Here is a 55,789-nt window from a genome sequence, read left to right as displayed (position 1 = left end):
CGCGGCGCACGGCGACGGTGACGATCTCGGCGCCGGAGGCGTCGATGGCGGCGCGGGTCTCGGCGAAATCCTTGTACTTGCCGGTGCCGACGAGTAAACGGGAACGGTACGCCTTGCCGGCGACGGTCAGTTGATGCATGGTTTTCTCCCTTTCAGCCGCCGCCGACGGCGACAACGATTTCGAGTTGATCGCCCGAGGCCAGCGGCGTTGCCGCGTGCTGGCTCTTCGGGACGATTTCGCCGTTTCTTTCGACAGCGATGCGCTTGCCCGCGTAGCCCAGTTGCTCGATCAGGCCAGCAACGGTCAGCGGGTCGGGAAACTGGCGGATTTCGCCATTGATCTTGAGTTCGAGCATGGCCGGCATTTTAGCAGGAGTCGCCACAGCGATTGGATTTTGCCGGCAATCGCCGGCAAACCGTCTATATTCAAATCAGATACTCAAGGAGGTGCCTGCCATGTCCATTTTCGACGCCCCGATCTCGCGCTGCGAAGCGATCCATGAAATGGTGCTGACCGACGAAACCGAACGCGAATGCGCCCGCGAACATGGTTGTCCGCCCGGTCGCGACTGCCCGCTGCACGGCTGCTTTGCCGAACGCAGCGGGATTTGCGAAGAGGCTACCGAAATCCTGCTGCAGACCTCCCGCCTGCATTGAGGAAAATCGGCGCTACCGCGCCAGGCCGCGCGGCTTGCGCGGCGCGTTGGTAAACAGGCGGTCGTAAAGCCCGTTCGGCAGGAGGCGCAGCAGCTTGGCGACGATGCCCATCGGCCAGGGAATCACCGCATACGACTTGCCGGCGGCGATGACCCGGGCGAAGCGGGCGGCTGCCCGGTCCGCCGGCATCAGGAAGGGCATGCGGTAGGGGTTGATCGCCGTCATCGGCGTTGCGATGTAGCCCGGGACGATACTGACCACCTTGATCCCCGCCGGCCGCATCTCAAGACGCAGGCTCTCCAGGTAGGCGATGGCCGCCGCCTTCGACGCCGAATAGGCTTCCGCCCCCGGCAGGCCGCGGATGCCGGCCACCGAGGCGATGCCGACCAGCCGCCGCTCGCCGCTGGCGGCACGCATGGCCGGAATGAAGGCGGCGAAGGTCGCCGCCATGCCATAGACGTTGATATCCATGACGCGCCGGAACACGGCAAGGTCCTCGGCGCATTCGCTCAGGGTGCCGACCGAGACGCCGGCGCTGGCGATGACGATGTCGGGTGTACCGAAACGCGCGCAGAAATCGCTCGCCGCTGCCGCCAGCGCCGCGGCGTCGGTGACGTCAAGGGGGTAGCAGGCGTGACCGCCACCCAGACGTTCGTTGAGCGCCGCCAACGCATCGCCGCGCCGTGCCGCCAGACCGAGGCGGGCGCCTTGGGCGGCGTAATAAACGGCAAGTGCCTCGCCGATTCCCGACGAGGCGCCCGTGATGAATACGCGTTGCGTCAATTATCCTTGAAACCTCAGTTGGACGCGACCGATGGCGCGTTTGGACTGGATGGCCGGCGCGAAGCGACGACGCGGCAGGCTCATGCCTGCAAGGAGGAGAGACAAAGCCGGGCGCCCGTCCGGACGTGCCAGCGGCAGCGTAGCGCCATCACCCAAAGGAGGCGTCGTATCGCAGGCGCGGAGGTCAGCATTCATGCGGCGACACGAGGAGAGAAAGCGGTCAACTGAGGTTTCAAGGATTACTTCTTGCCGCTTTTTTCCGCGCGCACCCGCTCGATCAGCTTGTCGGCAACCGCCAGTTGCTGCTCGAAAGCCAGCGTCCCGACCTGGAAGCGACCGTCGATGATCAGCGCCGGCACGCCTTCGATGCGATGCGCCTGCGCCATCTGGTCGCCACGCCGCACCTTGCTCTGGACGCCGAACGAGGCGAAGGCTTCGTTGAATTTCTTGGCATTCACTCCGCGCGCCGCGACCCATTCGCGGATCGTCTTCTCGTCGAAGAGATTGGTGCGCTGCTGGTGGATCGCCTTGAAAATATCGCCATCCAGGCGTTTCAGGTCGCCGCTCACTTCCAGCGCATAGAACAGGCGGGCAGCGTTACCCCAGGCGGCGCGGCCGAAACTGACCGGCACCTTGCGCAGCACGACGTCGGCCGGCAGTTTTTCCGCCCACAGGGTCAGCAGGGGATTGAAATCGCTGCAATGCGGGCAACCATAGCTGAAGAATTCGGTTACTTCGATCTTCCCCGGGTTGTCGGTCGGCTGCGCCGGGTTGAGCACCGTGTAATCACGTCCGGCGGTCTGGGCGAGCGCCGCAGCGGGCAGCGAAAGCGAGGCGCCAACGGTAAGCGCAGCAGAAACGAAGCGGCGACGATCAATGGCCATGCATGACTCCTTTACTTGGATAACTGGGCTTCAATACCGGATTTGGCAAGCTCGGCACGGACTTTGTTCAATTCATCGAGCTTGAAATAGGGGCCGATGCGCACCCGGTACAGCGTGCGTTCCTCGATCATCACCTGCTGGACAGCCGATTCGATGCCCATGAAGGCGAGCTTCGCCTTCTGGTTGTCGGCATCCTGCGCCGTGCTGAACGAGCCGGCCTGCAGGAACAGCGGCACTTTGGATTCCTTGGCAGGCTCCTTGCCGGCTTCCTTGTCCGCAGACTTTGCCGTTTCCTTTTCGGCTTCGGCAGGCGCAGCAGCACCGGCCTTGTCCGGTTCGCCCTCGGCCTTGCCGGGCAGGATGTCGTAGAACTGGAAGCGCTTTTCCTGCACCGGATCGCCCGGCTTGCCGGGCAGGGCCAGCGGCTGTTCGGGCACCGGCCGTTCCTGCTGCGGCTGCTGGACATTGCCGTTGAACGGCAGCGGCGCCTTGTTGATGTACCAGACAATACCGGCGGCAATGCAGACGCCGAGTACCAGCCCGATGAACATGCCGACCAGGGTACCGCCACCGGACTTGCGTTTGGCCGGTGGGGAACGACGGGATTTCATGTCGCGACTCATGGACGCTCCTTACATGGATTCGGGGCAACTGACGCCGAGGATGGCGAGACCGTTGCGGATCACCTGACGGACGGCGGCGGCCAGCGCGACGCGGGCGTCACGCAGAGCGGCATCGTCGACCAGCATGCGCTCGGCGTTGTACCAGCCGTGGAATTCGCCGGCCAGGTCCTTGAGGTAGAATGCGATCATGTGCGGCGCCAGGTCGCGCGCCGCGCTTTCGATGACTTCGCGGAACTGACCGAGCTGGTTGGCGATCGCCAGTTCGCGCGGGTTGGCCAGCAGCGACAGGTCGGCCTCGGCCAGGCTGGCCAGGTCGCCGCCCCACTGGTTGAGCACCGAGCAGACGCGAGCGTGGGCGTACTGGATGTAGTACACCGGGTTCTCGTTGGTCTGGCTCTTGGCCAGGTCAAGGTCGAAATCGAGGTGCTGGTCGGACTTGCGCAACGCGTAGAAGAAGCGGCAGGCGTCGTTGCCGACTTCGCCGCGCAGTTCGCGCAGGGTGACGAATTCGCCGGAGCGCGTGGACATCGAGGCCTTCTGGCCGTTGCGGTAGAGCACGGCGAACTGGACCAGCGCCACCTGCAGCTTGTCGCTGTCGAGGTCGAGTGCCTTGATCGCGCCGGTGACGCGCGGGATGTAGCCGTGGTGGTCGGCGCCCCAGATGTTGATGACCTTGTCGAAACCGCGCTCGAACTTGTTCAGGTGATAGGCGATGTCGGAGGCGAAGTAGGTATACAGACCGTTTTCGCGCTGAACGACGCGGTCCTTCTCGTCGCCGAAGGCGGTCGAGCGGAACCAGCGGGCGCCGTTCTGCAGGTAGAGGTGCCCCTTCTGTTCGAGCAATTCAACGCAGCGGGCAACCAGGCCGGTGTCGTAGAGCGCCTTTTCCGAGAACCAGACGTCGAACTCGACGCCGAATTCCTTGAGGTCGTCGCGGCAGTCCTCGAGCTGTTCGTTGAGCGCGTGCTGGTGCACGTAACGCCAGTCGCCGCCGAGCAGTTCCTTGGCGCGGGCGATCAGCGCGTCGAGATGCAGCTCGCGCTGCTGCTTGGCTTCGTCGTCGGCGCGACCGGCTTCCGGCAGGCCGGGCGTGCCGGCGAGAACGGCATCGGCGGCACGCACGTACTTGTCGCCATGGGCGTTCTTCAACTGCGTCGCCATGTCGCGCACGTAGCCGCCCTGGTAGGCGTTGGGCGGGAAGGGCACGACCACGTCGTGTTGTTCGAGGTAGCGCAGCCAGGTCGACAGGCCGAGGATGTCCATCTGCCGGCCGGCGTCATTGACGTAGTACTCGCGGGTGACGTCCCAGCCGGCGAAGGTCAGCAGACTGGACAGCGAGGCGCCATAGGCGGCGCCGCGGCCGTGGCCGACGTGCAGCGGGCCGGTCGGGTTGGCCGAAACGAATTCGACCTGCACCTTCTGCCAGCCGCCGGCGGTGGAACGGCCGAAGTTTTCCTGCTCGGCGAGCACGGCCTTGACCACGTCAGTCTTGCTTCCGGCATTGAGGCGGAAGTTGATGAAGCCGGCACCGGCCACTTCGGCGGCAGTGACCAGCGCCGACGGCGGCAGTTCCTTGACCAGTTGCAGGGCGATCTCGCGCGGGTTCTTCTTCAGCGCCTTGGCCAGCAGCATCGCCAGGTTGGTGGCGAAATCGCCGTGCGCGGGGTCGCGCGGGCGCTCCAGATTGATCGGCGTGGCGGTGGCGGTCGGGGCGACGCTGGCCAGCGCCTGTTGCAACAGGGCGGTCAGCTGGTTCTTGACATCTTGGGCCATTGAGCTTTGGCGGAAAAAAATGTAAAGGCGGGATTATACGCTGCCCGCCGCCTGCGGCAGGTCGAGGATTGCCGACCAGGCGGCCAGCTTGTCGGCGCGGGAAAGCCCGGCGTGGGCCGGACTGGTCGACGGCAGCCGGCACAGTTGCAGGCGATCGGCGGCGATTCCGGGCAGGACGTGGCGACGGAAGGCCTGCTCGGCGGCGGCGCCGTTGAAGCAGACGCGGCGGATCGCCGGATGGGCGGCGAAGAATCCGGTGAAGTCGTTGGCCCGCACGCTGCTGCCGACGATGTCGGCGTCCAGGCTACCGCGCCGCCGGCAGCCGGCGATGACGTCCCACAAGGCGATGCCGGCACCCTGCAGGGCAAGCAGGCGCGCCGCATAGGGCAGGTCGGGCGAAAAACCGAGCAGTTCGCCCATGATCGGCCAGAAGGCGTTGCGCGGGTGGGCGTAGTAGCGACCGGCCTGCAACGAGGCGACACCCGGCATGCTGCCAAGGATCAGCAGCCGGGCATCGGCCGCCGCCACCGGCGGAAAGCTGGCGACCTCGTCCAAGCCGTCCGCCTCAGGCGCCGACCACGCGATTCTTGCCGGCCCGCTTGGCGAGGTACATCGCCTTGTCGGCGCGGCACACCGCGTCGTGGCCATTCTCGCCCTCGCGCAGTTCGGCGACGCCGGCGCTGAAGGTGATCAGCACCTTCTGCCCGTCGGCGAGGAAGAAGGCCTTGGTCAGCTCGCGCTGCAGCCGGGTCATCGCCTCGATGCCCTGGGCCTGCGTCGTATCCGGCATCAGGATGACGAATTCCTCGCCGCCGTAACGGGCCAGCGTATCGCTCGGCCGCATGCAGCGCCGCGCCAGGTTGACCAGGTGGATCAGCGCCTTGTCGCCGGCTTCGTGGCCGAGCTGGTCGTTGAGGCGCTTGAAGTTGTCGATGTCGAGCATGCTCAGCGACAACGGCGTGTTGTGGCGGCGCACCGCGCCGATCTCGCGCTCGAGCGCCTCGTCCAGCCCCTTGCGGTTGAGCGCTTCGGTCAGGGGATCGTGGCGGGCCAGCAGGCTGGCGTTGTCGAGCTCGCGGTGCAGTTGCACCAGTTCGGCCTCGGTCGCCAGCACGCGCTCCTGCAGGGCGCGCAACTGCTCGCGCGAACCGGCCGTTTCCTCGGCCATCGAATGCGTCGCCGACACCACGTCGGCCAGCAAGGGCGCCAGGTCCTCGATCCGCTTGACGGCTTCAATCTGCCGCGCGCTGTTTTCGATGCGTGCCTGGAAGGCCTCGCTGCTCTGGTTGATGCTGCCAAGGCGTTCGATGAAGGCGGCCAGCATCGCGCGCATTTCCTGCTGCGCCTCGAGCGAACGAAGCCGCGCCTGCGCCTGCTTTTCCATGACGTCGCGCAGGCGCCGCTCCATTTCGTCGAGGTGACGCAGGGTCAAGGGTGGCGCCACGGCGGCGAGCAGGCCGTCGATCTGCCCCTTGAACCAGGCATCGTCAATGCCGAGATCGCCGATATTCTCGATGATCATGTGCAGCAGCTTGAGCAGCGACTCGCGGATTTCGACCTCTTCCTCGACCACGCAGGGCAGCATGTCGACGACGCGCCGCGCCGCCTGCTCGAAGCGCTTCGCCTCGCAGGGACTGACCCGTAGCACGGCAAGCATTTCGTCGGCGGCCCGGGAAAAACGCCGATCCTCCTTGCCCATGGCGGCAAACAGCGGTTCGCAGAGGCGCAGCAGGAGCAGCGTCGTTTCGTGCGGCAGGCTCGCCGCGCCACTGCTCGCCTGACCGGCGGCGATATAGCCGAGCAATGCCTCCTGCACACCCTGCCAGCTACGCCCGCTGATCGCCGAATCCAGTCGTGCCAGTTGCGCCGCCTGGGCATCGCCGTGGGCACACAAGGCACCGGCCAGTTGGCGCAACGCCGGCTCGGGGAAAGGCAGGACGTTGGGCAGGCGGGCGATTTCGAAATAACAGGCCTGGTAGTTGGCCGGGGTCGGCGCGACCCGGCGCTCCGCCAGGCGTTTCAAGGCTTCGCGGGCGATTTCGGAGGGATTGTTGCGTGCATCGGCCATGACGACATCCAGTGGGGAGAACTGCATTGCGGTTGTACTCGGCAACCGTTCGTTCACACCAAGTTTATCCGAAGCCCGCGCGCTGGCGGACGGCATTCGCCGTTTACCGCAGATGCGGACAACACAGGGCGCGCGGCGTGTTAACATGCCCGTTTGACCAATCTGGCCCGCCCCGCCGATGCGCCTTTTCCGCCTGCTCAAGATCGCTGCCGTAGCCAGCCGTTTCGGCCTTGACGAAATGGTGCTCGAGCACGAGCCGTCGGGCCGTCTCGTCCGCCTGGCCAACGCGCTGCAGTTCTGGCGCAACCTGTCGGCACCGCGCGCCGAGCGCCTGCGCCTGGCGCTGGAGACGCTGGGGCCGATCTTCGTCAAGTTCGGCCAGGTGCTATCCACCCGCCGCGACCTGATGCCGGCCGACATCGCCGATGAACTGGCCAAGCTGCAGGACCGGGTGCCGCCCTTCTCCTCGGCGCAGGCCCTGGCTGAGATCGAGAAGGCCTACGGCCGGCCGGCGAGCGAGGTTTTTGCGGAATTCGACCCGGTGCCGGTGGCCTCGGCGTCGATCGCCCAGGTGCATTTCGCCAAGTTGCACGAACGCGACGGCGGCCACGAGGTGGCGGTCAAGATCCTGCGCCCGAACATGCTGTCGGTGATCGAACACGACCTGGCGCTGATGGACAGCGGCGCCATGCTGCTGGAAAAGCTCTGGGCCGACGGCCGGCGCCTCAAGCCGCGCGAAGTCGTCGCCGAATTCGCCAAGTACCTGCGCGACGAACTCGATCTGATGCGCGAAGCGGCCAACGCCTCGCAGTTGCGGCGCAACTTCACCGATTCCAGGCTGCTGCTGGTGCCCGAGGTTTACTGGGACTTCTGCACCTCGACGGTGATGGTCATGGAGCGCATGCACGGCACGCCGATCTCGCAGACCGCGCGTCTGGTCGCCGACGGCATCGACATGAAGAAGCTGTCCGAAGCCGGCGTCGAGATCTTCTTCACCCAGGTCTTCCGCGACGGCTTCTTCCACGCCGACATGCACCCCGGCAACATCTTCGTTGCCGCCGACGGCCGTTACATCGCGCTCGACTTCGGCATCGTCGGCACGCTGACCGACACCGACAAGAACTACTTGGCGCAGAACTTCCTCGCCTTCTTCCGCCGCGACTACAAGCGCGTCGCCGAAACCCACATCGAATCCGGCTGGGCGCCGCGCGACACCCGGGTCGACGAGTTCGAGGCAGCGATCCGCGCCGTCTGCGAGCCGATCTTCGACCGGCCGCTGCGTGACATTTCCTTCGGCAAGGTGCTGCTGCGGCTGTTCCAGACCTCGCGCCGCTTCAACGTCGAGATCCAGCCACAACTGGTGATGTTGCAGAAGACCCTGCTCAACATCGAAGGCCTCGGCCGCCAGCTCGACCCAGACCTCGACCTGTGGCAGACCGCCAAGCCCTTCCTCGAACGCTGGATGAGCGAACAGATCGGCTGGCGCGGTTTGCTGAAGAGCTTCCAGCAGGAGGCGCCGCAACTGGCACGCACGCTGCCGCAACTGCCACGCCTCGTGCATCAGGCGCTGGCGGCACCGCGTCACGCCGATCCGCAGCCACAACTGGAACGCCTGATCGCCGCCCAGCGCCGGCAGAACCTGTTGCTGGCGATCATCGCCCTGCTGCTCGCCGCGCTGCTCGGCAGCCACTACCTGAGCCTGTGATGCAGAACGCCGCCGACCTCGCCGACAGCTTCACCGAGGACGACATCGTCGACTGGCTGGGCGAGGCCGAGCTTGCCAAGGGCCGTCCCTACGTGGATCTGGTGCGCGACCTGAATATCGACGACGGCGAGATGCACGCTGTGGTTCCGGGTTCGGCGCGCCAACCCTACCGCGTCGAGGCACTGATCGCCCCGGATAGCGGCAGCGGCCGGCTGATTGCTCGCTGCACCTGCCCGGTCGGCCGTAACTGCAAGCACGTTGCCGCCGTCCTGCTCAAGGCCATCGAACAGCGCAACCCGAAGGAACGGGTCAGCGGCAGCGTCCTGTCCTGGGTCGAGGATCTGCGCCGCGCTTCGATCGCCGTCGCCAAGAAGAAGGCACGCCCGGCGAGCGCCCGTCAGCAGCTCTACTACATCCTGAAATGGTCGCCTGACCGGCGCCGCTTCGGCATCGAACTGCGCAAGGGCAAGTACCCGGAAAACGCCGAGGAATGGTGGAAGGTCGACCGCGCCCTGGTCACCCCGCCGCAATTCGTTACCGAAGAGGATCTCGGCATCCTGCGCCTGATCTGGGCCGAACGCGGCCACGACAGCGGCCTGCGCGCCTACGGCCTGGGACCGAAACACGGCGCCGAAATCCTCGAACGAATGGCGGCGACGAACCGCCTGTATCCGGCTGTCGACCTCGGCCTGCCGCTGCACGGCGGCGCCGCGCGGCCGGCCAGCGTCGGCTGGCAGATCGACGGCCAAGGCCTGCAGCGCCCCTATTTCAAGTCGGAGCCGCCAACCGAGCTGGTGATCGCCATCGATCCGCCATGGTACGTAGACCTCACCGAGGGCGAGGCCGGACCGCTGACCGTCACCGGCAACCCGGCGGTGATCGGCCGACTGTTCTCGTTGCCCCCACTGTCGGCCAAGGAAGCGGCACTGGTCGCCGACGCCCTCTCCGAACTGGCGCCCGAGTTGCCGCTGCCGGCCGAGGACGCGAGCGCCCGCCTGCGCCAGATCGACAGCCCGCCGCAACCGGTGCTGCAACTGGAAACCCTGCGCACACACGGCCACCGGCCCTGGCGCAAGTATGCCTACAGCTTCGGCGGCGGCCTGTTCGATGTCGCCCACGTGCTGTTCCGCTACGGCGACGCCGACCTCAAGCCGCAGCACGACAGCGAGTTCGTCACCCTGCCGGAAGGCGAGACGGTGCGCGTCAAGCGCCGCCCCGACGAGGAAAAGAAAGCCCTGGCCTGCCTCGTCGAAAGCGGCTTGCAGAAGATTCCAGCCAACACGCTGAACACCTTCGGCAGCCCACCGGAGGGCATCTACGGCCTGGCAGAGGAAGCCGCCTGGCACGACTTCATGCAGCGCTGCGTGCCGCAGTTGCGGGAATGCGGCTGGCAGGTCGAGTTCCCTGAAGACTTCCGCCACCACGTTGTCGAAGTCGATGCCTGGGATGCGGAACTGATCGAAACCGACGATGGCTGGTTCGACCTCGACATGGGCATCCTGGTCGAAGGCGAGCGCCTGCCGCTGGCCCCGCTGCTGGCCACGCTCTTCCGCCGCGACCCGCGCTGGCTGGAGGGTATCGAACTGGCGCGCATCCCCGACGAGGAAGGCATCGAACTGCTGACCCCGGCCGGCAAGCGCCTGCGCGTCCCGGCCGGCCGCATCAAGCCGCTGGCGATGACGCTGATCGACCTCTTCGACGGCTTCGGCGGCGGTCCGACGTTGCGCCTGTCGCGCTTCGACGCGCCGCGCCTGGCCGAACTGACCGACACCAGCCGCTGGGAATTCCGCGGCCAGAACGATGTGCTGGCACTGGCCGAGCGCCTGCAGGCAGCGCAGGGCATCGTCGACATTGCTCCGCCGCAGGGCCTGCGCCTGGAACTGCGGCCTTACCAGCGGGAAGGTCTGGCCTGGCTGCAGTTCCTGCGCGAGCAGAAACTGTGCGGCATCCTCGCCGACGACATGGGCCTGGGCAAGACGGCGCAGACGCTGGCCCACCTGCTGCTGGAAAAGGAAGGCGGCCGCCTCGACCGGCCGGCGCTGGTGATCCTGCCGACATCGCTGATCTTCAACTGGAAGAGCGAGGCGGCGCGCTTCGCCCCCGACCTGCGCGTCCTCTCGCTGCACGGCCCGGAGCGCAAGCAGCGTTTTGCCGAGATCGCCGAGCACGACGTCGTCCTCACCACCTACCCGCTGCTCTGGCGCGACGCCGACGAGCTGATGCGCCACCGCTACCACCTGCTCATCCTCGACGAGGCGCAGACGGTGAAGAACGCGCAGAGCCGCAGCGCCGAAGCCGTGCGCAAGATCGACGCGCGGCACCGCCTGTGCCTGACCGGGACACCACTGGAGAACCATCTCGGCGAGCTGTGGAGCCAGTTCGATTTCCTGCTCCCCGGCTTCCTCGGCAGCAACAAGCAGTTCACCCGCCACTGGCGGACGCCGATCGAGAAGTCCGGCGACATCGACCGCCGCGACCTGCTGGCCCGCCGCATCCGCCCCTTCATCCTGCGCCGCAAGAAGGAAGATGTCGCCCAGGAGTTGCCGCCGAAGACGATCATCGTCCGCAGCGTCGAACTCGAAGGCGGCCAGCGCGACCTCTACGAGACAGTCCGTGCCGCCATGGACGCCAAGGTGCGCGACGAGATCGCCCAGCGCGGCTTCGCGCGCAGCCAGATCGTCATCCTCGACGCCCTGCTCAAGCTGCGCCAGGTCTGCTGCGATCCGCGCCTGGTTGCCGCCAATTCGGCGCGCAAGGTCAGCGAACGCGCCAAACTCGACCTGCTGATGGCGATGCTCCCCGAACTGGTCGACGAAAACCGCCACATCCTGGTCTTCTCGCAATTCACCAGCATGCTGGCGCTGATCGAGCAGGAACTGCAGGCCGCCGGCCTCGCCTACGTCAAGCTGACCGGCGAAACGGTCGACCGCGAGACGCCGATTCGCCGCTTCCAGGAAGGCGCCGTGCCGATCTTCCTGATCAGCCTGAAGGCCGGCGGCGTCGGCCTCAACCTGACCGCCGCCGATACCGTCATCCACTACGACCCGTGGTGGAACCCGGCGGTGGAAAACCAGGCCACCGACCGCGCCCACCGCCTCGGCCAGGACAAGCCGGTCTTCGTCTACAAGCTCATCGTCAGCGGCAGCATCGAGGAAAAGATCCTCGCCCTGCAGGAACGCAAGGCCGAGCTCGCCGCCGGCATCCTCTCCGAGGACCGTCAGGTCGACATCAAGTTCGGCGACGACGACCTCGCCGCCCTGTTCGAGCCGCTCCCCGGCTGAGCCGGCCACCCTGACAATCGGCCGTCTTCATGATCAAGGAGAAGCCCATGCCCCGCCTCACCCTGAGCGCCCTCCTGCTGCTTTGCGCCCCGCTCCTCGCCAGTGCCGGCGACTGGCGGGTCAACGAGGCGACGCGCGGCAATTTCGCGGATACGCGCGACGCCGTCGTCACCGCCATCGAAAACCGCGGACTGGTGATCAATGCCACCAGCCATATCGGCGACATGCTCGAACGCACCGGCAACGATCTCGGCAAATCGCAGCGCCTCTACGAGCAGGCGGAAATCCTCGAGTTCTGCTCGGCTTCGCTATCGCGGCAGATGATGGAAAGCGACCCGCACGACATCGTGAACTGCCCGTTTACGATCGCCATCTATACCCTTGCCGGAAATCCGCAGACCACCTGGGTCGGTTACCGAAAGCAGTCCGGCAAATCGGCCGCCGCCCTCGAACGGATGCTCTCCGAGATCGTAGCCGAAGCCCTGCATTGACTCAGGCCTGGCAGTCGACGCCCGCAAGCAGATTCAACAGACCGCTCAGGGCGTGCCTGACCGACTGCTCACGCACCGCGGCCCGATCCCCTGCAAAGTGCCGCGTCTGCGCCAGGCAACCGCCCTCTCGCCCGGCCCAGGCAAAGCAGACGGTACCCACCGGTTTCTCCGGCGAACCACCACCCGGCCCGGCAACGCCGGTGATCGCCAGTGCCCAGTCGGCCCTACTGTGCGCCAGCGCCCCCTGCGCCATCGCCCGCGCCACCGCCTCCGACACCGCGCCATGACGCGCCAGCGTCGCTTCGGCGACGCCCAGCATCTCGATCTTGGCGGCGTTGGAATAGGTGACGAAACCGCGCTCGAACCAGCCGGAACTGCCGGCAATCGCCGTCACCGACTGGGCGACCCAGCCACCGGTACAGGACTCGGCGCAGGCCAGCCATTCGCCGCGCTCGCTCAGGGCGGCGCCGAGTCGGCCGGCGAGCAATTCAAGTTCGTTCATGGCAAATCCCGCAGCCCAACGTACCGGCGGAAACACCGGCCGTTGCGCCACATTTGGTTACACAACGGGCACGAAAGAGTGACAGACGAGACGCTGCCGCCGTCATAAACTGCAAGGGCATTGAACCCCTCCTCTCGAATTCCCCCATTCGAGACATTTGCTCCCCCCGCCGCCGGCGGGGGTTTTTTTTGGCTCAATGATACGCGAATCGCTATAATTCATCATTTAGTCCACTATACAAACGGGGTCTTGAGCATGGCCGAAACATATTCTTCCAAGCGCATCATGTGGGCGATGATCGTCGTCGCCGTCGTTTTGATCGCAATCATCTATCCTTTGACCAACAAGTCCTTCAATTCCGCCGCCGACGCTGGCGCGAGTGCCGGGGCTGACGAAGCCGAACTGCGCATCCAGCCGGTTGCCGGTTTCGCGCTGGCCAAGGCTGACGCCGCCGCGGCCACCGGCGCGCCGAAGGATGGCCCGACGGTTTACAACAGCGTCTGTGGCGCCTGCCACAACACCGGTGCGGCTGGTGCGCCGAAGATCGACGACAAGGCTGCCTGGGCGCCGCGCGTCGCCACCGGTAACGACGCCCTGCTCGCTTCGGTACTCAATGGCAAGAATGCCATGCCGCCCAAGGGTGGCGCTTCGGCACTCTCCGAAGACGAAATCAAGGGTGCGCTTGACTACATCCTGAGCAAGGTCAAGTAATCCCGTCCCGGATCGACAAAGGGAGGCTGCGGCCTCCCTTTTGCGTTGACCGGGATGTCCGCAGCGCGCTCAGCGCTTGCCTGCCAGCAATGCCTTCATCGCATCGAGTCGCGCACTGCCGGTGGCCTTGTCCGGCGCCACCGCCTGCTTGCCACCGCTGAAGCGGACATCGTCCTTGCCCATCTCGTCGATGAAACGCGACGGCTCGCAGGGAATCAGTTCACGCGCCTGCTTACGCTTCTCGCAATAGCTGATGTGCAAAGAGCGCTGGGCGCGCGTGATGCCGACGTACATCAGGCGCCGCTCTTCCTGCAGCTTGGCCGGATCGAGGGATTCGCGATGAGGCAGGATGCCTTCCTCGACGCCGACCAGGAAGACGTGCTTGTACTCCAGCCCTTTCGCCGCATGCAGCGTCGATAGCTGGACGGCGTCGATCTCGTCGCTGTTCTGCTTGTCGAGCATGTTGATCAGGGCGATGCTCTGCACCATGTCGATCAAGGTCTTGCCATCTTCCTCACCCTTGCGATTGATCCAGTCGGCGAATTCGCCGACATTGGCCCAGCGCGTCTGCGCCGTGCGCTGCTCCTCGCTGTCGTAGAGATAAGCCTCGTAATCGATCGCCTTGAGCAGATCGGGCAGCACCTGCTGCGCCGGCTCGCGCGTTGCCCGAGCCTGCATGCGGTTGATGAAATGGCAGAACTCGAGCAGGGGTTCGAGCTGGCGAGCCTGCGCGCGATGGGCAAAGCCCTCTTCGAAAGCGGCATGGAACAGCGAGACGTGACGCTCGCCGGCATAGGTGCCGAGCGCCTGCAGCGTACCGGCGCCAATCCCGCGGCGCGGCGTGGTCGCTGCACGAATGAAGGCTGGATCGTCGTCCTCGTTGGCGAGCAGGCGCAGATAGCTGATGATGTCCTTGATCTCGGCCTTGTCGAAGAAGGACTGGCCGCCAGACAGCAGATAGGGAATCTTCTGGTTGCGCAACTGGGTTTCGAGCAGGCGCGCCTGATGGTTGGAGCGGTACAGGATGGCGTAGTCGCGGAACTTGCCGCGATGCTCGAAGCGGTGCGCCTGCAGCTTCATGACCACGCTCTCGGCCTCGGCCTCGTTGTCGCGGCAGGCGGTGACGTGGATCGGGTCGCCATGCCCCAGTTCCGACCACAAGGTCTTGTCGAACAGCTTCTCGTTGTGGGCGATGACGTTGTTGGCGGCCTTCAGGATGCGCACCGTCGACCGATAATTCTGCTCGAGCTTGATCACCTTGAGCGCCGGGAATTCAGCCGGCAGCTTCTTCAGGTTGTCGATGTCGGCGCCGCGCCAGCCGTAGATCGCCTGATCGTCGTCGCCCACCGCCGTGAACTGGGCGCGGATCCCGGTCAGCAGCTTGAGCACCTGGTACTGGCAGGCGTTGGTATCCTGGTATTCGTCGACCAGCAGGTAGCGCAGACGGTTCTGCCACTTTTCGGCGATTTGCGGATGTTCGCTGAACAGTTTCACCGGCAAGCCGATCAGGTCGTCGAAATCGACAGCCTGGTAGGCTTTCAGCGTCGCTTCGTAGCCGAGATAGGCGCTGGCGGCGAGCGCCTCGTGTTCGTTGGTCGCCAGGTGGCGGGCGGCCTCGGGCGTGACCAGCGCGTTCTTCCAGTTCGAGATGATCGACTGCAGACGACGCAAGGTCGCCTTGTCCACGGTCTTCGCGCAATCACCGATGATGCCGGCGCAATCGGCCGAATCGAAGATCGAGAAACGCGGCTTGTAGCCAAGCGCCTTCGCTTCCTCGCGCAGGATGCGCACGCCGAGCGAGTGAAAGGTCGAAATCTGCAACTCGTTGGCCTGCGACGCGGAGAGCAACTTGCCAACGCGCTCCTGCATTTCCCTAGCCGCCTTGTTGGTGAAGGTGATGGCGGCGATGTTGCGCGGCTGGAAGCCGCAATCCTGAACCAGATAGGCGATCTTCTGCGTGATCACCCGGGTTTTGCCCGAGCCGGCGCCGGCCAGGACGAGCAGGGGACCGTCAAGGTAGTAGATCGCTTCGCGTTGCTGGGAATTGAGGCCGGACATGTCTACGCAGGAACCTGTATAACTCGCGGCGACAGGGTTGTCGCCGGGGCCGCGCATTTTACCCCATGCCGGAATCGCCGCCGTCAGGCCTTCTCGTCAATCTTGCCCGGGCGCCGGGCGCGAGTGTCGAAGCGCAGCAACTGCATGGCATCCGAACCCATATCGACCAGACGTCGGGCAAGCTGGTCCGCCTGCTGACGCCGTCGTTCGACGCCCTGATAAGGGCCGACCGCACGCGGATCGACCTCGGCCATGTCCTGTTGCAACGAGCGTTCGCGCTCATTGACCACGCCTTCCATCGGTTCCACCCGACGCACGCTCCCGGCCTGGGCGAGCGCCGCCCGCTCCGCCGCTTCCGGCGTGGCTTGCTGCGTGGTCGAGGGCAGGCGTGACATCTTCATGATCGGGCTCCTGACCCGATCTACGGCACGCCGCCGAAAAACTTGAATACCGGCGGTAACTTAACGCGAAATCAGAGCGCGCCGAACACCTTCTTCAGGATTGCGCTACCGGCGCCAAGCGGATTGGCGCGCAGCTTGCGCTCCTCCTCGGCGATCACCATGAATAGCCCGTCCATTGCCTTGTGCGTGACGTAGCTGTCGATGTCCGCGTCCTTCTTGTCGATCAGGCCGAAATTGGCCGCCTTGCCAGCGAAGTTGTTGTATTGCTCGGCAAGTTGCAGCTTGCTGGTAGCCGCCTTGACGATCGGTCGGAAGCGGGTCACCAGTTGGTCGCTCGACGAACGCCGGAAGTACTGGGTCACACTGTCCTCCCCGCCAGTGAGGATGGCCTTGGCGTCCTGCAGCGTCATCCGGCGGATGGCGTCGGAGAGGATGGGCAAGGCTTCGGCAACCGCGTTCTCCGCCGCGTGATTCATCGTTTCGACCAGTTGATCCGCCTGCTTGCCCATGCCGAACATGCGCAGGGCCGATTCGGCGTCGTCGAGATAACCCGGCAACGGAATCTTGACCTTCTTGTTGCCGAGGAAGCCATTCTGCTGCCCCAACGACGACACCGCGAATTCGGCGCCCTTGGCCAGTGCTTCACGCACCCCGGAACCGGCATCGGCGTTGCTGATGCCGTCGAGCGCCCCGGCTTGCGCCGGCAGCACCGAAAAAACCAGGAACAACGCCAGGATCGGCGCCAGCCAGCGGGTCGGAACGAGGTTCATGATGCGCATCCAGTGTGATCAGACGATGTCGAGATGGCCGATGCCCTTGGTCAGATCCCGGTCCTTCGAGTCCTTGCCGTTGAGCTTGATCTGCAGGCGCAGGTCGTTCAGCGAGTCGGCGTTGCGTAGCGCGTCCTCGTAGGTGATCTTGCCGCCGTCGAAGAGGTCGAACAACGCCTGGTCGAAGGTCTGCATGCCCAGTTCGCGCGACTTCTTCATGATCTCCTTGATCTCCTGGACTTCGCCGCGGAAGATCAGGTCGGAAATCAGCGGCGAGTTGAGCATGATCTCGACCGCCGCGACCCGCCCCTTGCCGTCCTTCTTCGGCAACAGACGCTGCGAGACCATCGCGCGGATGTTCAGCGACATGTCCATCAGCAGTTGCTGACGCCGCTCTTCGGGGAAGAAGTTGATGATGCGGTCGATCGCCTGGTTGGTGCTGTTGGCGTGCAGCGTTGCCAGCGCGAGGTGACCGGTTTCGGCGAAGGCGATGGCGTAGTCCATGGTGTTGCGGTCACGGATTTCACCCATCAGGATGACGTCCGGTGCCTGACGCAGGGTGTTTTTCAGCGCCGGTCCCCAGTCGTCGGTATCGACACCGACTTCGCGCTGCGTGATGATGCAGTTCTTGTGCTCATGCACGTATTCGATCGGGTCCTCGATCGTGATGATGTGACCGTAGCTGTTCTCGTTGCGGTAATCGACCAGTGCTGCCAGCGACGTCGTCTTGCCGGTACCGGTACCGCCGACAAAGATGATCAGGCCACGCTTGGTCATCGCCAGATCCTTCAGAACGGCTGGCAGACCGAGGTCGTCGAGGGTCGGGATGGTCATGTTGATGGTCCGGCAGACGACGGCGACGCGCCCCTGCTGAACCAGTGCATTAACCCGGAAACGACCGATGCCGGTCGGCGAAATGGCGAAGTTGCATTCACGCGACGATTCGAACTCCGCCGCCTGGCGATCGTTCATGATCGCCCGCGCCAGTTCCGCCGTATGCTGCGAAGTCAGCACTTGATTGGAAACCGGCGTGATCTTGCCGTCTATCTTGATCGCCGGCGGGAAGCCGGCGGTGATGAAAAGGTCGGAGCCACGCTTCTGCGTCATCAGACGCAGAAGATCGTGCATGAATTTCATCGCCTGATCGCGTTCCATGTATTCCCCTTAATTGCGTCCTTCCGCCGCTCAGGCCGGGAAGGCGTCCTTGTTGGCGGCACGCACGCGCGCCTCGCTGCTGGAAACTACGTTGCGCCGCACCAGATCGATCAGACACTGGTCCAGCGTCTGCATGCCCAGCGCCTGACCGGTCTGGATCGCCGAATACATCTGGGCGATCTTGTTTTCGCGGATCAGGTTGCGGATCGCCGGCGTGCCGATCATGATTTCGTGCGCCGCAACACGCCCCTGGCCGTCCTTGGTCTTCAGCAGCGTCTGCGAGATCACCGCGCGCAGCGATTCGGAGAGCATGGCGCGGACCATTTCCTTTTCCTCGGCCGGGAAGACGTCAACGATGCGGTCGATGGTCTTCGCCGCCGACGAGGTATGCAGGGTGCCGAACACCAGGTGGCCGGTCTCGGCGGCGGTCAGCGCCAGACGGATGGTTTCCAGGTCGCGCATTTCGCCGACCAGGATGACGTCCGGATCCTCGCGCAGCGCCGAGCGCAGCGCGTTGGCGAAGGACAGCGTCTGCGGCCCGACTTCGCGCTGGTTGATCAGGCACTTCTTCGACTCATGGACGAATTCGATCGGGTCCTCGATGGTCAGGATGTGCGCGTAGTCGTTTTCATTGACGTGGTTAACCATCGCCGCCAACGTCGTCGATTTGCCGGAGCCGGTAGGCCCGGTAACCAGCACGATGCCGCGCGGGTACTCGGCGATGTCCTTGAAAATGCGCGGGCAATTCAGTTCCTCAAGCGTCAACACCTTGCTCGGAATGGTCCGGAAAACCGCCGCCGCCCCCCGCTGCTGGTTGAAGGCATTGACCCGGAAGCGCGCCAGGTTGGGAATCTCGAACGAGAAGTCGCACTCCAGGGTTTCTTCGTAAACCTTGCGCTGGGCGTCGTTCATGATGTCGTACACCATGCCGTGCACGTCCTTGTGCTCCATCGGCGGCAGGTTGATGCGCCGGACGTCGCCATGGACGCGAATCATCGGCGGCAGTCCGGCCGAAAGGTGCAGGTCGGAAGCCTTGTTCTTGACGCTGAAGGCCAGCAGTTCGGTGATGTCCATGCGATCGGTCCTCGGAGCCCGTGTATACTTTGGTGACAAAAATTGCCAATGGATTATGAGCGCAATCGCCGACAACCTGCAAGCTGTACGCATACGAATAGCCACTGCCGAGCGCCTTTACGGGCGCCCCACCGGCAGCGTGCAACTGCTCGCGGTGAGCAAGACCAAACCGCTGGCCGACGTCCTTGCCGCTCGTGCCGCGGGACAAACCGCCTTCGGCGAGAATTATGTTCAGGAAGGCGTCGAGAAATGCCGCACCAGCGCCGGCCAGGCACTCGAATGGCATTTCATCGGCCCCCTGCAAACCAACAAGACCCGGCCTGTCGCCGAAAACTTCGCCTGGGTCCATTCAATCGACCGCCTGAAGATCGCCGAACGCCTGTCCGCGCAGCGCCCACCCGAGCTACCGCCGCTGCAGGTCTGCGTCCAGGTCAATGTTTCCGGCGAGACGAGCAAGAGCGGTTGCGCTCCGGCCACGGCGCGCGATCTCTGCCACGCCGTCGCCACCCTCCCGAGTCTGCGCCTGCGCGGCCTGATGGCGATCCCCGAACCGAGCGACGACTTCGCAGCGCAACGGCGCCCTTTCCGCCAGTTACGCGAACTCCTGGAACAATTGCGTGCCGAAGGACTGCCGCTCGACACGCTGTCCATGGGCATGACCCACGATCTCGAGGCCGCGATCGCCGAAGGCGCCACCCTGGTGCGCATCGGCACGGCCATTTTTGGTGAAAGAAACTACGCATGAAAATCCTTTTCCTGGGCGGTGGCAACATGGCCAACGCACTGATCGGCGGCATGGTCAAGCAGGGCTTTGCCGCTACCGACATCCACGTCATCGATCCCGGCAGCGAGGCGCGCCAGCGCCTCACCGAAAGCTATGGTGTCAATTGTCACGCCGCTGCCGGCGACGCTCCGGCAGCGCCGGACGTGCTGGTGCTGGCGGTCAAACCACAGCAGATGCGGGAAGCCGTCGCGCCGCTCGCCGGCCGTCTTGGCGATGCACTGGTCGTCAGTATCGCCGCCGGTCTTGGCATGACGGCGCTGGCGCGCTGGCTGGGCGACCACCGGCGCATCGTCCGCTGCATGCCGAATACGCCGGCGCTGGTCGGTGCCGGCATCACCGGTCTGTGCGCGCTGCCCGAGGTCGACGCCGCCGGCCGGGCGCTCGCCGACCGCGTCCTGCGCGCTGTCGGCAGCACTGTCTGGATCGACGACGAAGCGCAGATGGACGGCGTCACCGCGCTTTCCGGCAGCGGCCCGGCCTATGTCTTCCTGTTCATCGAGGCACTGCAACAGGCGGCAGACGAACTTGGTTTCAGCGCCGAGCAGGGACGCCAGCTCGCCATCGAGACCGTTCGTGGTGCGGCGGCGCTGGCCGCCGCCTCCAACGACCCGGCTGCGCTGTTGCGCGAGCGGGTGACCTCGAAGGGCGGCACCACCGAAGCGGCGCTGCAGGTGATGCTGGCGCGCGGCGTCAAGGACGGCATCGTCGCCGGCTGTCTGGCGGCCGAGGCGCGTGGCCGCGAACTCGGCAAACAGCTCGGGGGCGATTGATGCAAGCCGCTTTTTTCCTGATCAACGCGGTCGCCGGCTTCTTCTGCACGCTCTTCCTGCTACGCTTCATGATGCAGTTGGCGCGTGTCTCGTTCGCCGGCCAGATCGGCGACTTCGTCATCAAGCTCACCAACTGGGCGGTCAAGCCGCTGCGCCGGATCGTTCCCGGCGTCGCCGGTGTCGACTGGGCGAGCCTGATCGCCGCCCTCTGGCTACAACTGATGCTGGCCGGCTTGATCCTCGCGCTGTCGCCACTGCCGCTGGCTGCCGACGCCGTCGGCATGCTGCTGATGATCCTGATGCTGGCGATACGCAGCCTGATCCAGCTCACCGTCTACATCCTGATCGGCGCCCTGATCCTGCAGGCGGTGTTGTCCTGGGTCAATCCGTATTCGCCCGTGGCGCCGACGGTCAACCAGTTGGTGAGGCCGATCCTGGCGCCGATCCGCCGTTTCGTGCCACCGATTTCCGGTATCGACCTCTCGCCGCTGGTGGCCATCCTGCTGCTGCAGGTCGTCCTGATGTTCGTTTGATGGACGACTGGTACCGGGTCGCCGCCGACGGCACGATCACGCTGACCCTGCACATCCAGCCCGGCGCGAAGAAGAGCGAATGCGCGGGCCGCCATGGCGACGCGCTGAAAATCCGGCTGGCGGCACCGCCGGTCGATGGCAAGGCGAATGCCGCGCTGACCGAATTCGTCGCCGAGCACCTCGGACTGCCGCGGGCGGCGGTACGGCTGAAGAGTGGCCAGACCTCGCGGCGCAAGGTGCTGGAAGTGACCGGCAGCACACCGGCGGCCGTCGCCCGTCTCGCTAGTTGAACCGACCGGCGACGGCTGCCCGGCCAGCCTATTTTTTGGCCGGCCCCACCGTCAGTTCGGCGCGCAGCTTGTCCACGCTCTTCTTGCCGAAACCCTTGACCTGGCTCAGGTCATCGACCGACTTGAAGGGACCGTTTTTCTCCCGGTACTGGACGATGGCCTTGGCCTTGCCCGGGCCGATGCCCTTGACCGCGTCGAGTTCGGCGACGCTCGCCGTGTTCAGGTTGACGGCGGCGAGCGCGGCGCCGATACCGGCCAGCATTCCGAACAGCAATGTGGTGACACGCTTCATCTGAATTTCCTCCGGAATAACGATGCATCAGGATTATTCGCGCCGGCCCATCCGGCACGCGGATTTATTCTAGATGAATATGACAATGTCGTCGTCGACAAAATAATGCGGCCACGCGGGCCGCATCGGAAAAACGGAATTCAGTAAACCTGGCGTCCGTCGACCAGCGTGTGGCGAACCTTGCCGTTCATTTCGTAGCCCAGCCAGGGCGAATTCTTGCCGCGGCTCTTCAGGGCTTCCGGGGTCAGCGTCCAGTTTGCCGCCGGGTCGAAGATGCAGAGATCGGCGGCCGCCCCGAGTGTCAGCGTGCCGCCGGGCAGGCCGAGGATTTCCGCCGGTGCACAAGTGATGCGGGCGAGCGCGGCGGGCAGGGCGATGCCTTCCTGCTCGGCCCACTTCAGGGTCAGCGGCAGCAAAACCTCAAGCCCGGTGGCACCGGGTTTCGCCTCGCCGAAGGGGACCAGCTTGTCGTCGGCTCCGACCGGCGTGTGGTCGGAGCAGATCGCCGCCAGGCCGGCGGCGGCCGCCGCCGACAGCGCGGCGCGGTCGTCCCGGGTGCGCAGTGGCGGCAGGAAGCGGGCATGCGCGTTGAAGAAGCCGATGTCGTTCTCGGTCAGCAGCAGGTGATGGACGCCGATATCGAAACTGAGCGGCAGGCCCTCGTCGATCGCCGCCTTGACCAGCGCCACGCCGGCCGCCGACGACAGCCGCGTCAGGTGGACGCGGCAGCCGGTGTCGCGCACCAGTTGGACGATGGTGGCGATGGCGATGGTCTCGGCGGCGACCGGGATGCCGGCCAGGCCAAGACGGGCGGAAAGTTCGCCGTCGTGGGCGATGCCATTGCGCGACAGCCAGTAGTCCTGCGGATGGAGGAAGACCGGGAAGTCGAAGCTGGCCGCGTATTCGAGCGCGCGCAGCAGGGCCTCAGTATCGACCACCGGCACCTTGGCCTGCGAGAAGGCGACGCAGCCGGCCTTCTTGAGGCCGGCCAGCTCGGACAGGCGCTCGCCCTTCAGACCGAGGGTCAGCGCGCCGAGCGGGAAGACGCGCGCCTTGCGGATTTCCTTGGCGCGATGCACCAGGCGGTCGGCGAGTTCCGGCTCGTCGAGCGGCGGATCGGCGTCCGGCGGCACGACGACGCTGGTCACGCCGCCGGCGACCGCCGCCGCCAGTTCCGCCTCGATCGAGTTGAGGCGGGCGCCGAGGTCGATCAGGCCGGGACAGACGACGCAGCCGGCGGCATCGATCGTCCGCTCGGCGACGAAGCCGGCGGGCGCCTCGCCGATGCCGGCGATCTTGCGGTCAACGATGAAGAGCGAGGTGTTGCTGCGATCGACACCGGATTTCGGGTCGATGACACGGCCGTTGCTGATTTCGATGTTCATTGCTTCAGTTCCCCGCAACGATGCTCATCACCGCCATGCGCACGGCGATGCCGAAGGTGACCTGGTTGAGGATGACGGCCTGCGGCCCGTCGGCCACCGCCGAATGGATCTCGACGCCGCGGTTCATCGGCCCAGGGTGCATGACGATGGCATCCTGCTTGGCCAGCGCCAGTTTCTGCGGCGTCAGGCCGTAGTGGCGGAAGTATTCGCCGGCCGACGGCAGCAGGGCGCCGTTCATGCGTTCGTTCTGCAGGCGCAGCATGATCACCACGTCACAGTCCTTGAGGCCTTCCGCCATGTCGTGGAAGACATGCACGCCGAGCTTGTCGAGGTGCTTGGGAAGCAGGGTTTCCGGACCGATGGCGCGCACTTCCGGGACGCCGAGCGTGGTCAGCGCGTGGATATCGGAGCGGGCGACGCGCGAGTGCAGGAGGTCGCCGACGATGGCCACGCGCAGGTTGGAAAAGTCCTTCTTGTAGTGGCGGATCGTGTACATGTCGAGCATGCCCTGCGTCGGGTGGGCATGGCGGCCGTCGCCGGCGTTGACGACGTGGATGTCGTCGCGGCCGATGCGGCGCAGGTGCTCGGCGATCAGGTAGGGCGCGCCGGACGAGGCGTGGCGGACGACGAACAGGTTGGCGTCCATCGCGCACAGGTTGTCGATGGTGTCGAGCAGGGTCTCGCCCTTGGCCGTCGACGAACGGCCGATGTCGAGGTTGATGACGTCGGCGGACAGGCGCTTGGCGGCAATCTCGAAAGTGGTGCGGGTGCGCGTCGAGTTCTCGAAGAACAGGTTGAAGACGCTCTTGCCGCGCAGCAGCGGCACCTTCTTCACCTCGCGACTGGAGATTTCCATGAAGGATTCGGCGGTATCGAGGATCTGCGTCATGATCGAACGCGGCAGACCTTCGGTCGACAGCAGGTGGATCAGTTCTCCGTTGTCGTTGAGCTGCGGATTATGCATTTTCCAGCCTCCAGGCCAGTTGATCGCGTTCGTCGCGGCCCAGGACCAGGCTCTGCCCGGCTGCCAGATCGACATCCCAGACCCGCCAGGTCGCCGCCACCGGCAGCTCGCGGCCGCCGCGGTCGGCGAGGACGGCGAGATCGACCGCCGCCGGCCGCCCGTAATCGAACAGTTCGTTGATCGCCGCCCGCGTCGTCCGCCCGGTATAGAGCACGTCATCGACCAGGATCAGGTGGCGGCCTTCGACCTCGAACGGAATCAGCGTCGGCTTGACCTGCGGGTGCAGGCCCTTCTCGGCGAAATCGTCGCGGTAGAAGGAAACGTCGATCAGGCCGATTTCCTCGGTCAGGCCGAGCAATTCGCGCAGGCGCTCGGCGATCCAGGCGCCGCCGCTGTAGATGCCGACCAGCGCGGGATTCTTCGGCAACAGCGGACGGATCAGTTCGGCCAGTTGCCGGCACTGGGCTTCGGCATCGGGCAAGGGGTCATTGGCTAGCATGCGACGAACTTTCGAACCAGGTTTGGAGAATCAATTGGGCGGCGACCGCATCGAGCAGCGGCTTCGCCGACTTGGCATTGCGTCCGGTCTCGCGCAGGCGCGCCTCGGCGTCGAGCGAACTCAGCCGCTCGTCGGCCATGGCGACCGGCAGATTGAACCGTTTTTGCAGACGCTCGGCGAACTTCGTCGCCAAGCGGGTCATTTCGTGCGGCGTGCCGTCGGCGTGCGTCGGCAGGCCGACGACCAGCCGCTCCGGCTGCCATTCGGCGATCAGCTTGCCGATCGCCGCGAAACGCTCGTCGTTCGACTCGGCACGAATCACCGTCAGCGGATGTGCCGATGCGAGCAGCGTCTCGCCGGTGGCGACGCCGATCCGCTTTTCGCCGAAATCGAAAGCGAGCACCGTCCCCACGTCAGGCGTGACCGGCGACGTCGGAAAGCTGCGAGAAACTGACGCCCAGTTTCTGCATCGCCGCCGGCAGACGCTCTTCCGGCGGCAGGTCGAACAGGATGGCGGACTTGGCCGGCACCGTCAGCCAGGAGTTCTGCGCCAGTTCTTCCTCGAGCTGGCCGGCATCCCAGCCGGAATAGCCGAGGGTGACGAGGATTTCCGCCGGCACCCCGTCCTTGCCGACGGCAGCGAGGATGTCGCGCGAACTGGTGAGCCCGATCTCGCTGTTGATCGCCAGCGTCGACTGCCAGTTGCCGACCGGCCGGTGCAGCACGAAACCGCGGTCGAGCTGTACCGGCCCGCCGAAATACACCGGCAGCCTGGCCAGCCCCGCTTGCTCGAGCGGGATGTCGATCTTCTCGAACAGACCGGCCAGGTTCATGTCGAGCGGCCGATTGACGATGATGCCCAGCGCGCCGTTCTCGTTGTGCTCGCAAATGTAGACGAGCGCATTCGAGAAATAGGGGTCTTCCAGCGCCGGCATGGCGATCAGGAAGTTGTCGGTCAGGTTGACGTTGTCCATGGGCGGCGATTTTAAAGGAAAACCCGGCTGCTGCCGCGCCGATCGCCGTCACGGAACGGTAACAGCGCTGCATTAATCTGCCCTACTCACCGCCCACCGACATCCGGCATGCCCAGCCTTTTCCTTTCCCGTCGCCTGCCGTCCCCGGCCGCCCTGCAGCGCTTCGCCGCACCAGCGGCGACGACGCTCGTGGCGCTCACCGGTAGCTGGCTGTTCGGCGCTCTGGCTGGCGACTTCCTGCTGCCGGCCAGCGCCCCGGTGTACATCGCCGAGCACCGCCCGCAGCCGCTCGCCGAACGCCTGGCCAGCCGCCTCGCCTTCGCCGGCAATACGCCCAGCTCTGCGGCAGCGCCGCTCAACCTGACGCTGGCCGGCATCAGCGCCTCCGCCGACGCCGGCGTGGCACGCGCGCTGATCCGCGTCGAAGGGCAACCCGGCCTGCGCCTCGTCGCCATCGGTGACGAAATCGGCAACGGCCTGCGCCTGCGTGCCATCGAAAACGATGCCGTGACCCTCGCCGGTCCCGCCGGCGACAGCCGGCTGACCCTGCCCAAACCCGCCAACCTCACGCCCACCACCGACCCCGATGACTGACCCGATCCGCCACGCCTGCCGCCTCGCCGGGCTGCTGGCCAGCCTCTGCCTGCCGCTGGCCGGCCACGCCGCGCCGCAGGAACCGCTGACCATCAACTTCGTCGGCGTCGATGTCGAATCGGCGGTGAAAGCGGTCGGCCAGGTGACCGGGCGCAATTTCGTCATCGACCCGCGCGTCAAGGGCAGCATCAACATCGTTTCGAATCGCCCGATGGCACCGGAAACCGCCTACCAGACGCTGGTCGCCGCGCTACGCCTGCAGGGCTTCGCGGTCGTCGAAGGCAAGAACGTCACGCGCATCCTGCCCGAGGCCGATGCGCGCGCCCAGCCCGGCCCGGTACGCAATACGGCGGGCAACGGCGAGGAGATCGTCACCCGCGTTTTCCAGGTACGCTACGAATCGGCGCCGCAACTGGTCAACGCGCTGAAGCCGCTGGTCGGCGCCAACCAGTCGATCACCGCCAACGCCGCCAGCAACACGCTGGTCATTTCCGAGTCGGCCGACAACCTGCGTCGCATCGAGCGCATCCTCGCCGCCATCGACGTGCCGCGCGGCGACGAACCGCAAGCCCTGGCGCTGCAGCACGTCTCGGCGCTCGAAGTGGCCCGCCACCTGCAGGTCCTGTTCGGCGCTGGCGGCAACGGCGCCTTCGCGGTCAGCGCCGACCTGCGCGGCAACCGCCTCTTCCTGCGCGCCGACAACCCGGCCTTGCTGTTGCGCGCCGCCGGCATCGCGGTGGCGATGGACAAGCCGGAGGCCGGCCTCGGCAACATCCGCGTCATTCCGCTGCGCCACGCCGACGCGACGCGCATCGCCGACACCCTGCGCGCCCTGCTCGGCACCGAGAGCGGCGCGAGCGCGAACAACGCCACGACCAGCACGCCGCTTTCCAGTTCGAGTTCGGGCGCTACCAAGACCAACACAGACGGTTCGACCGCCAAGGCCGCCGAAACCACCAGCTTCAGCAGCGGCAACAGTAACGGTAACGGGCTGGTCGCCGGCAGCATGATCCAGGCCGACGCGGCCAGCAATTCGCTGCTCATCACCGCCCCCGACAGCGTTTTCGCCAACCTGCAGAACGTTGTCGGCCTGCTCGACCGGCGCCGCGCCCAGGTGCACATCGAGGCGCTGATCGTCGAACTCTCGGCCGAGCGCGCCGCCGAGTTCGGCATCCAGTGGCAGGACCTGAGCGGGCTGTCGAACAAAAGCGTCAGCGTCATCGGCGGTACCAACTTCGGCAACAGCAGCCAGAACATCATCTCGGCCGCGACCAGCGTCGCCAACGCCGGGCGCGGCCTCAACTTCGGCATCGTCAATGGCACGATCAACGTGCCCGGCCTTGGCACCATCACCAACCTCGGCCTGCTCGCCCGTTTCCTGGAAAGCGAGGCGCAGGCCAACATCCTGTCCACGCCGAGCATCATGACGCTGGACAACGAAGAGGCGAAGATCGTCATCGGTCAGAACCTGCCCTTCATCACCGGCTCCTACAGCGCGACCAGCGGCAGCAACGCGGTGACGCCGTTCCAGACCTACGAGCGGCGCGACGTCGGGCTGACGCTCAAGGTCAAGCCGAAGATCACCGAGGGCGGCGTCGTCCATCTGCAGATCTACCAGGAAGCCTCGTCGGTGCAGACCGGCACCGCCAGCAACGCGTCCGGCCCGGTCACCAACAAGCGCTCGCTGGAATCCAGCGTGCTGGTCGACGACGGCCGGCTGATCGTCCTCGGTGGACTGATCGAAGACAAGCTGGGCAACGACGAGGAAAAGGTGCCGGTGCTCGGCGACGTGCCGGTGCTGCGCAACCTTTTCCGCTACGAAAACCGCAGCCGCAAGAAGACCAACCTGATGGTCTTCCTGCGCCCGAGCATCGTCCGCGACACGCGCGACTACCAAGCCCTGACCGAAGACCGCTACCGCGAACTGCTCGACGTCCAGGCACGGCAACGCACGCTCAATCCGCCGCCCTGGGGCGACCGTTCGACGCCGACCCTGCCGGCGCTGCCCGCGCCCGCGACGACGCCATGAGCCTGCCCCGCCTGCCCTACGCCTTCGCCCGCGCCGCCGGCATCCTGCCCGGCGAGCAGACGGACAGCGTCTTCTACCGCGCCGACGGCCCGCCGCCACTGGCCGCGCTGGCCGAACTGGCGCGTGCCGCCGACCGCCCGCTGCGCCCGCTGCCGCTGCCCGCCGACGAGTTCGAACGCCGCCTCGCCAGTGCCTATGCCAGCGGCGAGCAGAGCGCCGCCGAAGTCGCCAGCGACATCGGCCAGGATCTCGACCTCGCCCGCCTGGTCGAGGAACTGCCGCCGGTCGAGGACTTGCTCGACGCCCGCCACGACGCGCCGATCATCCGCATGATCAACGCCCTGCTCACCCAGGCGGCACGCGAGAACGCCTCCGACATCCACATCGAAGCCTACGAGCGGCAATCGGTCGTCCGCTTCCGCCTCGACGGCGTGCTGCACGATGTCGTCGCCCCGAAGCGCGCGCTGCACGCGGCGATGGTGTCGCGGATCAAGATCATGGCCGGCCTCGACATCGCCGAGAAGCGCCTGCCGCAGGACGGCCGGCTGAGCGTGCGGATCGCCGGCCGCGGCATGGACGTGCGCGTATCGACGCTGCCCGCCAGCCACGGCGAACGCGTCGTCCTGCGCCTGCTCGACAAGGACCCGCAACGTCTCGACCTCGCCCGCCTGGGCATGGCCGCCGACACGCTGGCCCGGGTCGACGGCCTGATCCGCCAGCCGCACGGCATCCTGCTCGTCACCGGGCCGACCGGTTCGGGCAAGACGACGACGCTGTACGCCGCGCTGTCCCGCCTCGACGCCCGCCGCCTCAACATCATGACGGTCGAGGACCCGGTCGAATACGACCTGCCGGGAATCGGCCAGACCCAAGTCAACCCGCGCATCGAACTCGATTTCGCCAAGGCCCTGCGCGCCATCCTGCGCCAGGACCCGGACGTCGTCATGATCGGCGAAATCCGCGACGCCGAAACCGCGCAGATTGCCGTCCAGGCCAGCCTGACCGGCCACCTGGTGCTGGCCACGCTGCACACCAACGACGCGGTGAGCGCGGCGACCCGGCTGACCGACATGGGCATCGAGCCCTTCCTGCTCTCCTCGTCCCTGCTCGGCGTCCTCGCCCAGCGCCTGGTGCGCCGCCTCTGCCCGCATTGCCGGCAACCCGGCCCGGCGGCTAGCGACGCCGGCCTGCCGGCCGAGATCGGCCGCCTCTGGCAGGCCGTCGGCTGCCCGCACTGCGCCCACACCGGCTATCTCGGCCGGCTCGGCGTCTACGAACTGCTCGAGATCGACGACGCGCTGCGCCCGCTGGTCCATCAACAAAGCGGCGAGGCTGCGCTGCGCGCGGCGGCGCGCGACCCCGCCCGTGGCGCGAGCCTGCTGCGCCTGCTGCACGAGGACGGGCAACGCTGGCTGCAGAGCGGCGAAACCTCGCTCGAAGAACTGCTGCGCGTGACGCGCGCCTGACGGAAAGCCGCCGATGCCCGCCTTCCACTACCGCGCCATTGCCCTCGACGGCCGCGAAAGCAGCGGCACCGTCGACGCCGAAAGCAGCCGCCAGGCACGCGCCAGCTTGCGCGAGCAGGGCTTGCTCGCCGTCGACCTGCAGGCGGCGCGGAGCGCCGGTACCCAGCGCAAGCTGCCGCGCCTCGGCAACACGGCGCTGATGCTGCTCACCCGCCAGTGGTCGACGCTGCTCGCTGCCGGCATCCCGGTCGAGCGGGCGCTGGCGGCGCTCGCCGAACAGAGCGACGACGCCCCGACGCGCAGCCTGCTCGGCGCCATCCGCGACGAACTGCAGGCCGGCCATCCGCTGCACCGGGCGCTGGAAAACTTTCCGCAGACCTTCAACCGCCTCTACTGCGCGCTGGTCGCCGCCGGCGAGCAGAGCGGCCAGCTCGACCAGGTCATGCAGCGCCTCGCCGACAGCCTGGAAAGCAGCGGCGCGCTGCGCCAGAAGGTGTTGCAGGCGACCATCTACCCGGTGCTCGTGGTCATCGTCGCCAGCGCCGTGATCGGCGCCCTGATGCTCTACGTCGTGCCGCAGGTGGTCGCCGTCTTCAACAGCGGCAAGCACACGCTGCCTTTCCTGACCCGGGCGCTGATCGCCGTCAGCGATCTCTTGCGCACCACCTGGCCGCTGCTCGCCGTCGTTTTCGGCGGCGGCCTGTGGGGCTTCCGCCGCGCCTGGCGCAACGAGGATTTCCGCCACGCCCGCCAGTTGCAACTGCTGCGCCTGCCGGTCCTCGGCCGCCTGCTGCAGGCGCTCGACAGCGCCCGCCTGGCGCAGACCATGGCCATCCTGGTGGCCAGCGGCGTGCCGCTGCTCGCCGCCCTCGACGCCGGTTGCGCCGTGCTCTGGCTGCTGCCGCTGCGCCGCGCGCTGGCGACGGCGAGCGGCGAAGTGCGCGAAGGCGCCAGCCTGCACCGCGCCCTCGCCCGCTCCGGGCGTTTTCCGCCGCTGCTGGTGCACATGATCGGCAGCGGCGAAGCGTCCGGGCGCCTCGGCGAAATGCTGGAAAAGGCCGCCCGCCAGCAAAGCGACGAGGTCGCCGCCCGCCTCGGCACCGCCACCGCGCTGCTCGAACCGCTGCTCATCCTGGCCATGGGCGGCATCGTCCTGGTCATCGTCCTCGCCATCCTGCAACCGATCATCGAGATCAACCAACTGCTGCATTGAACGCCATGCCCAAAACCCTTGCCCGCCAGACCGGCTTCACCCTGATCGAAGTCATGGTCGTCGTCGTCATCCTCGGCATCCTTGCCGCCCTCGTCGTCCCCAAGGTGATGAGCCGCCCCGACGAGGCGCGCCAGGTCGCCGCCCGCCAGGACATCGGCGGACTGCTGCAGGCGCTCAAGCTCTACCGCCTGGACAACCGCCGCTATCCGAGCAGCGAACAGGGCCTGCGCGCCCTGGTCGAGAAACCGGCGCAACCGCCACTGCCCGACAACTGGAAACCCGGCGGCTACGTCGAGCGCCTGCCGCTCGATCCCTGGGGCCAGCCCTACCAATACCTGAACCCCGGGCTGCGCGGCGAGATCGACGTCTTCAGCTTCGGCGCCGACGGTGTCGCGGGTGGCGAGGGCGCAGATGCGGACATCGGCAACTGGGCGCTGTGAGGCCGAGCGGGCCGGGCAGGCCGGCTTCACGCTGGTCGAGATCCTGGTCGCGCTGGCCATCGTCGCCATCCTGGCCGGCGGCGTCGCGCTGACCCTGCCCGATCCGGCGCGCACCGCCCAGCAGGCGACAGCCCAGGCCCTGCACGCGCAGGCGGCGAGCGCCGCCCGTCACGCGCGCAGCGAGGCGCAGCCGTGGGCCTGGCAGGTCGATGCCGACGGCGGACGCCTGCTGGTGGCCGCGGACGGGCGCTGGCAAGCGGCCGGCAAGCCGCTCAGCAGCAGTGGCCTGGCCGTCGGCGGACCGGAGATCGACGGCGTCCGGCGGCCGCCCGGTAGCGCCATCGTCTTTGCCGCCGTCCCGCCGATCTTCGCCGTCGACCTGCAGGGCGACGGCCGCCGCTGGCGCATCGCCGGCCAGCCGAACGGGCGGGTGACGCTGGAGCAACTACCATGAACGCCCGGGCCGGCGGCTTCACCCTGCTGGAAATCCTCGTCGCCCTCGCCATCCTCGCCCTCGCCCTGGGCGCCGCGGCGCGCGCCGGCGGGACGGCAACGGAGACGACCGGCAGCCTGCGCGAACGACTGCTCGCCGGCTGGGTGGCGGAGAACCGGCTGGCCCTGCTGCACGCCGAGCGCGCCTGGCCCGACCCGGGTAACAGTCAGGGCAACAGCCGGCTGGCCGGGCGCGATTTCGCCTGGCGCATGCAGGTGACGGCCGCCGCCCAGGGTCAGTTCCGCCGCGTCGAGATCGTCGTCCGCGCTGTCGAAGCGGCGCCCGACAGCGTCGCTGCGCGCTACACCGGCTACCTGGAGCAACCGTGAGGCAGCGCGGCTTCACGCTGATCGAGATCCTCGTCGCCGTCAGCCTGCTGGCGGTGCTCGGCGTCCTCGGTTACCGCGGCGTCGCCGCGGCCAGCGCCAACGCCGCCCACCTGAGCGGCGAAGCCGGGCGCTGGCAGGACATCGCGCTGGCCCTGGCCCGGGTCGGCGACGACAGCCGGCAGGCGATCGCCGTCGCCGGCCGCGCTGCCGACGGGCGCGAACTGCCGGCCTGGCAACTGGGCGGCCAACCGGCCCAGTTGACGCTGACCCGCGCCGTCGCTGGCGGCGAACTGCGCCGCCTGGCCTACCGCTGCCAGGCCGGCGGCCTCGAACTGCTGCTCTGGCCCGCCTACGACGCGCCGGCGCCGCGAGTCAGCCACCGCCTGCTCGCCGGAATCACTGGCTGTGAAATGAGCGTGCTCGACCACGAAAGTCGCTGGCTGGCCGTCTGGCCGCAGCGCGACGGCCGGACGCTGCCGCGCGCCCTGCGCCTGCGCCTGAGTCTGGCCGAGGGTGGCATGATCGAAAGGATCTTCGATGTCGCCGCGGCCGAATGAGCGCCAGCGCGGCGCCGCCGTCGTCGCCGCGCTGCTCGTCGTGGCCCTGGTCAGCGCGACCATGGCGACGCTGCTGACCGACCTCGACGCCTGGATCGACGACGTGGACAGCGCCCGCGACAAGGCCCAGGCCACCGAGCAGGCGCGCAACGCCGTCGCCTACGCCCGCGCCCTGCTCGCCGCCGACGGCGCCAGCAATGCCATCGACACGCTGGACGAGGACTGGGCGCGCGAACTGCCGCCGCTGCGCCACGAAGGCGCTCGCATCGGCGGTCGCATCGTCGACCTGCAGGGCCGCTTCAACCTCAACAACCTGCGCCGCGAAGACGGCCGCCTCGACCCCCAGGCGTTCGCCGCCTACCGCCGCCTGCTGGCCATTCTCGGCCTGCCCGACAAGCTGGCCAATGCGCTGGCCGAACGCCTGACCGGCACACGAGAAGGCGCCAGCGACGACGCCCCGGCGGGCGGACGACCGCTGCTCGCCTTCGGCGAACTGCAAGGCCTGGCCGGCTACGACGCCGGCGTGCTCGCCCGCCTGGCCGGAGAGGTCTGCGTCCTCGCCGGCAGCCAGCCGGTCAACGTCAATACTGCGCCAGCCGCCGTCCTTTCGGCGCTGCAGCCCGGTCTCTCGCCGGCCGCCGCGGCCAGTCTCGCCAGCGGCCGGCGCGGCCTGCCCTTCCGCGACAGCGGCGATTTCCGCAACCGCCTGGGCGACCCCGGCCTGCCCGGCAGCCTGCTGCCGATTGCCGCCGCCAGCCGCCACTTCCTGATCGAAATCGAGGTCGACCGCGACCGGGCGCGCAGCCGCGTCGCCAGTCTGGTCCGCCGCAACCCCAACGGCAAATTGCCGGAAATTGTCTGGCAAACCCTTCTATGAACCAGATCCTGACCCTGATCATCCCCTCCGGCTGGCCGCAGGAAACCCGCGCCTGCCCCTGGCAACTGCACGCCGCCGACGACCGCCTGCTGGCGCAAGGCTGCGCCGAGCCCGGCCAATGGCCGGCCGCCGGCGAAGACGACCGCTGCCGCCTGCTCCTCGCCGGCCGCCAGGTCGCCGCCCAGCCGGCCCGCCTGCCGCCGCCGCCGCAGGGCGAACGCCAGGCGGTGATCGCCGCCGCGCTCGAAGACAGCCTGCTCGAACCGGCCGAACACCTGCTGTTCGCGCTCGCCCCGACGCCGCTGGCCGATGGTCGACGCTGCGTCGCCAGCGTCAGCCGCGCCCGCCTCGCCGCCCTTTGCCAGCGCCTGCGCGAACTGGGCTGGCCGCCCGCCGCCGCCTGGCCACTGGCGCTGGCGCTGCCGACCGGGCAGGCGCTGGCACTCGCTGGCGAACTGAGCCTGCGCCAGGACGACGGCTTCATCGCTTTGCCGCTCGACGCCACGCTGCCCGAATGGCTGGACCTGCTGGCGCCCGCCGCGCCGATCCACGCCAGCACCCTCGACACTGACGCCGCACACGCCCTGGCGGCGGCGGACAAGCGCCTGCAGGCGGAAGAGCTGCCGCCCTTGCGCATCCCCGACGGCCCCGGCTTCCTGGTCGACGATTTGGCACCGCCGCGCCCCCATGTGGACTGGGTACGCCGCCTGCGGCCGGCCGTGCGCCTCGCCGCCGGCCTCGGTGCGCTACTGCTGGCGATGGCGCTCGGGCAATGGGGCTGGCACGCCTGGCAGGCACGCCAGTTACGCGGCGAAATCGCCCGCCAGTTCCATGAAATCCTGCCGCAGACACCAATGGTCGATCCCGTCCTTCAGGCACAGCGCCAGCTCGATACCCGGGCGCAGGCCGGCGGCGCCCTGGCGGCCAACGATTTCCTGGTGCTCGCCGACGCGCTCAGCGAGCTAGCGCCGGAACAACTGCCGCTGCTGGCACTGGCTTACGCCGACGGCCGCCTGCGCGTCAGCGTCGCCCACCTCGACGCCGGCGCCGCCGAGCGTCTGGCCGCCGCCGCCCGGCAGCGCGGCCTGACGCTGAGTCCGCCGGCCGGAACACCGCCCGAATTCACCCTGAGTGCCGGAGAACATCGATGAAAACCGATCTCGCCCCCGCCTGGCGGCGCCGCGCCGCCGTTTTCTGGGCCGCCCGCTCGCCGCGCGAACAGGGCATCCTGCGCCTCGCCGCCGGCGTCCTGGCCCTCGCTATCGCCGGCCAACTGCTGTGGCAACTCGAAGACGCCCGCCGCCGGCAACTGCGCCTGCTGCCGGAACTCGCCGCGCAGGCGACGCAGATGGCGGCGCTCGCCGCCGCCTGGCAAGGTCTGGCGGCGACGCCGCTCGCTCCGGTCGACGCAGCGGCGCTGCGCAGCGTCGTGCAGACACGGCTGGGCGAACTCGGACCGGAGATCGCCGCGCACTGGGAGGACGATGGCCGGCTGACGCTACGCGGCAAGGCCGCGCTGACCGCCTGGCTACGCTGGACCGCCGCCGTACACGAGGAACAACGGCTGCGCCTGGAAAGCTGCCGCATCACCGGCAGCGGCGAGACGCTGCAGATCGAGGCCAGCTATCGGGCCGCCGGCAAAGCGTCATGAGAGGCGGCCGCCTGGTGCTCGCGCTGCTCTGCCTGCTCCTGATCCTCGCGCAGTTGCCGGCCCACCTCGCCGCTCGCCTGCTCGCTGCGGCCTGTGCCGAGCAGTGCCGACTGGTGGCAACGAGCGGCACGCTGTGGCAAGGCCAGGGGCAGTTGTACGTCGCCAGCGGCAAGGACTGGTACGCCCTCGGCCAGCTCGCCTGGCAACTACCGGCCGGCGACGCGCTGGCCAGCGCCCGCCTGGAACAGGGCAAGCTCGTCTGGTCCGCCGCCGACCGCATCGACCTCGACGGCATCAGCCTGCCGGCTGCCGCGCTGTTCTCCCAGCCGGCGCTCGACCTGCCGCTCGGTAGTTGGCAGGGAACGCTGCAACTGCGCGCCACCCGGCTGCAGTGGGCGCCAACTTCCTCGCTGCCGCGGGCGAGCGGCGAATTGCACTGGCTGGGCGCGGCGAGCGGTCTGCTTGCCGGGCGCCCGCTCGGCGACTATCGCCTGGACTGGACCTGGGACGGCCAGGCGGCAAGCGCCGTCGTCAGCGGCGGCCGCCCCGGCGAAATCCGTGTCGACGGCCGCATCGAGCCGGCGCGAGTACACGGCAAGCTCGAACTGCAGGGGGCCGCCGGCACCGCGCTCGCCCCCTACCTGCGCCTGCTACCGGCCGTCAGTGGCGGCGGAGATGGCTACTACACGGTCGATTACCGCTGGCGCTGAAATAGCGCGGTCATCGGCACGTCATCTTTGCTATCGATAATCATCGGCGTTTTCCTCCAACCCATAACGAGACCACGCTCATGTCCGAAATCCTGACCAAGCATCACCCCGCGTCGCCGAATGGCTGCGACGACGTCTGCCACAACGAATCCGGCAACACCGAATTTGCCAGCGTCCTCAACGCCCGTCTGTCGCGCCGCAACCTGCTCAAGGGCGGGTTCGGGCTGGCTGCCGGCAGCTTCATGAGCTTCGGCCTGACCGGTTGTCTGAGCAGCGGCGGTGGCAGCAATAACGACAATGCCTTCAAGCTTGGCTTCAGCGCTGTCGCCAAGGGCATCGACGATGCGCTGCGCATCCCGGCCGGCTACAGCTTCAGCGCCCTCTACCGTCTCGGCGACCCGCTCAACGCCAGCACCGGCGCCTACGCCAACGACGGCAGCGACAGTGCCGCCAGCTTCCAGTTCCGCGCCGGCGACCACCACGACGGCATGGCCTACTTCGGCCTCAACGCTGCCGGCCTGGCCAAGGACCTGAGCAACAACGCGCGTGGCCTGCTGTGCATGAACCACGAGAACATCACGCAGATCTTCCTGCACACCGCTGCCGAAGTCGGCGCCGGCTTCAACAACAGCGCCCGCGTTCCGGCGCAGATCGACAAGGAAGTCAACGCGCACGGCATTTCGGTGATCGAAGTGCTCAAGGGCTCGTCTTTCTCGATCAACCAGCTTTCCGGTTTCAACCGCCGCTACACCGCGCTCAGCAATATGGAAATCAGCGGTCCGGCCGCTGGCGACGACCTGCTGGTCACTGCCTACTCGACTGCCGGCAGCGCCACCCGCGGCACGCTGAACAACTGCGCCAACGGCGTCACCCCGTGGGGCACCTATCTGACCTGCGAGGAAAACTGGGCCGGCTACTTCAAGCGCCCGGCCAGCAGCACGCTGAGCGCCAAGGCCGCCGCCGCGCAGAACCGCTACATCGGCAGCAGCGCCAGCAACGGCAGCTACGGCTGGGCCAACCCGGCCGGCGGTGATACCAGCGGCACCGGCCAGTACGACCGCTGGAACATCACGCCGACCGGCGCCAGCGCAGCCAACGATTACCGCAATGCCGCCAACACCATGGGCTGGGTGGTCGAGATCGATCCCTTCGCCCCCGGCGCGACGCCGCGCAAGCGTACCGCCATGGGCCGCTTCGGCCACGAAGGCGCGATGCCGGCCAAGGCGGTCGCCGGCAAGCCGCTGGTCTACTACATGGGCGACGACGCCCAAGGCGAATACATCTACAAGTACGTCTCCAACGCCAACTGGGACGCCGCTGACGCCAATGGCGGCCTGACCGCCGGCAACAAGTACCTGGACGACGGCAAGCTCTACGTCGCCACCTTCAACGCCGACGGCTCGGGCACGTGGACCGAACTGACCATCACCAACGCGGCGATTGCCGCTGCTACCTACGGCTTCGCCGACCAGGCCGATGTCTGCATCAACTGCCGCCTGGCCGCCGACGCCGTCGGCGCGACGCCGATGGACCGCCCGGAATGGACCGGCGTCCACCCCGTCACTGGCGACATCTACATCACGCTGACCAACAACAGCAAGCGCGGCTCGACCAGCCTGACCACCGGTGGCAAGTCCTACGGCCTGGACGCCGCCAACCCGCGCTACTACGACGACGGCGAAGGCGGCAAGGGTAACCCCAACGGCCACATCGTGCGCATCCACGAAACCGGCGGCGACCACGCGGCGACCACCTTCGCCTGGGACGTCTACCTGTTCGGCGCCGAGAATGATCAGTTCGGCAACGCCTCGATCAACATCTCCGGCCTCACCGACGACAACGACTTCTCCAGCCCGGACGGCCTCTGGTTCAGCCAGGCGGTTCCCGGCCTGATGTGGCTGCAGACCGACGACGGCGCCTACACCGACGTCACCAACTGCATGATGCTGGCAGCACTGCCCGGCAAGCATGGCGACGGCGGACCGGTCAATGTCACCAGCGCCGCCGTGCCGAGCAATGCCAACGCCGACCAGACGGTCACCACCCAGGCCGGTGCCGATGCCACGGCAGCCACCCTGCGCCGCTTCCTGGTCGGCCCGAAGGGCTGCGAAATCACCGGCATCACCGAAACGCCGGACGGCAAGACGCTGTTCGTCAATATCCAGCACCCGGGCGAACGCACCACCGCCGCCGACATCGCCACGCCGGCGAACTTCCAGAGCCACTGGCCGGAAGGCGGCAATGCCCGGCCGCGCTCGACGACCGTCGTCATCACCAAGGACGACGGCGGCATCGTCGGCGCCTGATCCTCTCTGGCAATACTTTCCGCCCGCCTCATCGGCGGGCTTTTTTTTCAAGAAGGGAAGAAAATCATGCAAAAAACCCGCATCGCCCTCGCCTGCGCCCTCCTCTTCAGCCTTGCCGGCTGTCTCGGTAGCGACGGCGGCTCGAGCAGCGTCAGCGGCCGTTTCCTTGACGCCGCGGTGAGCGGCATCGACTGGGCGGCCTCGCGCTCCGGCAAGAGCGGCACGACTGGCGACGACGGCCGCTTCGAATGCCGCACGGGCGACACCGTCAGCTTCTCGCTGGCCGACATCGAACTCGGCAACGCTGCCTGCGCCGCCACCGTCACCCCGCTCGAACTGGCCGGCGTCGCCACCTGGAGCGAGAGCACCCAGGGCGTCAACAACCGCCTGCTGTTGCTGCAAATCCTCGACGACGACGACAACCCGGCCAACGGCATCCGCATCACGCCGGCGGTGATCGTCGCGCTGGCCGGCAAGACCATCGACTTCACCCTCGCCGCCGGCGATTTCCGGACCGCGCTGGCCGCCCTGCTGCCAGCCGGCGTCAATGACGCCTTCGGTCAGCCCTACGCCGCCCGCGTCCCGAACGACGAACGCGAAGCGCTCGCCCGCGAGCACTTCGAAGGCACCCTGGCAACCGCGCTCGGCCAGGGCGAAACTTCGTCGCAGGCGCAAGCCAGCGCCGGCGGTACGATCGCCGTCACGAAGTACACGCTCGCCGCGGCAGACGCCCTGCACGTCGCCTACCCGGGCAGCAACGCTGCCATCGCCGCCGATTTTCCGCATGGTTTCTTCCCCGCTGCCGGTTCCGGTCTCGCCTTCAAGGGCAAGGCCAGCGACGGCACGCTGAGCTTCTACGGCATCACCGACCGCGGCCCCAACGGCGACGCGCCGGCCACGGTCAGCAACCCGGACGGCAAGGCGAGCAAGGTCTTTCCCTCACCCGACTTCGTACCGTCGATCGCCACCATCGTCATCGACCGCGACGGCGCCCGCATCGACCAGTTGCTGACGCTGAAGACCGCCGCCGGCACGCCGATCAGCGGCCGCCCGGTACCGGCCGGCGCGGTCGGCAACTCGGGCGAGATTCCGCTCACCGACGCCTTCACCTACGACGCCACGCGCGCCGGCTACGACAGCAACGGCCTCGACCCGGAAAGCCTGATCTACGACAGCGCCAACGGCGTCTTCTGGACCTCCGACGAGTACGGCCCCTTCATCGCCAAGATCGACGCGGCGACCGGCAAGATCGTCCAGAAATACCAGCCAGGCACTGCCGCCGGCGACCTGCCGGCGGTGCTCGCCCATCGTCGCGCCAACCGCGGCATGGAAGGCCTGACCATGAGCGGCGGCGTCCTGCACGGTTTCCTGCAGAGCCCGATCGATCCGTTCGACGCCAAGGGCAAGTCGATCGAGGCGGTCGACATCAGCGACCTCGACGAGGACGGCAAGACCAGCGACAAGGTCAAGGTCAAGGACTTCGCCCGTTTCGCCCGCTGGCTCGCCTTCGACCCGGCGACCGGCACTTCCCACCTCTACGCCTACCCGCTCGATTACGCGATTGCCGGCGAAAAGTGGTCCAAGAACCGGAGCGGCAGCGCCAAACTGGGCGATGTCGTGGCCCTGGGCAACAACCGCTTCCTGGTCATCGAACAGGGCGCCGACGCCAACGGTGCGGTCCGCAACTTCCTGATGCTGGTCGAACTGCCGGCCAACGCGACCGATATCGCGGGCGACGGTTACGGTCTGGAAATGAACAGCATCGACGGCAGCACGCTGACCGACACCACGCGTAGCTGGGCCAGCGTCGTGCCGCTGCGCAAGCGCCTGCTGGTCGATCTCAACGCACTCGGCTGGAAGGCCGAGAAGGCCGAGGGGCTGACCCTGGTCGACGGGCAGACGATCGGGCTGATCAACGACAACGATTTCGGCCTGCGCTCGATCCTGGTCGACGCCGCCGGCAACGAAGTCGATGGCAGCCCGGAGGACTGCACGCTCGACGCCTCGACCGGCGTCCTGAGCAACTGCCCGAACGGCGCCACTGGCGCCCGCGTCACCCGCGGCAAGGCATCCGAGCGACCGACCCGGCTGTGGCTGCTGAAGCTGCCGCAAGCCTTGAGCAGCTACACGATGAACTGAAGCCGCCGACAGAGCGGTTCACTTTCGGCCACCCCGCGCGGGTGGCCTTTTTCATGCCCGCCCGCTGGCCTCTATAATCGGCCGATGGAAACCGCCCCCGCCCTCGTCTGGTTCCGCCGCGACCTGCGCGACCACGACCACGCCGCCCTCGCCGCCGCCCTGGCCAGCGGCCGCCCGGTGCATTGCGCTTTCGTCTTCGATCGCGACATCCTCGATGCCCTGCCCAGCCGCACTGACCGGCGCGTCGAGTTCATTCATGGCAGCCTGCTCCAGCTCGATGCCGCGCTGCGCCAACGTGGCGGCGGCCTGATCGTCCGCCATGGCCACGCCGGCGAAGAGATTCCCCGGCTGGCCGGCGAATTGGGTGTCGCCGAGGTCTACGCCAACCGCGACTACGAACCGGCGGCGCAGGCTCGCGACGCTGCCGTCGACCGGCAACTGGCGACGACCGGCGGGCGGCTGCACCTGCTCAAGGACCAGGTCATCTTCGAGTGCGACGAAGTGCTCAGCGGCGCCGGCCGTCCGTACACGGTATTCACACCGTACAAGAACGCCTGGCGGAAACGCCTGAGCACCGCCGACCATGCGCCCTTCACCACGCAAGGGCGGTTCCCGCCAGCGCCGGCCGGCCTGCCGACGCTGGCCGAACTCGGCTTCGCGCCGACCGATCTTCCCGAACTCGGCATCGTTCCCGGCATGGCCGGCGCCCGCCGGTTGTGGGACGAATTCCGCGCCGGCCGCATCCACCGCTACGGCACACTGCGCGATTTTCCGGCAGTCAAGGGCGTCAGCTACCTGTCGGTGCACCTGCGCTTCGGCACCATTTCGATCCGCGAACTGGTCAGCGCCGCACTTGCGGAACAAGCCGACGCCTGGCTCAACGAGCTGATCTGGCGCGATTTCTACTTCATGATCCTCGACCGCTTCCCGCAGGTCGTAGACCGCGCCTTCAAGCCGGAATACGACGCCATCCGCTGGGCCGACTGGCCGGAAGGCCTGGCCGCCTGGCAGCAGGGGCGCACCGGTTACCCGCTGGTCGACGCGGCGATGCGTCAGTTGAACCACAGCGGCTGGATGCACAACCGCCTGCGCATGGTCGTCGCTTCCTTCCTGTGCAAGGACCTCGGCCTCGACTGGCGGCTCGGCGAACGCTACTTCGCCGAGCGGCTCAACGATTTCGACCTGGCGGCCAACAACGGCGGCTGGCAATGGGCGGCGTCGAGCGGCTGCGACGCGCAGCCCTGGTTCCGCATTTTCAACCCGGTGACGCAGTCGGAGAAGTTTGACCCCGACGGCAAATTCATCCGCCGCTACGTTCCGGAACTGGCCCGGGTGCCGGACAAGTACATCCACGCCCCGTGGACGATGGGCCGGCTGGAGCAGGAAGCGCTCGGCGTCGTCATCGGCCGTGACTATCCGGGGCCGATCGTCGACCACGCGGCGGCACGCGAAAAGACGCTGGCGCGCTACGCTGTGGTGAAGAAGGCGGTTTGAACACGGTCGATCGCGGTAGACACCGCGATCGACCGTCGCTTTACGTGGATTTCCCGCAGTAGCCGGCGAGCAGGCCGAGCAGCTCGTCTTCGTCGTAGGGCTTGCCGAGGTAGTGGTTGGCACCGATCTCGAGCGCGTAGTTGCGATGCTTGTCGGCGGTACGCGAGGTGATCATGACCACCGGGATGTCGCGTAGGCGCTCGTCGGCACGCAGGTTGCGGACGAAATCGAAGCCGTCCATGCGCGGCATCTCGATGTCGGAGAGGATGACGTCGGGCAGCGCGTCGATCAGTTGCTCGAGCGCATCGACGCCGTCCTTGGCGACGACCACCTGATAACCCTCGCGCAGCAGCAGGCGGCTGGTGATCTTGCGCACAGTCAGCGAATCGTCGACCACCATCACCGTCGGCAGGTGCGGCGCGGCAACCGGCAAGGGCGCAGCGACCACGGCCGGCGCGGCGACCTCGGCGACCGCGATCAACGGCGCCCGGGCGGCGAGCGCCACCGGGTTGAGGATGAGCACGACGCGACCGTCGCCAAGCACGGTGGCACCGGCGATGCCGGCAACGCGGGCGAGCTGGCTGCCGATGTTCTTGACGACGACTTCCTGGTTGCCTTGCAGTTCATCGACGAGCAGGGCGATCCGTTGCGAGCCGGCACGCAGCAGCAGTATCCAGTAGCGGCGGCGGGTTTCCGGCAAGGCTTCGGCATCGCCCAGCAGGCGGGGCAGGAAATGGAAGGGGTAGTGATTGCCTTGCCAGTCGGCGGCGCCGGCGTCGCGGATTTCGGCGAGGCCCTTTTCCTTGACCTCGAGTACCTGCTCGATCATCGTCGAGGGCACGGCGTACACGGTGCTGCCGGCGCGCACCAGCAGGGTCTGGGTGACGGCCAGGGTGAGCGGCAGATAGAGACGGAAGGTGCTGCCGTGGCCGGCTTCGGAGACGATTTCGATGCGTCCGCCGAGTTCGATCACGGCATTCCTGACCACGTCCATGCCGACGCCGCGCCCGGCGACCTGGGTCACTTCGGTGGCGGTCGAGAAACCCGGCCGGAAGATGAAGTCGAGCAGGGCTGCATCGGCCACCTCCTGACCCGGCTGCAGCAGGCCCATTTCCTCGGCGCGGGCACGGATGCGCTGGCGGTCGAGACCGCGGCCGTCGTCGCTCAGGCTGAGGACGATTTCATTGGCTTCCTGGGCCAGCTTCAGCGTCACTTCGCCGGTTTCCGGCTTGCCCGCCGCGGCGCGCTGCTCGCGCGTCTCGATGCCGTGGGTCACCGAGTTGCGCAACATGTGCTCGATCGGCGCCATGATCTTTTCCAGCACCGAGCGGTCGATTTCGACCTGACCGCCGACGATGTCGAAGTTGGCGCGCTTGCCGACTTCCTTGGCGGTCTGCCGGACGATGCGGTAGAGACGCTCGGCCTGGCTGGCGAAGGGCAGCATGCGCACGCCCATCAGTTCCTGCTGCAGGCCGCGGTTGAGGCGGGCCTGGGCGAGGATCGCCGCGTTGGCGTCGTCGAGGTTCTTGAACAGGTTCTGCTGCACCGTCGCCACGTCGTTGACCGACTCGGCCATGAAACGGGTCAGTTCCTGGAAGCGGGTGAAGCGGTCGAGTTCGAGCGGGTCGAAATCGGCCTGGCCGTCGTGTGCCTGGGCGACGCGCGCCTGAATCTGGCTTTCCGCCTGGATTTCGATCTCGCGCAACTGGCGGCGCAGGCGGATGACGTTTTCCGTGAGGTCGAGCAGCGAGGTCTTCAGGCTGCGCATTTCGCCTTCGATCCGCGCCCGGGCGATCGACAGTTCGCCGGCTTCGTTGACCAGGCGGTCGACCAGGTCGGCACGGACCCGCAGCATCGCCCGCTGGCCGCCGCTGTCGCCCTCGCCTTCGGCATCGGCCGTTGGGGTGGTCGCCACGAGCGGAGTCGCGGACGTTACCGTGGCTGGTTCGGCGGCAGGCGCCGCTTCGACAGCCGGCGCCGGTCCGTTGCGCAGTTCATCGGCAGCGAGCGCCAGGGCGTCGCAACCGGCTTCGATTTCATCGATCAGTTGCGGGCTCGCGCTACCGGCGCGGAGCGCTTCCTGGACACGGGTCTCGAGCAGGTGGGTGGCTTCGCCGAGGTTCATCGCCCCGGCCATCCGCGAGTTGCCCTTGAAGGTATGCAACAGGCGGGCAATCGCCTGCGGCGGTGCGCCATCAGCGGGCGCCGCGCGCCAGGCGCGCAGTTGCTCGGTCAGTTCGCGAACCTGATCGGCGGCTTCCTCGAGGAAGATCGGCAGCAATTGTTCGTCGAGTTCGTCGACCAGCTGGCGGACCGGTTCCGCTGGCGGTGGCGGTGCGGCTTCGCTGGCGCGGTCGAGGGTGAATTCACCGCTCAGGCCGGGCAGCGGGATGACGCGAGCGCCACTGTCGTCGACTTCCGCGGCCGGGGCCGGCGGGTAACTGTCCTCCAGCGCGGCCACCAGCGCCGGCTGTTCCACCGGCGCCCGTTCTTCGGCCAGCCCGGCGTACATTTCATGCAACATCAGGATAGCCTGGCGCATTGCTTCCAGGCCTTCCAGACTGTCCGGCTGGAGCGCCGCATCGCGCCGCAGCAGGGCGTGTTCGAGGGCGATGGCGAGGTGGTTGAGCGGTTTCAGGCCGACGATGGCGGCGATGCCGCCGAGCGTGTGGGCCGCCCGCGTCATTTCGAAATTGGTCGGCGTCGCCGGCTCGGCTTCGAGCACGGCGAAGGATTCCGCCAGCGACTGCAGATGACCTTGGGCTTCGGTCCGGAAAATTTCGTACAGCGTCTGCGCGCTGTCGGCGGCCGGTGCGGCGGCGGTGCTGACGACCGCGGCTTCGACCTCGGCCAGTTCCTCGGCGACCTCGCTGGCTTCCGGCAGGTCGATCTCGAAGGCATCGAGCAGCGGTTCGCTTGTCGGTTCTGCCGGCGCTTCCGGTTCTGCGGGCGACTCGGCGGGCGCCGTGTCGACGGCAAGCGGCGGCGGGGCAAGCGGCGTTGGCACCACCGGCAGGGCATCGCCCGTGCCGCCGCGTAGCGCGACCGCCTGCGCCACCAAGCCCGAGGGATCGGGGGCCATGCCGCTGCCTTGCGCCAGATGCTCGATCCAGACGGCAAAGACGCGCTGTTCCTCGTCGACCATCGCCAGCAGTTCCGAGCTCACCGCCATGTCCTGGCGCAGCCACAGGTTCAGCGTCTGCTCGACGGCCCAGGCGGTTTCGCCGAAATCGGCAAGCCCGACCATGCGCCCGGAGCCCTTGAGGGTATGCGTGCACCGGCGGATCGTCGTCAGCGCCTCGCGATCGAGCGGATCGTTTGCCAGCGCCGCTTTCTGCGTCGCCATCTCGGCCAGCACCTCGTGACCTTCCTCGATGAAGATGGCGAGCAGTTCGGCGTCGATCGTCTCGTGGCTCGATTCGGCCAACAGCAGGGTTTCCGCCGACGGCTGCGGAGCTTCGACCTGCGGCGTGAGCAGACCGGCCAGCGCGTCTACCGGGCCACCGGATTCGAGCGCCGCCAGCGCCGCCTTCGCCGATTCGCCGAGTTCGCGGTCGGCGACGAGGTCGGCATCCTTCTGCAGGTTTTCCAGGTTCTGTTTCAGTTCGTCCTGCAAGCGACGGTCATCCGGCGCCTCGCGCAGGGCTTCGGCGAGCGCGCGCGCCTGCCGGGTCTGGGCGGCGACTTCGGCTTCGACGGTCGGCGTCGGCGCTTCCTCGGCGACGACGACCGCGGCCTCGCCGTTCAGGCGGCGGACGAAGGCGTCGAAACTGCTCTCGCCATGCTGCAGGGCATCAACGAAGAAGCCGAGCACCGAAAGTTCGTCGGCGACGCGCTGGAAATCGCTTTCCTGCGGTTGATAATCGGCGGCGGCGAAACCTGCGATGTGGGCAATGCTGTTCTTCAGGCTGCTGACGGCCGGGAAGTGACCGAGCATCGCCAGCGCGCCGCTGACCTGCTTGAGCGGGCCTTCCACCTGGGCCATCGAAAAGCCCTTGGCGGGCGCCCGGAAGAACGCGTCGAGCGTCTGTTCGATCTGCGCCAGGTTGCTCTGGATCTCGCGCCCGACCTGGGCGATCAGCAGCTTTTCCTGGGCGCGCCGCGTCATCTCGTCGAGTAGCGGCAATTCGCCACCGGCTGCCGGGCGACCGGCGATACAGGCATGGATGCGGTCGACCATGAGATCGACCTGCTGCGCGAAGTCGCTGCCAAGATGGCGGAAATTGTCGTGCGCGTTCTGCAACAGCAGGATGGTCGTCGCCACTTCCATGGCCACGCCATCGTTGAAGCGCTTGGCGTCTTCCTGCAGCCAGCCGGAGATTGCCGCCAGCGCCTGGCCGAGGCGCTTGAGATCGGTGTGACCGAGGTCGGCGGTGACCTGGGCGCAGGCTCGCGCCTGATCGCAGAAGGTATTCAGGCTGGCCGGACTACCGGCGCAGTACTTGTTCCAGACTTCCTCGACGCCGGCGAGCAACTCGCGCAGACGACGCAGGCCCTGTTCCTGGGACTTGGGCAGGGTCTGCACGGCGGCCAGGCTGGGCAGTTGCGCCGGCAAGGCGTAGATCTGCTGCGCCTGGGCGACCAGCGAATCTGGCGTGGCCGGGGTACGGGCAACGTAGTACAAGGCCTCGCGCATCACCCGTTCGGCGAGGTTGCCGGAGCCTTCGAGCAGGCGGCGGATCTGCAGGTCGATGCGGGCGCATAGCTGACGCGCCAGCTGATCGGCGGAAACTTCGGGATCGTCGAGCGCTTCGAGGAAAGCCTGCGACACCCACCAGAATGAACGGGCACCGGGCGTCGGCTGCAATGCCTCGATCGCCGCCAGCGCCTCGGCCATCGCCTGTTTGCCGCTGGCGCGCTGTTCGGGGCGGGTCAACCAGTTGAGCAAGCCCTTCTGGAAGCGCATGCGCTGCTTGCGCAGCACGGCCTGCATCTGCTCCGGCGGCAGGACCGGCGGCACCACGCCGGAACGCGGCGGGCGCAGGCTGAGGTCGGGGTAGAAGAGATCGCCCGGGTGCACCGGCGGCAGGCCACGCAACTCGGCCAGTCGGCTGCATACCGGCAGCATGCGCAGGGGCTGGTGCGGCTCGCCCGCCATCAGGTCGTCGAGGTACTGGCGCAACGCGGCGATCGCCTCACGGACCACCGGCAGCGCGGCGTCGCCAGCCACCAGGCGCTCTTCCTCAAGCGCCTTGAGGACCTCCTCGAGCGACTCGGTGAGTTCGGTGATGCCATTGAGACCAACGATGTCGAGCGCGCCATGGACCTGGTGGACATGGGTGCGGCAGAACTTCAACTGCGTCCGGTCGCCGTTGTCGGCGAACAAGCCCAGCGCTTCGTCGGCGCGTCCCAGCGCCTGGTCGATCTCGCCCTTGACCCACGTCAGCGGGCCCAAATCGAATTCCGTTGCCGCGTTCATGCTCTCTCGTTCGCTGGTCAGTCGACCTTGAAGCCTGCCACCGAGCCCTTGAGTTCGGAGGCCAGTGCCGACAGTTCATCCACCGCCTGGGCGGTCCGCTGGGTACCTGCCGTGGTCTGCTCGTTGACGCGCAGGATGTCCTGCATCAAGCGGGCCACATTGGTCGCCGAATCGGCCTGGCTCTGCGTCGAACTGGAAATGCTCTCGATCAGTTCGGCCAGGTTGCGCGACACCTGGCCGATCTCGGCCAGCGCCTGACCGGCGGCGTCGGACAGTTTGGCCCCCTCGACCACACCCTGGGTCGATTGCTCCATCGCGGACACCGCGTCCTGGGTATCGGTCTGAATCGTCTTGACGATCGCTGCGATCTGCTTGGTCGCTTCGCCGGAGCGTTCGGCCAGCCGCTGCACTTCCTCGGCAACGACCGTGAAGCCGCGCCCGGCGTCGCCGGCGGAAGCGGCCTGGATGGCGGCGTTCAAGGCCAACACGTTGGTCTGTTCGGTAATGTCGGAAATCAGTTCGACGATTTCGCCGATTTCCTGCGAGCTTTCGCCGAGGCGCTTGATCCGCTTCGAGGTTTCCTGGATCTGGTTGCGGATTTCGTTCATGCCCTTGATCGAGTCCTGCACCGCCTGGGTACCCTTCTCGGCGGCGGCCAGCGACTGGTTCGCAACCTGCGCCGACTGGGCGGCGTTACCCGATACCTCGTTCATTGAGCGCGCCATGTCGAGCGCCGACTGACCGGCTTCCTGAATTTCGCTCGACTGGCGGCCCGCCGCGTCGAGCAGCTCGGCCGACGTGCGACGGGCGATCTCGGTCGCCGCGGTGACTCGGTTCGCCGCGTCGTTGATGCGGCCGACCAGCACGCGCAGTTCTTCGATGGTGTAGTTGATCGAGTCGGCAATGGCGCCGGTGATGTTCTCGGACACCGTCGCCGTCACCGTCAGGTCGCCGTCGGCGAGGTCGCCCAACTCGTTCATCAGGCGCAGGATGGCTTCCTGGTTTTCCCGGTTGGTGTGTTCCGACGCCTGACGTTGCTTATCGACTTCCAGGGTCCGGCGTTTCGCGTCTTCCAGATAGGCGCGCACCAGCATCACCAGCACGGTGAGCGCGGCGGCGACCAGGATGAACATGAAGAGGACGAACAGCAGCTTGCTGCCGCGCGACTCCTGATAGCCCTGAGCCAGCGCGTCGGTCGCCGCCAGCAGTTCCTCGCTGTCGCGGAAGATGCGCGAACCGGCTTGCTTGGCCTGCACCAGCGGCTGCATGTTGGCGAGGATGCCGCTGATCGCCACGTCGTATTCCTTGAAAGCGGCTTCCAGTGCCTCGACCTTGCCGGCATCGCTACTGCGACCGAGCATCTGCAGCAGTTCGTGGAAGCTCTTGGCGTCCTTGCCCAGCGTGAAGGCAATCTGCGGATCAATCTCCCCGCCGACCAGCAGCGCCGACGCGTTCTTGGCGATGCGCTGGGTCAACACCACCAGATGGTTGGCAGCGCCGATCTCGCGCGCCGCGCCGCCTTGCAGCTTGGCGGCAGCGACGTTTTCCGCCAGTTCCAGCAGGGCGGGGTTCTTGCTGTCGATCAGGGCAACGCTCTTGCCCAGTTCGATAAGCTGCTTTTCCTGACCGAGCACGCTCGTCGCATCCTTGTCGACCTGCGTCCAGCGCTGGTTCAAGGCTTCAAGCTGCGCTTGCACCGAATCCGGTGACGGCGGCACGTTAACCTGCCCGATTTCGCCGCCGCTGGCGAGTTTCTGAATCAGGTCGTTGAAGGTCGAACGCGATTCGCGCAGTTGCGAGAAGGCCGCCGAGTTGCCCTGCAGCGCCAGCGACGAGGCCTTGGCCAGGCGCTGCGAGTGCATGCGCATCTCGCCGGCCGCGGAAACGTAGGCCGTGGTGTTGGAGGAATCCCGGCCATCGCGGGCAACGAGGATCGCCATCAGGAGCAGGACGACAACGAAGACACCGCCCAGCAGCTTCATCTGCTGGTTGGCCGACTTGCCGGCCAGCAACGCCGGTGCGGCGGTCGCCCGCGCCGGCTTGTCCGACGGTTCGTCGCCGGTCACCGTCAGCGGCGCCTCGTTTTTCCTGGATGACCCGATTTTCGGGAGCTTGAAGCCTAAAGCCATGTCTTACCTCCACTCGACCCCGCCCCGGCGGGACCCCTTTTTCATAGTCCGATATTCATGAAATCCGGATCGGCAAGCAGCTCGCGCACCGACAACTTGCGCCAGAGGCGCCCATCTTCATCGACGTAGCGTCGCCGCCCCCATGCCGGGAACGCTTCGTCGGCAGCCTGTTCGGCAAAATTCTCCGGCTTCTTCAGGCCCAGCATGCGCGGCACCAGCAGTGCCGCGTTCGAACCATGGCGAACCCCGACCAGCAACAGCCTGGCATTGGCATTCCTGGGCGTCGGCCGGGCGCCAAGGAAGGCGGCAAAATCGGTCACGGCATACAGATTGCCGCGCACGTTGGCGATCCCGGAAAACCACGGGCGGACCAGCGGCACGCCGGCCAGTTGCGGCGCCTGGACGATTTCCCCGCCGTCGGCGAGATCGATCAGCCAGCCGTCATCGCCGATCTCCAACCCGAGCCATGAGGCACCGCCATGTCCCTGCGCCGCGTCGCTGAGGCGTCCGGCCAGGTAAGTCTGGAAATCGCGCAGACTGCTCTTGCGGGCCATATCGCTTACGGCAAGGCGGCGATGCGTTGCAGGAGTTCTTCCGGATTGAGCGGCTTGACCAGATAATCCACCGCCCCCTGGCGTAGCCCCCAGATCTTGTCGGTTTCCTGGCCCTTCGAGGTACAGACGATGACCGGGATATGCTTGGTTTCCTCGTCGCGGGTCAGCGTGCGCGTCGCCTGGTAGCCGTTGAGGCCGGGCATCACGACATCCATCAGGATCAGGTCGGGCTTGGTCGCCTTGGCCTTGGCGATCCCTTCTTCGCCATTTTCAGCGGTAGCCACCAGATAACCCGCTCTGGTCAGCAGGTCGACGGCGAAAAAACGCTCTGTCGGAGAGTCGTCGACAACGAGAATGTTCTTCACGGGCATTGTTGCTCCCTGGACTACGGTTTGATTTCCGGTTCGGCCGGCAATGCGAAACTGGCGACAGTCTGCAGCAGGCTATCCTTGGTGAAAGGTTTGGTGAGGTATTGGTCGGAACCGACCATGCGACCGCGCGCCCGGTCGAACAGGCCATCCTTGGAGGAAAGCATGATCACCGGCGTGGCCTTGAAACGGGGATTCTTCTTGATCAGCGCGCAGGTCTGGTAACCGTCGAGGCGCGGCATCATGATGTCGCAAAAAATGACCGCCGGTTGATGATCGGCGATCTTGGCCAGGGCGTCGAAACCATCCTCGGCAAGAACGACCTGGCAACCGGCCTGGACGAGAAAAATCTCGGCACTGCGGCGTATCGTGTTGCTGTCGTCGATGACCATGACACGGATACCGCGCAGTCTCGATAAATCAGTCAATTCCCAGCCCCCCGAGTGTCTCTTGGCGCACTTAGCATATGGCGAACATATTACTACGGAACGGATAACAATCGCCAACCGGAAGTCGCTAAGCATAAGCCCAGAATCCCGCGGCAGTACAGCGTATTCGGATAAAATCGCGCTTTCCAGCCCGCGCCCGGACATCCGCGCCACACCCGCCCATGCCCATTGTTTCCGCCAATCTGCCGCAAGTTCTCGTTTTCGCCGCCAGCGACCCGACCGGCGGCGCCGGCATCCAGGCCGACCTGCTGACCCTGGCCAGCCTCGGCTGCCACCCGCTGAGCGCGCTCACTGCGCTGACCGTGCAGGACACCTCGGGCGTCGTCGCAATGCAACCGGTCGCCGCCGAACTGCTCGAACAGCAGGCGCGCACCGTGCTCGAGGACATGCCGGTGGCCGCCTTCAAGATCGGCCTGATCGGCAGCGTCGAGAACGTGCTGGCGATTGCCGAGATCGTCGGCGACTACCCGGAAATCCCGCTCGTCTTCGACCCGGTGCTGGCTTCGGGGCGAGGCGATGCGCTGTCCGGCGAGGAAATCATCGCCGCCATGCGCGAGATGCTGTTGCCGCAAACGACGATCATCACCCCCAACGCGCCCGAAGCGCGCCGCCTCGCCGAAAGCGACGAGGACGAGAACGAACCGGCACTCGACGTCTGCGCCGCCCGCCTGATCGAAATGGGCGCGCAGTACGTGCTGATCACCGGCACCCACGAAAGCACGCCGGAGGTGATCAACACCCTGTACGGCCCCGACGGCGTGATCCGCCACGACCGCTGGGAACGCCTGCCCGGCAGCTACCACGGCTCGGGCTGCACGCTGGCGTCGGCGATCGCCGGCTGCCTGGCCGGCGGCGCCAGCGTCGAGGAAGCGGTACGCGACGCCCAGGACTACACCTGGCAGGCGCTCCGCCACGGTTTCCGCGGCGGCATGGGCCAGTTCATCCCGGACCGCCTGTTCTGGGCCCGGGAAGACGACGAAGCCAAGGAGGCCGGCGATGGCGCAAGCTGAACTGCGCGGCCTCTACGCGGTCACCCCCGACGACCTGCCGCGGGAAACCCTGCTCGCCGGCGTCGCCGCCGCCCTGGCTGGCGGCTGCCGTATCGTCCAACTGCGTGACAAGTCGGGGCCGATGCCGGAACGTCTCGCCCGCGCCCACGCCCTGCGCCGGCTGACCCGCGACCACGGCGCGCGACTGATCATCAACGACGACCTCGCCCTCTGCCAACTGGTCGATGCCGACGGCCTGCACCTCGGACGTGACGACGGCGACCTCCGGGTCGCCCGCGCCATCCTCGGCCCGCAACGCATCCTCGGCGCCTCCTGTTACGCCGACCTCGAGGCGGCACGCCGCGCCTGCGCGGCCGGCGCCGACTATGTCGCCTTCGGCACCGCCTTCCCGTCGCCGACCAAGCCGGACGCCGTCCGCGCGCCGCTGGAACTCTATGCCCGGGCGCGGGCCGAACTGCCGGTCGCCGTCTGCGCCATCGGCGGCATCACCGCCACCAACGCGGCGGCGCTGCTCGATGCCGGCGTCGACCTGCTGGCCGTCATCACCGACCTCTTCTCGGCGCCGGACATCACCGCCCGTGCCGCCCAATACCAACGACTTTTCGAGAAAGCCTGACATGACCTCGCGTAACGAAGAACTCTTTGCCCGTGCCCAGAAACACATCCCCGGCGGCGTCAATTCGCCGGTGCGCGCCTTCCGTTCGGTCGGCGGCACGCCGCTGTTCTTCCAGAAGGGTGTCGGCAGCCAGGTGCAGGACGCCGACGGCAAGTGGTACACCGACTACGTCGGCTCCTGGGGGCCGATGATCCTCGGCCACGCCCACCCGGAAGTCATCGCCGCCGTTCAGGAAGCCGTCGTCGACGGTCTGTCCTTCGGCGCGCCGACCGAGCGCGAAGTGGAGATCGCCGACCTGCTGTGCGAGATGGTGCCGTCGCTCGACATGGTGCGCCTGGTTTCGTCCGGCACCGAGGCGACGATGAGCGCGATCCGCCTGGCGCGCGGTTTCACCGGCCGCGACATCCTGGTCAAGTTCGAGGGCTGCTACCACGGCCACGCCGACCACCTGCTGGTCAAGGCCGGCTCCGGCCTGCTCACCTTCGGCAACCCGTCGTCGGGCGGCGTCCCGGCCGGCACCGTCGAAACCACCATGGTACTGAGCTACAACGACCCGCAGGGCCTGGCTGAAGCCTTCAAGGCACACGGCGACAAGATCGCCGCCGTGATCCTCGAGCCGGTGGTCGGCAACATGAACCTGATCGCGCCGACCCCGGAATTCCTCAAAGCACTGCGCGAACTGACCGCGCAGTACGGCGCCGTGCTCATTTTCGACGAAGTGATGACCGGCTTCCGCGTCGACCTGAAGTGCGCGCAGGGCCTGTTCGGCATCACCCCGGACCTGTCCACCTTCGGCAAGGTGGTCGGCGGCGGCATGCCGCTGGGCGCCTTCGGCGGTCGCCGCGAAATCATGGAAAAGATCGCCCCGCTCGGCCCGGTCTACCAGGCCGGCACGCTGTCCGGCAACCCGATCGCCACGGCCGCCGGTCTGGCGACGCTGAAGTTGATCCGGGCGCCGGGCTTCCACGCGGCGCTGACGGCGAAGACCAAGGCGCTGTGCGACGGCCTGGTCGCCGCCGCCAGGAAACACGGTGTCGCCTTCGCCGCCCAGAACGTCGGCGGCATGTTCGGCCTTTACTTCGCCGAGCGCTGCCCGGGTACTTACGACGAAGTGCTGGCCTGCGACAAGGACGCCTTCAACCGCTTCTTCCACGCCATGATAGACGCCGGCCACTACTTCGCGCCGTCGGCCTTCGAAGCCGGTTTCGTCTCGGCCGCGCACAGCGACGCCGAGATCGCGGCGACCGTCGCCGCTGCCGACGCCTGGTTCGCCCAGCAATCATGAACGCCGGCGCCGCCTGGATCGTCCTCTTCTTCGCCGGTCTCTGCGAGGTCGGCTGGGCGGTCGGGCTGAAATACACCGAGGGCTTTTCGCGCCTGTGGCCGAGCGTATGGACGGTCGGCCTGATGGTGGCCAGCGTCGTCCTCCTCGGCTGGTCGCTGCGCGTCCTGCCACTGGGTACCGCCTACGCGGTGTGGACCGGTATCGGCGCGGTCGGCACCGCGATCTGCGGCATGCTGCTGTTCGGCGAATCGCGCGAGGCGCTGCGCCTGGCCAGCATCGCGCTGATCGTCGCCGGCATCGTCGGCCTCAAGCTGCTGACGCCGAACCCGCACTAGCCAGCACCATTCTGGTGCCAAGCGCCTCGTTGCGGCGCCCGTTGCGCTGGCTGCAGGTCGCAATTTTCACCATTTCCGTGCGTTTTCCGCCCGGCACCCTTTTTGCTGAATCCACATGTCGCGCCCTCGTGGTGCGCATGCAGAACAGCAGAAGGGAAACCATGAAAACACTGCAAGCCAAACCGCTGCCCGCCCGCGCCGGGGAATTGCGCGAGTACATGCGCGGACTGCGGCCGGACGCCAAGCGCCTGGCCGAGATCCAGTCGGCCTACGACAACCTGGCCCTGCTCGGCCAACTGCTCTGCGCCGGCACCGACATCTCGGCGATGCGCCAGGCTTTCGGCGAACTGGCCGACAGTCTGCTCGCGCAACTCGCCGACGAGCATTTCCGCAAGGCGGTGCTCGGCCTCGAATCCTCGGCCCGCGCCGCGATCGACGTCATGGTGCGCAACCTCTACGAGCGCACCGCCGATATCGGTTTCCTGGCCACCGACACCGAAATCGTCGCCTTTGCCCGCAACGCCGGCAGCGAGGCAGGCGACACTGGTGAGCGTACGCATCTGCAGGCGCGCTTTGCCGAATACGTCGACAAATACACGGTCTATCACGACGTCGTCCTGCTTTCTCCGCAAGGCGAGATCCTGGCACGTCTCGATAGCGCTAATCCGCTACCCCGAACCAGCGACGCCTTCGTCGCCACCGCGCTGAGCGGCGAACGCCCCTATCTCGAGGTCTTCCGCCGTACCGACCTGCTACCCGACGACGCCAATCCACTGATCTACGCCTGCCGCGTCAGCGACGACGACGGCACGCCGCTCGGCGTCCTCTGCCTGTGTTTCCGCTTCCAGGACGAATGCGAGCGCATCTTCGCCAATCTGCTGGGCGGCGACGACTGGCGGGTGCTCACGCTGGCGGACGGTGAAGGTCGCATCCTGGCCAGCAGTGACCCCTGGCAGTTTCCTCCAGGCGCCAGACTCGCCATGTGCGCCGACGGCGCTCCCCGCATCGCCCGCTTCGCCGGCCGCGAATATCTCGCCTGCGGTCGGCCGGGCCAGGCCTACCAGGGCTATGCCGGCCCCGGTTGGTACGGCCTGGCGCTGGCCCCGCTGGAACATGCTTTCGATCTTTCAGCGGCCCATGAACTGGCGGCGGTGGCGGAGGATTTCCTGGCCTGCGTACTGGAAACGACCACCCTGCTTTCGTCCGAACTGCGTCGCGTCCCGCGCGAGGCGGCGCGCATCCAGAACGACCTCAACCGGGCGGTGTGGAACGGCCATGTCTGGCTGGCGCGGGAGCCGGAGGCGGCGCAGAGCGGCAGTTTCGCCAAGGTCCTGCTGAGCGAGATCGGCAATACCGGCGTGCGGACGCGGGCGGTGTTCGGCGAATCGATCAACAACCTGTACAAGACGGTCATCTCGTCGGCGCTGTTCGACGCTTCGGCGCACGCGGCGATGGCCATCGACATCATGGAGCGCAATCTCTACGAACGGGCCAACGATTGCCGCTGGTGGGCGCTGACCGGCCGCTTCCGCGCCGCGCTGGCTGCCGCCCAGCAGGGCGAAGCGCCGGAACGGGCACCGCTGACCGCGATCCTGCGCCAGCTCAACAAGCTTTACACGGTTTACACCAACCTCATCCTGTTCGACCAGGGCGGCCGCGTGGTCGCGGTTTCCAATCCGGCCTACAACGACTGTGTCGGCCGCGTCCTTGACGAGCCCTGGCTGCGACCGACGCTGGCGCTCACCGACAGCGGCTGCTACGTGGTTTCGCCCTTCCGTGCCAGCGCCCTCTACGACGGCCGTCCAAGCTATGTGTTCGCCGCTGCGGTGCTTGATCCGCAAGGCCGGGAACCGGTCGGCGGCATTGCACTGGTGTTCGACGCTGAGCCGCAGTTACAGG

54 protein-coding genes (2 of these 54 only partly in view) are annotated in these 55,789 nt (G+C 67.1%); 29 read left to right on the top strand and 25 right to left on the bottom strand.

The window, feature by feature from the left end; translation table 11 throughout:
• Together ACLIIZ_RS02325 and thiS are read right to left on the bottom strand one after the other, a co-directional pair.
• Positions 1-139: the beginning of a thiazole synthase gene (locus tag ACLIIZ_RS02325; RefSeq protein ID WP_416690587.1), read on the bottom strand. It extends 644 nt beyond the left edge of the window; 139 of the gene's 783 nt are visible here — the first part of the coding sequence; it begins with the start codon at positions 137-139; its stop codon lies off the left edge, out of view.
• 13 nt (positions 140-152) lie between these two features.
• Positions 153-356 (bottom strand): sulfur carrier protein ThiS, encoded by a 204-nt coding sequence (thiS, locus tag ACLIIZ_RS02320; protein WP_416690586.1) that lies wholly within the window; start codon positions 354-356, stop codon positions 153-155.
• A 100-nt stretch (positions 357-456) separates the two neighbouring features.
• Between thiS and ACLIIZ_RS02315 the strand changes: the two genes are divergently transcribed.
• Entirely contained in the window at positions 457-657 is a 201-nt protein-coding gene (locus tag ACLIIZ_RS02315) for a hypothetical protein (RefSeq protein WP_416690585.1), read from the top strand.
• A 12-nt stretch (positions 658-669) separates the two neighbouring features.
• Here ACLIIZ_RS02315 and ACLIIZ_RS02310 read toward each other — a convergent pair whose 3' ends face one another.
• The 6 genes from ACLIIZ_RS02310 to ACLIIZ_RS02285 all read right to left on the bottom strand — a co-directional run bounded on the left by ACLIIZ_RS02310 (position 670) and on the right by ACLIIZ_RS02285 (position 6,815).
• A complete protein-coding gene (locus tag ACLIIZ_RS02310; protein ID WP_416690584.1) occupies positions 670-1,440 on the bottom strand; it encodes an SDR family oxidoreductase in 771 nt (256 codons plus the stop codon).
• A gap of 239 nt (positions 1,441-1,679) precedes the next feature.
• Complete coding sequence (locus ACLIIZ_RS02305; protein ID WP_416690583.1) at positions 1,680-2,324, bottom strand: thiol:disulfide interchange protein DsbA/DsbL; 645 nt, start codon at positions 2,322-2,324, stop codon at positions 1,680-1,682.
• An 11-nt stretch (positions 2,325-2,335) separates the two neighbouring features.
• The gene (locus tag ACLIIZ_RS02300; RefSeq protein ID WP_416690582.1) at positions 2,336-2,935 is read right to left on the bottom strand and encodes an SPOR domain-containing protein; all 600 of its coding nucleotides are present in this window, start codon (positions 2,933-2,935) and stop codon (positions 2,336-2,338) included.
• A gap of 21 nt (positions 2,936-2,956) precedes the next feature.
• Positions 2,957-4,720: an arginine--tRNA ligase gene (gene argS / locus ACLIIZ_RS02295; protein ID WP_416690581.1), complete on the bottom strand. Its 1,764-nt coding sequence runs from the start codon at positions 4,718-4,720 to the stop codon at positions 2,957-2,959.
• Between the two features lie 33 nt (positions 4,721-4,753).
• On the bottom strand, positions 4,754-5,275 hold the full coding sequence (locus tag ACLIIZ_RS02290; protein WP_416690580.1) for a DNA-deoxyinosine glycosylase: 522 nt from the start codon (positions 5,273-5,275) through the stop codon (positions 4,754-4,756).
• Between the two features lie 10 nt (positions 5,276-5,285).
• Positions 5,286-6,815: a GGDEF domain-containing protein gene (locus ACLIIZ_RS02285; RefSeq protein WP_416690579.1), complete on the bottom strand. Its 1,530-nt coding sequence runs from the start codon at positions 6,813-6,815 to the stop codon at positions 5,286-5,288.
• Positions 6,816-6,966: 151 nt separating this feature from the next.
• Between ACLIIZ_RS02285 and ubiB the strand changes: the two genes are divergently transcribed.
• From ubiB to ACLIIZ_RS02270, 3 genes are read left to right on the top strand one after another with little or no spacing between them, the layout of a single operon-like run.
• The gene (ubiB, locus tag ACLIIZ_RS02280) at positions 6,967-8,493 is read left to right on the top strand and encodes a ubiquinone biosynthesis regulatory protein kinase UbiB (protein WP_416690578.1); all 1,527 of its coding nucleotides are present in this window, start codon (positions 6,967-6,969) and stop codon (positions 8,491-8,493) included.
• The gene (locus ACLIIZ_RS02275) at positions 8,493-11,774 is read left to right on the top strand and encodes a DEAD/DEAH box helicase (RefSeq protein WP_416690577.1); all 3,282 of its coding nucleotides are present in this window, start codon (positions 8,493-8,495) and stop codon (positions 11,772-11,774) included. The genes ubiB and ACLIIZ_RS02275 overlap by 1 nt, the downstream gene beginning before the upstream one ends.
• 47 nt (positions 11,775-11,821) lie before the next feature.
• Positions 11,822-12,265, top strand: coding sequence for a DUF302 domain-containing protein (locus ACLIIZ_RS02270; protein WP_416690576.1), 444 nt, complete (start codon positions 11,822-11,824; stop codon positions 12,263-12,265).
• Position 12,266: 1 nt separating this feature from the next.
• Here ACLIIZ_RS02270 and pncC read toward each other — a convergent pair whose 3' ends face one another.
• Complete coding sequence (pncC, locus tag ACLIIZ_RS02265) at positions 12,267-12,767, bottom strand: nicotinamide-nucleotide amidase (RefSeq protein WP_416690575.1); 501 nt, start codon at positions 12,765-12,767, stop codon at positions 12,267-12,269.
• Positions 12,768-13,022: 255 nt separating this feature from the next.
• On the opposite strand from pncC, the gene ACLIIZ_RS02260 reads away from it, so the two are divergent.
• Complete coding sequence (locus ACLIIZ_RS02260; RefSeq protein ID WP_416690574.1) at positions 13,023-13,478, top strand: c-type cytochrome; 456 nt, start codon at positions 13,023-13,025, stop codon at positions 13,476-13,478.
• Between the two features lie 69 nt (positions 13,479-13,547).
• Here ACLIIZ_RS02260 and ACLIIZ_RS02255 read toward each other — a convergent pair whose 3' ends face one another.
• The 5 genes from ACLIIZ_RS02255 to ACLIIZ_RS02235 all read right to left on the bottom strand — a co-directional run bounded on the left by ACLIIZ_RS02255 (position 13,548) and on the right by ACLIIZ_RS02235 (position 18,936).
• Entirely contained in the window at positions 13,548-15,536 is a 1,989-nt protein-coding gene (locus ACLIIZ_RS02255; RefSeq protein ID WP_416690573.1) for a UvrD-helicase domain-containing protein, read from the bottom strand.
• Between the two features lie 83 nt (positions 15,537-15,619).
• Positions 15,620-15,937 (bottom strand): hypothetical protein, encoded by a 318-nt coding sequence (locus ACLIIZ_RS02250; protein WP_416690572.1) that lies wholly within the window; start codon positions 15,935-15,937, stop codon positions 15,620-15,622.
• Between the two features lie 71 nt (positions 15,938-16,008).
• On the bottom strand, positions 16,009-16,707 hold the full coding sequence (locus ACLIIZ_RS02245; protein WP_416690571.1) for a DUF4197 domain-containing protein: 699 nt from the start codon (positions 16,705-16,707) through the stop codon (positions 16,009-16,011).
• Positions 16,708-16,725: 18 nt separating this feature from the next.
• Entirely contained in the window at positions 16,726-17,862 is a 1,137-nt protein-coding gene (locus ACLIIZ_RS02240) for a PilT/PilU family type 4a pilus ATPase (protein ID WP_416690570.1), read from the bottom strand.
• A 30-nt stretch (positions 17,863-17,892) separates the two neighbouring features.
• The gene (locus ACLIIZ_RS02235; RefSeq protein ID WP_416690569.1) at positions 17,893-18,936 is read right to left on the bottom strand and encodes a type IV pilus twitching motility protein PilT; all 1,044 of its coding nucleotides are present in this window, start codon (positions 18,934-18,936) and stop codon (positions 17,893-17,895) included.
• 55 nt (positions 18,937-18,991) lie between these two features.
• On the opposite strand from ACLIIZ_RS02235, the gene ACLIIZ_RS02230 reads away from it, so the two are divergent.
• From ACLIIZ_RS02230 to ACLIIZ_RS02215, 4 genes are read left to right on the top strand one after another with little or no spacing between them, the layout of a single operon-like run.
• Positions 18,992-19,681 carry a YggS family pyridoxal phosphate-dependent enzyme gene (locus tag ACLIIZ_RS02230; protein ID WP_416690568.1) on the top strand — a complete coding sequence of 230 codons (690 nt, stop codon included), beginning with the start codon at positions 18,992-18,994 and terminating at the stop codon, positions 19,679-19,681.
• A complete protein-coding gene (proC, locus tag ACLIIZ_RS02225) occupies positions 19,678-20,490 on the top strand; it encodes a pyrroline-5-carboxylate reductase (protein WP_416690567.1) in 813 nt (270 codons plus the stop codon). Before ACLIIZ_RS02230 ends, proC begins: the two co-directional genes overlap by 4 nt.
• Positions 20,490-21,023, top strand: coding sequence for a YggT family protein (locus ACLIIZ_RS02220; protein ID WP_416690566.1), 534 nt, complete (start codon positions 20,490-20,492; stop codon positions 21,021-21,023). The genes proC and ACLIIZ_RS02220 overlap by 1 nt, the downstream gene beginning before the upstream one ends.
• Positions 21,023-21,313, top strand: coding sequence for a DUF167 domain-containing protein (locus tag ACLIIZ_RS02215; RefSeq protein ID WP_416690565.1), 291 nt, complete (start codon positions 21,023-21,025; stop codon positions 21,311-21,313). Before ACLIIZ_RS02220 ends, ACLIIZ_RS02215 begins: the two co-directional genes overlap by 1 nt.
• Positions 21,314-21,341: 28 nt before the next feature.
• On the opposite strand, the gene ACLIIZ_RS02210 is transcribed toward ACLIIZ_RS02215, so the two are convergent.
• From ACLIIZ_RS02210 to ACLIIZ_RS02185, 6 genes are all read right to left on the bottom strand, one after another.
• Positions 21,342-21,605 (bottom strand): ComEA family DNA-binding protein, encoded by a 264-nt coding sequence (locus tag ACLIIZ_RS02210; protein ID WP_374325035.1) that lies wholly within the window; start codon positions 21,603-21,605, stop codon positions 21,342-21,344.
• A gap of 140 nt (positions 21,606-21,745) precedes the next feature.
• A complete protein-coding gene (locus ACLIIZ_RS02205; RefSeq protein WP_416690564.1) occupies positions 21,746-22,990 on the bottom strand; it encodes a dihydroorotase in 1,245 nt (414 codons plus the stop codon).
• A 4-nt stretch (positions 22,991-22,994) separates the two neighbouring features.
• On the bottom strand, positions 22,995-23,954 hold the full coding sequence (locus ACLIIZ_RS02200; RefSeq protein ID WP_416690563.1) for an aspartate carbamoyltransferase catalytic subunit: 960 nt from the start codon (positions 23,952-23,954) through the stop codon (positions 22,995-22,997).
• Positions 23,947-24,453 (bottom strand): bifunctional pyr operon transcriptional regulator/uracil phosphoribosyltransferase PyrR, encoded by a 507-nt coding sequence (gene pyrR, locus ACLIIZ_RS02195; protein ID WP_416690562.1) that lies wholly within the window; start codon positions 24,451-24,453, stop codon positions 23,947-23,949. The genes ACLIIZ_RS02200 and pyrR overlap by 8 nt, the downstream gene beginning before the upstream one ends.
• Positions 24,440-24,865: a Holliday junction resolvase RuvX gene (gene ruvX / locus ACLIIZ_RS02190; RefSeq protein WP_416690561.1), complete on the bottom strand. Its 426-nt coding sequence runs from the start codon at positions 24,863-24,865 to the stop codon at positions 24,440-24,442. Before ruvX ends, pyrR begins: the two co-directional genes overlap by 14 nt.
• Before the next feature lies 1 nt (position 24,866).
• On the bottom strand, positions 24,867-25,427 hold the full coding sequence (locus ACLIIZ_RS02185; RefSeq protein WP_416690560.1) for a YqgE/AlgH family protein: 561 nt from the start codon (positions 25,425-25,427) through the stop codon (positions 24,867-24,869).
• Positions 25,428-25,535: 108 nt separating this feature from the next.
• Between ACLIIZ_RS02185 and ACLIIZ_RS02180 the strand changes: the two genes are divergently transcribed.
• The 15 genes from ACLIIZ_RS02180 to ACLIIZ_RS02110 all read left to right on the top strand — a co-directional run bounded on the left by ACLIIZ_RS02180 (position 25,536) and on the right by ACLIIZ_RS02110 (position 41,725).
• Positions 25,536-26,021 carry a type II secretion system protein N gene (locus ACLIIZ_RS02180; protein WP_416690559.1) on the top strand — a complete coding sequence of 162 codons (486 nt, stop codon included), beginning with the start codon at positions 25,536-25,538 and terminating at the stop codon, positions 26,019-26,021.
• A complete protein-coding gene (gene gspD, locus ACLIIZ_RS02175) occupies positions 26,014-28,050 on the top strand; it encodes a type II secretion system secretin GspD (protein WP_416690558.1) in 2,037 nt (678 codons plus the stop codon). The genes ACLIIZ_RS02180 and gspD overlap by 8 nt, the downstream gene beginning before the upstream one ends.
• Positions 28,047-29,516 carry a type II secretion system ATPase GspE gene (gspE, locus tag ACLIIZ_RS02170; protein WP_416690557.1) on the top strand — a complete coding sequence of 490 codons (1,470 nt, stop codon included), beginning with the start codon at positions 28,047-28,049 and terminating at the stop codon, positions 29,514-29,516. Before gspD ends, gspE begins: the two co-directional genes overlap by 4 nt.
• A gap of 13 nt (positions 29,517-29,529) precedes the next feature.
• Positions 29,530-30,729 carry a type II secretion system inner membrane protein GspF gene (gspF, locus tag ACLIIZ_RS02165; protein WP_416690556.1) on the top strand — a complete coding sequence of 400 codons (1,200 nt, stop codon included), beginning with the start codon at positions 29,530-29,532 and terminating at the stop codon, positions 30,727-30,729.
• A gap of 5 nt (positions 30,730-30,734) precedes the next feature.
• On the top strand, positions 30,735-31,169 hold the full coding sequence (gene gspG, locus ACLIIZ_RS02160) for a type II secretion system major pseudopilin GspG (RefSeq protein ID WP_416690555.1): 435 nt from the start codon (positions 30,735-30,737) through the stop codon (positions 31,167-31,169).
• Entirely contained in the window at positions 31,141-31,623 is a 483-nt protein-coding gene (locus ACLIIZ_RS02155) for a type II secretion system protein (protein ID WP_416690554.1), read from the top strand. Before gspG ends, ACLIIZ_RS02155 begins: the two co-directional genes overlap by 29 nt.
• Positions 31,620-31,991, top strand: a complete 372-nt coding sequence (gene gspI / locus ACLIIZ_RS02150) for a type II secretion system minor pseudopilin GspI (protein WP_416690553.1) — start codon at positions 31,620-31,622, stop codon at positions 31,989-31,991. Before ACLIIZ_RS02155 ends, gspI begins: the two co-directional genes overlap by 4 nt.
• Entirely contained in the window at positions 31,988-32,548 is a 561-nt protein-coding gene (locus tag ACLIIZ_RS02145) for a type II secretion system protein GspJ (RefSeq protein ID WP_416690552.1), read from the top strand. Before gspI ends, ACLIIZ_RS02145 begins: the two co-directional genes overlap by 4 nt.
• Positions 32,529-33,425, top strand: coding sequence for a type II secretion system minor pseudopilin GspK (gene gspK, locus ACLIIZ_RS02140; protein WP_416690551.1), 897 nt, complete (start codon positions 32,529-32,531; stop codon positions 33,423-33,425). The genes ACLIIZ_RS02145 and gspK overlap by 20 nt, the downstream gene beginning before the upstream one ends.
• Positions 33,422-34,576 carry a type II secretion system protein GspL gene (gspL, locus tag ACLIIZ_RS02135; RefSeq protein WP_416690550.1) on the top strand — a complete coding sequence of 385 codons (1,155 nt, stop codon included), beginning with the start codon at positions 33,422-33,424 and terminating at the stop codon, positions 34,574-34,576. The genes gspK and gspL overlap by 4 nt, the downstream gene beginning before the upstream one ends.
• Positions 34,573-35,076, top strand: a complete 504-nt coding sequence (gene gspM, locus ACLIIZ_RS02130; RefSeq protein WP_416690549.1) for a type II secretion system protein GspM — start codon at positions 34,573-34,575, stop codon at positions 35,074-35,076. The genes gspL and gspM overlap by 4 nt, the downstream gene beginning before the upstream one ends.
• On the top strand, positions 35,073-35,786 hold the full coding sequence (locus ACLIIZ_RS02125) for a hypothetical protein (protein WP_416690548.1): 714 nt from the start codon (positions 35,073-35,075) through the stop codon (positions 35,784-35,786). The genes gspM and ACLIIZ_RS02125 overlap by 4 nt, the downstream gene beginning before the upstream one ends.
• Before the next feature lie 80 nt (positions 35,787-35,866).
• Positions 35,867-38,092 carry a PhoX family protein gene (locus tag ACLIIZ_RS02120; protein WP_416690547.1) on the top strand — a complete coding sequence of 742 codons (2,226 nt, stop codon included), beginning with the start codon at positions 35,867-35,869 and terminating at the stop codon, positions 38,090-38,092.
• A 66-nt stretch (positions 38,093-38,158) separates the two neighbouring features.
• Complete coding sequence (locus ACLIIZ_RS02115) at positions 38,159-40,231, top strand: esterase-like activity of phytase family protein (RefSeq protein WP_416690546.1); 2,073 nt, start codon at positions 38,159-38,161, stop codon at positions 40,229-40,231.
• 84 nt (positions 40,232-40,315) lie between these two features.
• Positions 40,316-41,725 (top strand): cryptochrome/photolyase family protein, encoded by a 1,410-nt coding sequence (locus tag ACLIIZ_RS02110; RefSeq protein ID WP_416690545.1) that lies wholly within the window; start codon positions 40,316-40,318, stop codon positions 41,723-41,725.
• Between the two features lie 40 nt (positions 41,726-41,765).
• On the opposite strand, the gene ACLIIZ_RS02105 is transcribed toward ACLIIZ_RS02110, so the two are convergent.
• From ACLIIZ_RS02105 to ACLIIZ_RS02085, 5 genes are read right to left on the bottom strand one after another with little or no spacing between them, the layout of a single operon-like run.
• Positions 41,766-47,144 (bottom strand): hybrid sensor histidine kinase/response regulator, encoded by a 5,379-nt coding sequence (locus ACLIIZ_RS02105; RefSeq protein ID WP_416690544.1) that lies wholly within the window; start codon positions 47,142-47,144, stop codon positions 41,766-41,768.
• A 17-nt stretch (positions 47,145-47,161) separates the two neighbouring features.
• Positions 47,162-49,273 (bottom strand): methyl-accepting chemotaxis protein, encoded by a 2,112-nt coding sequence (locus ACLIIZ_RS02100; RefSeq protein WP_416690543.1) that lies wholly within the window; start codon positions 49,271-49,273, stop codon positions 47,162-47,164.
• 41 nt (positions 49,274-49,314) lie between these two features.
• A complete protein-coding gene (locus ACLIIZ_RS02095) occupies positions 49,315-49,827 on the bottom strand; it encodes a chemotaxis protein CheW (RefSeq protein WP_416690542.1) in 513 nt (170 codons plus the stop codon).
• Positions 49,828-49,832: 5 nt separating this feature from the next.
• A complete protein-coding gene (locus tag ACLIIZ_RS02090) occupies positions 49,833-50,198 on the bottom strand; it encodes a response regulator transcription factor (protein ID WP_416690541.1) in 366 nt (121 codons plus the stop codon).
• 14 nt (positions 50,199-50,212) lie between these two features.
• On the bottom strand, positions 50,213-50,587 hold the full coding sequence (locus ACLIIZ_RS02085) for a response regulator (RefSeq protein ID WP_374325082.1): 375 nt from the start codon (positions 50,585-50,587) through the stop codon (positions 50,213-50,215).
• Between the two features lie 218 nt (positions 50,588-50,805).
• Between ACLIIZ_RS02085 and thiD the strand changes: the two genes are divergently transcribed.
• The 5 genes from thiD to ACLIIZ_RS02060 all read left to right on the top strand — a co-directional run.
• Entirely contained in the window at positions 50,806-51,654 is an 849-nt protein-coding gene (gene thiD, locus ACLIIZ_RS02080; RefSeq protein ID WP_416690540.1) for a bifunctional hydroxymethylpyrimidine kinase/phosphomethylpyrimidine kinase, read from the top strand.
• Positions 51,641-52,270, top strand: coding sequence for a thiamine phosphate synthase (gene thiE / locus ACLIIZ_RS02075; RefSeq protein ID WP_416690539.1), 630 nt, complete (start codon positions 51,641-51,643; stop codon positions 52,268-52,270). Before thiD ends, thiE begins: the two co-directional genes overlap by 14 nt.
• A 1-nt stretch (position 52,271) precedes the next feature.
• Positions 52,272-53,555: a glutamate-1-semialdehyde 2,1-aminomutase gene (gene hemL, locus ACLIIZ_RS02070; protein ID WP_416690538.1), complete on the top strand. Its 1,284-nt coding sequence runs from the start codon at positions 52,272-52,274 to the stop codon at positions 53,553-53,555.
• Positions 53,552-53,890: a quaternary ammonium compound efflux SMR transporter SugE gene (gene sugE, locus ACLIIZ_RS02065; protein WP_416690537.1), complete on the top strand. Its 339-nt coding sequence runs from the start codon at positions 53,552-53,554 to the stop codon at positions 53,888-53,890. The genes hemL and sugE overlap by 4 nt, the downstream gene beginning before the upstream one ends.
• A gap of 161 nt (positions 53,891-54,051) precedes the next feature.
• Positions 54,052-55,789, top strand: partial view of a chemotaxis protein CheW gene (locus ACLIIZ_RS02060; RefSeq protein WP_416690536.1) — the 5' portion only. 908 nt of this gene lie beyond the right edge of the window; only the first 1,738 of its 2,646 coding nucleotides appear in the window; it begins with the start codon at positions 54,052-54,054; its stop codon lies beyond the right edge, outside the window.

The organism is Azonexus caeni, assembly GCF_048146105.1.
GTDB classification, from domain to species: Bacteria; Pseudomonadota; Gammaproteobacteria; order Burkholderiales; family Rhodocyclaceae; genus Azonexus; species Azonexus aromaticus_B.
This window is presented reverse-complemented; position numbering and strand designations above follow the sequence as displayed.

Coding starts and splice junctions, on each gene's coding strand:
- ACLIIZ_RS02205 (WP_416690564.1), bottom strand. CDS start 22,990: ATGAACATCGAAATCAGCAACGGCCGTGTCATCGACCCGAAATCCGGT.
- thiD (WP_416690540.1), top strand. CDS start 50,806: ATGCCCATTGTTTCCGCCAATCTGCCGCAAGTTCTCGTTTTCGCCGCC.
- ACLIIZ_RS02300 (WP_416690582.1), bottom strand. CDS start 2,935: ATGAAATCCCGTCGTTCCCCACCGGCCAAACGCAAGTCCGGTGGCGGT.
- gspI (WP_416690553.1), top strand. CDS start 31,620: ATGAACGCCCGGGCCGGCGGCTTCACCCTGCTGGAAATCCTCGTCGCC.
- ACLIIZ_RS02285 (WP_416690579.1), bottom strand. CDS start 6,815: ATGCAGTTCTCCCCACTGGATGTCGTCATGGCCGATGCACGCAACAAT.
- thiS (WP_416690586.1), bottom strand. CDS start 356: ATGCTCGAACTCAAGATCAATGGCGAAATCCGCCAGTTTCCCGACCCG.
- ACLIIZ_RS02245 (WP_416690571.1), bottom strand. CDS start 16,707: ATGAACCTCGTTCCGACCCGCTGGCTGGCGCCGATCCTGGCGTTGTTC.
- ACLIIZ_RS02200 (WP_416690563.1), bottom strand. CDS start 23,954: ATGCATAATCCGCAGCTCAACGACAACGGAGAACTGATCCACCTGCTG.
- ACLIIZ_RS02125 (WP_416690548.1), top strand. CDS start 35,073: ATGAGAGGCGGCCGCCTGGTGCTCGCGCTGCTCTGCCTGCTCCTGATC.
- thiE (WP_416690539.1), top strand. CDS start 51,641: ATGGCGCAAGCTGAACTGCGCGGCCTCTACGCGGTCACCCCCGACGAC.
- proC (WP_416690567.1), top strand. CDS start 19,678: ATGAAAATCCTTTTCCTGGGCGGTGGCAACATGGCCAACGCACTGATC.
- ACLIIZ_RS02315 (WP_416690585.1), top strand. CDS start 457: ATGTCCATTTTCGACGCCCCGATCTCGCGCTGCGAAGCGATCCATGAA.
- ACLIIZ_RS02255 (WP_416690573.1), bottom strand. CDS start 15,536: ATGTCCGGCCTCAATTCCCAGCAACGCGAAGCGATCTACTACCTTGAC.
- gspM (WP_416690549.1), top strand. CDS start 34,573: ATGAAAACCGATCTCGCCCCCGCCTGGCGGCGCCGCGCCGCCGTTTTC.
- ACLIIZ_RS02210 (WP_374325035.1), bottom strand. CDS start 21,605: ATGAAGCGTGTCACCACATTGCTGTTCGGAATGCTGGCCGGTATCGGC.
- argS (WP_416690581.1), bottom strand. CDS start 4,720: ATGGCCCAAGATGTCAAGAACCAGCTGACCGCCCTGTTGCAACAGGCG.
- ACLIIZ_RS02275 (WP_416690577.1), top strand. CDS start 8,493: ATGCAGAACGCCGCCGACCTCGCCGACAGCTTCACCGAGGACGACATC.
- ubiB (WP_416690578.1), top strand. CDS start 6,967: ATGCGCCTTTTCCGCCTGCTCAAGATCGCTGCCGTAGCCAGCCGTTTC.
- pncC (WP_416690575.1), bottom strand. CDS start 12,767: ATGAACGAACTTGAATTGCTCGCCGGCCGACTCGGCGCCGCCCTGAGC.
- hemL (WP_416690538.1), top strand. CDS start 52,272: ATGACCTCGCGTAACGAAGAACTCTTTGCCCGTGCCCAGAAACACATC.
- ACLIIZ_RS02155 (WP_416690554.1), top strand. CDS start 31,141: ATGCGGACATCGGCAACTGGGCGCTGTGAGGCCGAGCGGGCCGGGCAG.
- ACLIIZ_RS02090 (WP_416690541.1), bottom strand. CDS start 50,198: ATGCCCGTGAAGAACATTCTCGTTGTCGACGACTCTCCGACAGAGCGT.
- ACLIIZ_RS02180 (WP_416690559.1), top strand. CDS start 25,536: ATGCCCAGCCTTTTCCTTTCCCGTCGCCTGCCGTCCCCGGCCGCCCTG.
- ACLIIZ_RS02215 (WP_416690565.1), top strand. CDS start 21,023: ATGGACGACTGGTACCGGGTCGCCGCCGACGGCACGATCACGCTGACC.
- ACLIIZ_RS02120 (WP_416690547.1), top strand. CDS start 35,867: ATGTCCGAAATCCTGACCAAGCATCACCCCGCGTCGCCGAATGGCTGC.
- gspE (WP_416690557.1), top strand. CDS start 28,047: ATGAGCCTGCCCCGCCTGCCCTACGCCTTCGCCCGCGCCGCCGGCATC.
- gspF (WP_416690556.1), top strand. CDS start 29,530: ATGCCCGCCTTCCACTACCGCGCCATTGCCCTCGACGGCCGCGAAAGC.
- ACLIIZ_RS02220 (WP_416690566.1), top strand. CDS start 20,490: ATGCAAGCCGCTTTTTTCCTGATCAACGCGGTCGCCGGCTTCTTCTGC.
- gspD (WP_416690558.1), top strand. CDS start 26,014: ATGACTGACCCGATCCGCCACGCCTGCCGCCTCGCCGGGCTGCTGGCC.
- ACLIIZ_RS02305 (WP_416690583.1), bottom strand. CDS start 2,324: ATGGCCATTGATCGTCGCCGCTTCGTTTCTGCTGCGCTTACCGTTGGC.
- pyrR (WP_416690562.1), bottom strand. CDS start 24,453: ATGCTAGCCAATGACCCCTTGCCCGATGCCGAAGCCCAGTGCCGGCAA.
- gspL (WP_416690550.1), top strand. CDS start 33,422: ATGAACCAGATCCTGACCCTGATCATCCCCTCCGGCTGGCCGCAGGAA.
- gspK (WP_416690551.1), top strand. CDS start 32,529: ATGTCGCCGCGGCCGAATGAGCGCCAGCGCGGCGCCGCCGTCGTCGCC.
- ACLIIZ_RS02085 (WP_374325082.1), bottom strand. CDS start 50,587: ATGGTCATCGACGACAGCAACACGATACGCCGCAGTGCCGAGATTTTT.
- ACLIIZ_RS02260 (WP_416690574.1), top strand. CDS start 13,023: ATGGCCGAAACATATTCTTCCAAGCGCATCATGTGGGCGATGATCGTC.
- ACLIIZ_RS02235 (WP_416690569.1), bottom strand. CDS start 18,936: ATGGACATCACCGAACTGCTGGCCTTCAGCGTCAAGAACAAGGCTTCC.
- ACLIIZ_RS02100 (WP_416690543.1), bottom strand. CDS start 49,273: ATGGCTTTAGGCTTCAAGCTCCCGAAAATCGGGTCATCCAGGAAAAAC.
- ACLIIZ_RS02105 (WP_416690544.1), bottom strand. CDS start 47,144: ATGAACGCGGCAACGGAATTCGATTTGGGCCCGCTGACGTGGGTCAAG.
- ACLIIZ_RS02095 (WP_416690542.1), bottom strand. CDS start 49,827: ATGGCCCGCAAGAGCAGTCTGCGCGATTTCCAGACTTACCTGGCCGGA.
- ACLIIZ_RS02270 (WP_416690576.1), top strand. CDS start 11,822: ATGCCCCGCCTCACCCTGAGCGCCCTCCTGCTGCTTTGCGCCCCGCTC.
- ACLIIZ_RS02110 (WP_416690545.1), top strand. CDS start 40,316: ATGGAAACCGCCCCCGCCCTCGTCTGGTTCCGCCGCGACCTGCGCGAC.
- ACLIIZ_RS02230 (WP_416690568.1), top strand. CDS start 18,992: ATGAGCGCAATCGCCGACAACCTGCAAGCTGTACGCATACGAATAGCC.
- sugE (WP_416690537.1), top strand. CDS start 53,552: ATGAACGCCGGCGCCGCCTGGATCGTCCTCTTCTTCGCCGGTCTCTGC.
- ACLIIZ_RS02250 (WP_416690572.1), bottom strand. CDS start 15,937: ATGAAGATGTCACGCCTGCCCTCGACCACGCAGCAAGCCACGCCGGAA.
- ACLIIZ_RS02185 (WP_416690560.1), bottom strand. CDS start 25,427: ATGGACAACGTCAACCTGACCGACAACTTCCTGATCGCCATGCCGGCG.
- ACLIIZ_RS02115 (WP_416690546.1), top strand. CDS start 38,159: ATGCAAAAAACCCGCATCGCCCTCGCCTGCGCCCTCCTCTTCAGCCTT.
- gspG (WP_416690555.1), top strand. CDS start 30,735: ATGCCCAAAACCCTTGCCCGCCAGACCGGCTTCACCCTGATCGAAGTC.
- ACLIIZ_RS02240 (WP_416690570.1), bottom strand. CDS start 17,862: ATGGAACGCGATCAGGCGATGAAATTCATGCACGATCTTCTGCGTCTG.